The sequence below is a fragment of the Rhizobium sp. WSM4643 genome (genome assembly GCF_025152745.1).
Taxonomy (GTDB): domain Bacteria; phylum Pseudomonadota; class Alphaproteobacteria; order Rhizobiales; family Rhizobiaceae; genus Rhizobium; species Rhizobium leguminosarum_I.
Genome location: NZ_CP104041.1, coordinates 403,046 through 460,716, shown reverse-complemented (window position 1 = coordinate 460,716; position 57,671 = coordinate 403,046). Strand labels below are relative to the sequence as shown.

The window sequence follows — 57,671 nt, the reverse complement described above, 5'->3', positions numbered from 1 at the left end:
ACCCTTTACGACCGGATCGTCACAGTGATCACCATCGGCGTCATCTCCGTACCGGAGTTCATGGTTGCGACCTCCGCCGCGCTCATCTTCGCCGTCTATCTGAAATGGCTGCCGGCGCTGTCTTTCGCCAATGAGGTCCACAGTCTGGCCGACCTGTTGCGTGTCTATGCCATGCCGGTGATCACCCTCACCTTCGTCGTCTCGGCCCAGATGATCCGCATGACGCGCGCGGCTGTCATCGAGACGCTCAACACACCCTATGTCGAGATGGCATTGCTCAAGGGCGCCTCGCGGCCGCGCATCGTCTTTCGCCATGCGCTGCCCAATGCGCTAGGCCCGATCGTCAATGCCGTCGCGCTTTCGCTGTCCTATCTGCTCGGAGGCGTCATTATCGTCGAGACCATTTTCAACTATCCCGGTATCGCCAAGCTGATGCTGGATGCCGTCGCCACCCGCGACCTGCCGCTGATCCAGAGCTGTGCGATGATCTTCTGTCTGGGCTACCTGCTGCTGATCACCATCGCGGATATCATCGCCATCCTTTCCAATCCGAGGCTTCGATGACCACGACAAATTCCGAAACCACCTCCGGCCGGCTGTCCGGAACCCGGTTTGGCTATCGCTTCAACATCGTCGGCGCGATCGGCTTCACCGTCATCTGCTTATGGGCGCTCGTTGCGATCTTCGCGCCATGGATCATTCCCTACCCCGTCGGCGAGATTATCGATCTCGATTATTTCGGCCCGATGAGCCGGGAACTTTGGTTCGGCTCCGATTATCTCGGCCGCGACATGCTCTCGCGGATTCTGATGGGTGCACGCTACACGGTCGGTATCTCGCTGGCGGCGGTCACGATCGCCTGCTTCAGCGGCGTTGTGCTCGGCATGATCGCAGCGGTGGCCGGCGGCTGGCTGGACACGATCCTCAGCCGCTTCCTCGACGCTCTCAACTCCATCCCGAGCAAGCTGTTCGGCCTGGTGGTCGTCGCTGCCGTTGGCTCCTCGGTCCCGGTGCTGATCCTGACGCTGTCGGTGATCTACATCCCGGGCGCCTACCGCTTCGCCCGGGCGCTCGCCGTCAACATCAATGCGATGGATTTCATCACCGTCGCGCGTATCCGCGGAGAAAGCACCCTCTATCTCATTCGCTCGGAAATCCTGCCGAACATCGTCGGGCCGGTGCTTGCCGATCTCGGCATCCGCTTCGTCTTCATCGTTCTCCTCCTTTCCGGGCTTTCCTTCCTCGGCCTTGGCGTCCAGCCGCCCTATGCCGATTGGGGTGCGCTGGTGCGCGAGAATATCGGCGGCCTGCCATTCGGTGCGCCGGCGGTGATGTTTCCCTCGCTTGCCATCGCCAGCCTGACGATCAGCGTCAACCTGCTGATCGACAACCTGCCGCAGAAAATCCGCGACCGGAGCACGTCATGAGCAACTTCATCGAAATCCGTGACCTGAAGGTCGAAGCCACCACCGATTCCGGCCGTCGTGTCGAGATCATCAAGGGTGTCAGCCTTGATGTTGCCAAGGGCGAGATCGTCGCTCTGATCGGTGAGAGCGGCTCGGGTAAGACGACCATCGCCCTGACACTGATGGGCCACACCCGTGCGGGCTGTCGTATCTCCGGCGGCAGCGTTTCGGTCGGCGGCAACGACATGGTCACGCTCAGCGAGAAGCAGCGCGCCAAGGTGCGCGGCACCGAAGTCGCTTATGTCCCGCAATCGGCGGCTGCCGCCTTCAACCCGGCCACATCGATCATGGACCAGGTGATCGAAGTCACGCGTATCCATCGGCTGATGTCGCCGGATGATGCGCGTGCCCGGGCAGTCGAGCTCTTCCGGGCGCTGTCCCTGCCGGAACCCGAGACGATCGGCAGCCGTTATCCGCACCAGGTTTCCGGCGGCCAATTGCAGCGTCTGGCTGCCGCCATGGCGCTGATCGGCGACCCGACCCTCGTTATCTTCGACGAGCCGACTACGGCGCTCGACGTCACAACCCAGATCGAGGTGCTGCGCGCTTTCAAGTCGGTCATGAAGAAGGGTGGTATCGCTGGCGTTTATGTCTCGCACGACCTTGCCGTCGTCGCCCAGATCGCCGACCGCATCGTGGTGTTGAAAGGCGGAGAGACCCAGGAAACCGGCACCACCGAGGAGATCCTCAACAATGCCAAGCACCCCTATACCAGGGAGCTGCTCGCTGCCTTTGAGCCAAAGCCGCGCGGCGCAGTAGGCCCCGCCGAACCCGCGACCGCTCCACTGCTGAGGATCGAAGATCTCGTCTCGGGTTATGGACAGCGCCAGGCTGACGGACTGCCGCTCATTCGCGCGGTCGAGCACGTGAGCCTGAAGGTGGAAAAAGGCCGCAATCTCGGCATCATCGGCGAATCCGGTTGCGGCAAGTCGACGCTCGCCCGGACCATCGCCGGCATCCTGCCGGCGGCGGTCGGCAAGATCGTCTTCGACGGCACGGAACTGCATCGCAACGCGCGCGAGCGTTCGCGTGATGAGTTACGCGAGATGCAGATCGTCTTCCAATATGCCGATACCGCACTCAACCCGGCCAAATCGGTGGAGGACATCCTCGACAGGCCGTTGGTCTTTTACCACCGTATGGATCGAAAGGCGCGGAACGCCAGGATCGATCAACTGCTCGACATGGTGCGCCTGCCCCGCAACCTGCGCCATCGCCGGCCGGGCGAACTCTCGGGCGGCCAGAAGCAGCGTGTCAACTTCGCCAGGGCGCTCGCCGCCGACCCGAAGCTGATCCTCTGCGACGAGATTACCTCGGCGCTCGACACGGTGGTCGCCGCCGCCGTCATCGACCTGCTCAAGGAATTGCAGCGCGAACTCGGCCTCTCCTACATCTTCATCAGCCACGACCTCTCGGTGGTGGAGGCGATCTGCGATGAGATCGTCGTGATGTATGGAGGCCGGAAGGTGGAGGAAATCACCTCCTCGACGGTGAAGGCGCCGCAACACCCCTATTCGCAACTGCTGTTCTCATCGGTGCCGACGCTCGATCCGGCTTGGCTCGACGGCCTCCAGCAGGATCCGGAACTGGTGCGGGCTTATTGCCGCCACTGAGCGCCGATTCAAGCTTGCCAGACCCAGCGCGCACCCGCTCCGGTCGTGTTGAAACGCCTGGGATCCACGGCAGGAGATCTGCAAGTGGCAGCGAACATGGCTTTGGAAAGCAAGCCCCGAAATTCTGTCGCAAGTCCTTCCAACTAGTATGAACCTAACCATTATAGGGAGAACAACCTGCGACAGAGAGAAACCGGCATCTGCGCAGTATCGATGGGTCGGGGAGATGCGGTTCAGAAGCGGGCCCCGGCCGCGGCCCTCTCGCCGGCTAATGCGGAAACAAGGTGGTCAGCGGCATGTGGGCCTTGATGATCGGCGACTTCAGGACGACGAAACTGAAATATTTGTCGATGCCGACGTCTAGGTCGGTCAGCCGCTCCATGATCGTCTGGTATTCGTCGATGCCGGCGGTGACGAATTTCAACATATAATCGTAGCCGCCGGAAACCAGATGGCATTCGATCACCTGGTCGACCTTCTCGATCGCGGCCAGGAAGCGGGCGAAGTCGATCTGCCGGTGGTTTTTCAGGGTGATCTCGGTGAACACCGTCAGCGTCTGCCCCAGTTTGCTGACGTTGATCTGGGCCGAATAGCCTTCGATATAGCCCTCCGACTGCAGCTTCTTCACCCGCATCAGGCAGGGGCTCGGCGACAGATTGACCAGTTCGGCGAGTTCCACATTCGTGACGCGGCCATTCTTCTGCAGTTCGTAAAGGATTTTTACGTCGATCCGGTCGAGTTTCACCTCACACGCCCTCACTTGCTGGAGATCGCCAATGACGCAGCAGATTATGCTGCTTGTTCGCGACACCAACCTTAGCACATGACGTTGGCCTGTCGATCGCGTTGCGAGACAGGCCGAAGCACAAACGGTTGCTGGCATCCTGCCAACGCGGAATCTTCTGCTGCCGCCAGCCGATCTCCAGCAAAGCCGTGGCGTCGGATCCCGCTAGACTACGCCTGAAACGGAGACTGCCCATGCCCGCACCACTCAATCGCGTCGACACCACGCCGGAACTGCCTTCCACCGCCGACGCGGTGGTCATCGGCGGCGGCATCGTCGGCGTTTTTGCGGCCTATTATCTCACCCGACGCGGATTGAAGGTCGCCCTCGTCGAGAAGGGCCTGATCGGCGCCGAGCAATCGAGCCGCAACTGGGGCTGGTGCCGTCAGCAGAACCGCGACGCCCGTGAATTGCCGATGTCGACGAAGAGCCTCGATCTGTGGGAGCGCTTCGCCGCTGAGACCGGTGAGGACACCGGCTTCCGTCGTTGCGGCCTCTTCTATCTCAGCAATAGCGACCAGGAACTGTCCGGTTGGGCCAGTTGGCGCGATTTCGCCCGCTCGGTCGGCGTCACGACACTTATGCTGAGCAGCGCCGAGGCAACCGAACGCGGGCGTGCCACCGGCGCTTCATGGAAAGGCGGGGTGTTTTCGCCGACCGACGGCACCGCCGACCCGGCGAGCGCTGCGCCGGCCGTCGCGCGTGCGATCCTGAAACTCGGTGGCACGGTGCATCAGTCCTGTGCGGCCCGTGGCCTCGACGTCGAAGGCGGAAGGCTCTCGGGCGTCGTCACCGAGCTTGGCACAATCCGGACAAAGATCGCTATCCTCGCCGGCGGCGCCTGGGCCTCCTCCTTCTGCCGCCAGCTCGGCATTCGATTTCCGCAAGCCTCGATACGCTCCTCGATCCTCTCCGTATCTCCGGGCGCAGGCAGCCTTCCGGATGCATTGCATACATCCGCCGTTTCGGTGACGCGACGTCGCGATGGCGGCTACACGCTGGCGATCAGCGGCCGCGCCCGCGTCGATCCGACGCCACAGCAGTTCCGCTTCGCGCGGCAGTTCCTGCCGATGTTCGCCCGGCGCTGGCGCAGTCTCGCACCCGGTGGGTTGGAAGGGTTTCGTTCGGGTCACGAATCTCTGGCCCGTTGGCGGCTCGACAGGCCGACGCCGATGGAGCACATGCGTATCCTCGATCCGACCGTCGACAAGGCCACCATTGCCCTCACCCATGCGCGGGCGCTCGAGCTTCTGCCCGCCTTGAAGAAGACCGCCATCAGCGCGGCCTGGGCGGGCTATATCGACAGCACGCCCGACGGCGTGCCGGGGATCGGCGAGATCGCCACCCTGCCGGGTTTCATCCTTGCCGCCGGCTTCAGCGGCCACGGCTTCGGCATCGGGCCTGGCGCCGGTCATCTGATTGCCGATATCGTCACAGGCGACGAGCCGATCGTTGATCCCAGGCCCTATCATCCCGACCGGTTCGGGGCATCCGCCTGGGGAAAAGTGGCGGATTTTTAAGTGCGGCTAGGCCAGCACCACTCGAACCTCGGGCTGCCGCAGATATGATCACTGTCCGGATCGCAGCATAGCACCGTCATCCCGTGTTGTCGTGAACCAGCGGCCGAGCGCCTCCTCCATCCGTCCGCGCCGCTCTCCTCACCAAGCCACACAGGCATCGGGGCGGATCATCATCGAAGGACCTCTATCGATGGCGACTCAACTTATGGAGCCCCCAGGTTCCCTGGCACATCGGGGAGATTTCGAAGCATCGCTTCAGGAGACCAGGGACATCGGTGGGCGGGCGGCGGGCGATGTCTTGCGGATATCGGCGGTCTGAAAGTGGAAGATTCTTTCGTTCAACACTTCCACCTGATGCCGGAGCCGATGAATCTCCGCGGTGTTTTTCCTGCACCATGGCGGCATTGTGCGACCGAAGTCGCTAAGACGCGGCACTTCGGGACGGTATCGCCGCCCCCTTGCTCCGCTACGCAATCCATGCGTCTATTTAACCTTTGAGGGGTGAGCTTCAACGTCATGGCATCACGCACGAAGATCGCCGCTTCGCGGCAGCTCGGAGCTGGGGTCGACCTCCATCCCCAAGGGACAACGGAAGACTTGAGGATGAGTGTTTTGCGCAAGAATTCAACTCGGGTTGGCCCCGGCTATCCACAGGTCGTTGTGCTTGTCGGCGCGACAGGCGATCTCTCACGACGCAAGCTACTGACCGGGCTGTTCCACCTGACGAATGCGGGCTTCATTCCAGGCTGCCGCATTATCGGCGTCTCGCTCGACGACATCGACGCGGATGCCTTCCGCACTATCGCCCGTGACTCGCTGGACAAGTTCTTGACTCGCAAGTTCTCGCAGTCCGAATGGGAAGCGTTTGCCGCATCGCTCGACTACGTCCCGCTCGCTGCCGGCGCCAATGCTCTCAAGGAAGCGGTCGACAGGGCCGAGGCAGCACTGGGCGCCGAGACGCGGCGCGTGCACTATTTATCCGTGCCACCAAGTGCCGCCCTTCTGGCCGTGCAACTTCTCGCCCAGGCTGAGCTGACTGAACGCTCCCGAATCATTATGGAAAAGCCCTTCGGCACAGACCTTGCCAGTGCCGTTGCACTAAACAAGAAGCTGCACGAAGTGTTCGACGAGAAGCAGATCTTCCGCATCGACCATTTCCTCGGGAAGGAGCCGGCACAAAACATCCTGGCCTTCCGATTTGCCAATGGCCTGTTCGAACCGATCTGGAACCGGAACTTCATCGACCATGTGCAGATCGACGTCCCGGAGACGCTCGGCCTTTCCACCCGCGCCGCCTTTTACGAGACCACCGGCGCCTATCGTGACATGGTGGTGACCCACCTCTTCCAGATCCTCGGCTTCATGGCGATGGAGCCGCCCACTGCTCTTGAGCCTGCGCCAATCTCGGAAGAGAAGAACAAGGTGTTCCGCTCCATGTTGCCGATTGAGCCGCGCGACGTGGTGCGCGGTCAATACATTGGCTACCGTAATGAGCCTGGCGTCGATCCCGAAAGCGACACTGACACCTTCATCGCCCTAAAGTGCGCCATCGACAACTGGCGCTGGGCCGGAGTGCCCTTCTACCTGCGTACAGGCAAGCGCATGGCCGAGGGGCAGCGCATTATTTCGATCGCGTTCCGCGAGCCCCCGAAATCGATGTTCCCTCCGGGATCTGGCGTGGGGGCACAGGGCCCTGACCACCTCACTTTCGACCTCGCTGATGCCTCCAAGGTCTCGCTTTCCTTCTATGGCAAGCGCCCTGGCCCGGGCTTCCGGCTCGACAAGCTCTCGCTGCAATTCGCCATGAGCGAAACAGGCCTGATTGGCGAAGTTCTGGAGGCCTACGAGCGTCTGATCCTCGACGCCATGCGCGGTGACCACACGCTCTTCACTACGGCCGAGGGTATTGAGCGTCTCTGGGAGGTTTCCCAACCTCTCCTCGATAACCCGCCGCCCGTACGCCTCTACGACCAGGGCGGCTGGGGGCCGAAGTCGATCCATCAACTCATTGCCCCGCACGCCTGGCGCCTGCCGTTCGAGCGCGCCTGGAGGGATGCGGCAAAAGGGTGATTGGCGGTCGATAGTTGGATCGATGCCGGGCGACCGGAATGGCGCCCACCAATTGCGAAAAATCCCAATACAATGACATTGTCAGAGATGTGCAGGAAGCCGAGATTCGACCGCGAATGCTCAGTTCCGGAGTGGCGTTGGCGGGTGGATCTGCATTTGTGCGGAATTCGGTTTGATCATCCTCTATTTCGTCGCCGCCCTCGGTCCCTTGCCGCGAGCGGATTTCGGGCGTCCGCAGGCGGATATTCGGTTCAGTATTGCGACGCGGACCACAGCCTCTGTTTGCTGAGCGGCGAACGAGCTATGTAACCCGCTGCAACGTTCGTCCTAGCAAGTGCTCGCTCCAGAGCTTCGATGCAGGCCGGATCGTGCGAGTGCCCCCCTCCTGAAGGATCGCTATTGCTCTGTTGATTGACATGGCAACTTGGTACCGCCGGTCGGCCGCCTTGGTGAATTGGCTGGCTGTGGTGACCGCGTCAGGACTCAGTGATTGGGATAGCGGTCAAGAAGAAGACCTTGCAAGGGGCCGCTCCCGCTTTTAAGGGGTATGTCTTTGAACAACCGCGATATGAGGCGCGGCCGCAATCCTTGCCTCTCATCGATGAGGAGGAATGACATCCTCTTTATCTCGATCGTGATCACGCCTGCATTATCATGGCGACGATAATTCCCCGAATCCATCGCATGGAAACCATTTTCCACCGCCCAGGCGGCTATCATATCCGCGTTCATCTAGGTCCTGCTTTAGGAGATGCGGACGTGCTGTCTCTAGCTGTCCCGCTCGCGCAAATCGCTTCGCAGTCCTACGGATACCGTAACTGAAACGCTCTAATCCAGCCAAATCCGTCCGAGATTCCAGTTCCCACATAGGTGTTGCGAGAAAGACTCGCAGCACTCGGCACGACTCGGCCGTAAGCCCGCCCGTCTGGTGCTCTTGAAGAGATTCGAACCGTGGCAACAGATCGCCGCGCAATTGGCCAATTCGATCAGCTGAAGGGCCGAACACCCAAAACCAAGACGTCGCAAGGCTGGATGGCTTCGAAACCGAGCGACGCCCGTCATTTGACGGACGCGGCTCGGCGGCAGGCGTCGGGGGATCAGCCTAGCCGATTGCCTTCGGCGGAGAAGAGGTGGATTTTCTCGGATTTGGGCGCGAGGTGGATTTGCTGGTCGGGCCTTAAATCCACCCGCCGGTGCAGCACGATGGTTGCCGTCTGCGTGCCGACACGGACCGAAAGATGGGTCTCCGCACCGGTCGGCTCGACAGTCAGCACGGTGGCCGGAATGCCCGTTTCCGCAATGTCGAGGTCCTCAGGGCGGATGCCATAGATGCGCGCCGCGCTTTGGCTCAATTGCGGCGGAAGCGGCAGGGAAACACCGCCTCCGATACGGAAGCCGCCGTCGCTGACGCCGCCCTCGAAGAGGTTCATCGACGGCGAGCCGATGAAGGCAGCGACGAAGGTGTTATCTGGGCGGTCGTAGAGATCGAGCGGCTTGCCGATCTGCTCGATGCGGCCGGCGCGCATGACGACGATCTTGTCGGCCATGGTCATCGCCTCGATCTGATCGTGAGTGACGTAAACGATGGTCGTGCCAAGGCGCTGATGCAACTCCTTGATCTCGCTGCGCATGGTCACCCGCAGCTTGGCGTCGAGGTTGGACAGCGGCTCGTCGAAGAGGAACACCTTCGGATGGCGTACGATGGCACGGCCCATGGCGACGCGCTGGCGCTGGCCGCCGGAAAGCTGTTTCGGCAGGCGCTCCAGCAGCGGTTCAAGTGCAAGAATGCCGGCGGCTTCTCCCACCAGCTTGTCGATTGTCGCCTTATCGCGCCCCTGCAGCTTCAGGGCAAAGCCCATATTTTCGCGCACCGTCATGTGCGGATAGAGCGCGTAGGACTGGAACACCATGGCGATATCGCGCTCCTTCGGCGCGACGTCGTTGACGACGCGGCCGTCGATGCGGATTTCACCGCCGCTGATATCCTCTAGTCCCGCCAGCATGCGCAGAAGCGTGGACTTGCCGCAGCCGGACGGCCCGACGAGCGTGACGAACTCACCGTCCGCGATATCCGCGGAAACCCCGTGGATAACCGAGGCCGCGCCGTATTGCTTCAGAACCCGGTCGATTGCTACAGATGCCATTGTCTGTCCTCCCTCACAGATTCAATTGCCAGACGCCGGCCGCGGCGACGGCGCCGATGAGCGTTGCCGAACGTGCGGCGGCAAAGCCCGGAATGCGTTTGGACCCCGTCCAGCGGCCGTTGTCAGCGAAGACCTCGATGGAGCCGGCATCGAGGAAGATGCGCAGACTCGACGGTTTTGCGCGCGCGGCGACGTAACGCGGCGGCGTCTTACCGGCGCGGGCGTCGAAGACAATCGCCAGACCATCGGCATCGAGTTTCACCGCTAGATCGACATCCGGATGATCGAAGGTGAGATCGAAGGCTGCGCCCGGCTCGGTGAGATCAAGTACGATCTCGACGGCGCCGGTGCCGAGCGGCACGGTCTTGCCGGCGGCAAGCGCGGTGTCATCAAGCAACTGATGGCGCAGGCTTTCGACGGCTGCGACCGGCGGGGTCAGCACGGTGTCGCCGTCGAGAAGTACGCGGCGCGGCAGGGTCATGGTCGTCGGGAAATCATCCTTTTTGGAAAAATCCGACCAGTTGGCGAGCCAGGCGATGCCGACCGGCTCGTCGCCGTCAACGAAGGCCTGGAAGGCATAGGCATCCGAACCGAAATCCAACTCCTGCTCGAACTCCGCCGTGAAGGTGCGGCCATCGAATCCGCCGACAGTGACGGAGGTGAGGTTGCGGCGGCCGGTGGCCGGGTCGCGGCTGGTGAGCAAACCGAAGATCAGCGCCCAGCGGGTTTCTGCGTTTTTGCCGGAAAGCGGCACCATGCAGGGGCATTCCGCCGCCGTCATGCCGAAACCGTCCTCGCGATGGATGATGCCGAGGAAGATCCAGCCATCGGCGCCTTGCGCGTCTGCGGTTTCATAGAGCAGTACGACGCCGCCCTGCCTGTCGCGGCTGCCGAGCAGCATCTTCCAGCGGCCGTCCGGGCCTTTGAAAACATAGGGGTCGCGGAAATCGGTGGTGAGGTTCAAGCCTTCCGGGCGCAGCGGCATCACGGTTTCCGGCGGGCCTGCGACGATGCCGTCGCGGCTGACGGCGGAAAGCTGGATTTGCTCTTCCGGTTGCCGGTCACGAACATGCTCGGTGTAAAAGACGCGGATTTCCTCGCCTTCCGCGCCGTTGCCGGGGATCGCCGAGCCGGAGAAGGCGCCGCCGCGGCCATCGTCCTTTTCCGATAGATGCGCCGCCGGGAAGAGGAACACGGGCAGATGTGTCCAGCGGACGAAATCCTTCGAGACGGCATGGCCCCAGTGCATCGTGTTCCAGCGCGGCTCATGCGGATAGTGCTGGTAGAAGAGGTGAACGTTTCCGCCGAACCGGCCAAAACCGTTCGGATCGTTCATCCAGCCGAAGGGCGGGCGGAAATGGTAGCCGTCGGGCACGTCGGGGGCGGCGGCGCGGGCATCGCTGTGCAGGAGGCGGATACCCTCTTTCATCACGGTTTCCGGCCGGAAGGCATAAGCGACGGAGAGCGCTGTGGTTGTCGCATCATAGGACAGCGTGGCACAACCGCCCATCGCGAGCGTCACAGCGAAGAACTCAAATTCCCCCGTGCGGCGGGTCGAGGGCTCGCCGATGTCGTTGCCATTAACGGCGACGAAGAGCTTCGCCTCGCCGCCGGCATGGCGCGCCTTCAGCCAGAGATGCAGCACCGTGCCTTTGGGCAGCTCCGCTTCAATGGTTTCAAGTGCTGACGTTTCGGATTTTGCCTGCAGAGACATGATCAACCTTTCACGGCGGAGCCGACGAATGAACTGACGAACCAGCGCTGGAAAGCCAGATAGAGAATGAGGACGGGGATCATCATCAGCACCGAGGCGGCCATGGCGCGGTCCCAGTAGATGCTGTCCTGTCCGAAGAAGGTGGCGATGGCGACGGCAATCGGCCGAGCGTAGTCGGTCTGGGTGACCAGCGTCGGCCAGAGATACTGGTTCCAGCTTTCGATGCCCATGAGGATCGAGACCGTGGCGAGCGCCGGCAGGCTGAGCGGCATGTAGATCGATCGGTAGATGCGGAAGGCCGATGCGCCATCCATTTCCGCCGCTTCATAGAGTTCCTTCGGCAGCTGCGCGAAGAACTGGTAGAAGAGGAAAACATAGAGCGGGCTTGCCACCCAGGGCAGGATCTGCACCGCGAAGGTATCCGTCAGCCCCGCCCGCGACATCATGACGACGAGCGGCATGATGATGCTTTCCTGCGGGATGACATAGAGTGCGACGACCAGCGCCAAGAGCGTCGCCTTGCCGCGCAGCGAACCCCAGGCCAGCACGAAGCCCGCCATGGAATTGACGATCAGTCCCGAGACGACTGTGGCGACCAAGATCACTAGCGAATTGAAGAGATATCGGCCATAGGCCAGCTCGCCGGAGAAATGGGCAATCTCCTTGTAGTTCGACAGCGTCGGGTCGCTGACCCAGAAGGCGCGGAAGCTGCCCATATCGGCGAGGATGCGGAAGCGGTCGTCCTTCAGGCTGGCGATCAGCAGCATGAACAGCGGCGAGATCATCACCAGCGCGATGATCAGGATGCAGAGGCTCTGCACGATGCGCAGGCTTCTCTTGCCGTTGCCCCTTGCGATTGCCAGGGAGGCGGGCTGGGTCAAAACGAGATCAGACATCGAAGCGCCTCAGGAGTTTGCGTTGCAGGAGCGCGATCAGAAGAACGATGACGAAGAGGATGACGGAAACGGCCGATGCGTAGCCGAGTTTTTGCTCCTCGAAGCCGGCGCGCACCATGTAGTGGACGACGGTTTCGGTGCTTTCGTTCGGGCCGCCCTGGGTGAGGATCGCCACCTGCGTATAGAGCTTGAAGGCCTGGATCGTGGTGATGACCAGCACGAAGACATGGGTCGGGCGAAGGCCGGGCATGGTGACGTGCCAGAAGCGGCGCAGCGCGCTTGCCCCGTCGATGCGGGCGGCATCGTATAGTTCTTCGGGAATGCCCTGCAGGCCGGCGAGATAGATGATCATCTGAAAGCCATAGGCCTGCCAGGCTGAAAGCAACACGATGGAGAACATCGCCCAGTTGGGGTCGCCGAGCCAGTCGATCGGCTGAATCGTACCGCCGGAAAGGAAACCGACGATCTGATTGAGCGGGCCGCTCGGATACTGGAACAGCGTGCCCCAGATGACGCAGACCACTACCATGGAGGTGATCGCCGGCAGGAAGAATAGGCCGCGCAGCAGGTTTTGGATCGGCAGCTTCTGATGCAAGAGTAGTGCGGTCAGGAAGGCGAGGCCGCACTGCAGCGGCAGCACCCAGACGGTGAAGCGCGTGACGTTCCACAGCGAGGTCCAGAACAGCGGATCGGTGAAGACGCGCTCGAAATTCAGGAGGCCGACGAAGCGCACCGGCGTCGGGCGCGGCACGAGCGGCTGGTTGGTCATCGCCGTCCAGAAGGACAAGAGGAACGGCGTGATCAGGAATATCGCCATAAGCAGAAAGGCAGGCGCGATCATCGCCATTTCCTGCCAGAGCCGCTTGTTGTCGCGGCGTTTCGCCGGACGTCCCAAAGCGGGCGTGGAGGTCTGTTGCAAAGTCATTGTTTCCTCCTCATCGGTCATCCTCCCGAGACGGTCCAGGGCCGGCAGGACGAGCCGGCCCCGTCAAAACCCCTTACTGCTGCTCGTCGAAGGGCGGGTAGCCGGCGTTGTCCTCGATATCCTCGTCGATCTTCTTGGCAGCGGCCGTCAGCGCTTCCTGCGCATCACCACCGTTGAAGATCTTGTCGACGGCCTGCATGAAGGCCGAGGTGATCGTCGGATAGGCCGGGTGCGGCGGACGGGCGATCGCGGTCTTGGAAGCCTGCTCAAAGGCGATGGCGAGCGGACCGCCTTCCGCATAGAGCGGGGATGCGGCAGCGAAGCTCTTCAGGCCCGGATAGGCGGACTGGGTCTTGGCGTACTCCCGATAGTCCTTGTCCTTCAGCAGGAAGCTCAGGAACTTGCCGGCGATCTCAGGGTTTTCCGAGGTCGCGGAAATGCCCCAGATCCAGGTTCCGTTCGGGCTCACGCCCTTGTCGCCGATCTTGGGCAGCGGCATGACGACGACATTGTCCTTCATCGCTGCCGATGCCTCCGCGTAGAACCAGTGCCCGCCCATGGCGAGCGCGGCCGGCTGTCCCTCGGCGTAGAACTGGTTGGTGCCCGACGAAGTCGGTACGACCCAGCCCTTCTTCACCCAGTCCTGCATCATCGTCAGCGCCTTGACGCAGGCCTCGCCATCGAGCGTGCCGCTGGCCTTCCAAGTCTTGCGGTCGATCAGGTCGCAGCCGGCGCTTTCGAGCAGAGGGCCGTAGGCATAGGTGATCCACTCGGTCTTGATGCCGTAACCCCGGAAGGTATCGATCGGCCACTTCACGCCTTCAAGCTTGGAAAGCTTTTCGAGATAGCCTTCGAATTCCTCGCGGGTCCAGGCATCGTCGACCGATTTCGGAATGCGGGCGCCAATGGCTTCAAGATATTTCTTATTGCCGTAGAGCACGACCGAGGAGTCGGTGAGGCCGATCGCATAGAGGTCCTTGTCGATCGGATAGGTGCCCTGGGCGATATTCGAATCCGTCATGTCATCGAGCAGGTCCTTGTCAATCAGCGGCTTGACGGCCTGCAGATAGCCGGACCAGACATAATTGGCGAGGAACGGAGCATCGAGTTCCATGATATCGGGCAGCTGCTTGGCCATGACGGCGGCGCTGAACTTTTCGTTATAGGCATCGTGCGGCGCGTAGATCATCTCGATGTCGACATCGGGATTGGCTGCCTCGAAGCGGGCGGCAACATCGCCATAGGCCTTCACCCAGCCCGGATCGCCCTGGTGCATGACGTGGATGACGGTCTTCGCCTCGGCGAAACCGGCGGTCGCGACCAGCGCGGCGGACGCGAAGATTGTTGAAAGTAAACGATTACCCATTGAAGTGCTCATTGATATTCTCCTCCTGTTAGACACTCGATATTCAGACGGATGCCCGTTCGACCAGATGGAACGGCAGTTTCCGCAGATGCGGCGGTTCGGGCTGCTCGGCCAGGAGGATCTCCATGGCAAGGCGGCCCATGGCGCGGTGCGGCAGGGCCATCGTCGTCAACGGCGGGTCCAGCCGCGAGGCAAGCTCGACCTGGTTGTCGAAGCTTGCCACCGCGATATCATCCGGAATGCGAAGGCCGGCGCGGGCGAGCGCCGCATAGACTTCCATCGCCACGCGGTCATTGCCGCACAGGATGGCATCTGGCCGTTGACCGGATGTCAGAAGCGCCTCCACATGAGAGGCGACAAGGCTTGGCGCGCGGTCGCTGTAGACGCTGCGGCGCACCGCCGGCAACACGCCGACGGGGTCGATGCCCGCCTCCTCAAGCGCCGCACGAAACCCCATCTCACGTAGCGTGCCAGCGAGAATGCCCGGCAGATTGATGAAGGCGATGCGCCGGCGGCCGGCGACGAGGAGATATCGCACGATCTCCCGCGCGCCTCCCTCTTCGTCCGGGACCAGTGCGGTGACGCGGCCGGCAGCCTCGCGGCAGTTGATCATCACGCCGACGGCGCCCAACAACCTGTCCGGCAGGGCGACATGCTTGTGGTACATGGCGGCATAAGCCACGGCGCGCGGCCGGAACTGCTGCACCTCGTCGAGCACCGAGCCGATAGACTGGCCGCTTCTGTGGTTGACCGCAAAGACCGCCATGCCGGCGCTGCGGGCCGCCCCGTCGAGGCCACGCACGATCTCGGTGGCGAAGGGCGAAGTGATGAGGCCGTCGGAGACGACGCCGACCAGCGGCAGCCAGCCCTGACGCACGCCACGCGCCGCAAAGTTGGTGACGTAGCCGAATTCTTCCGCAATGGCCTTGATCTTCTGGCGCGTATCGTCCGACATGCGGGCGGAGCCGCCGTGCAAGGCGCCGGAAACCGTCTTTACCGAGACGCCCGCACGTTCCGCGATGTCAGAAAGTGATACCGCCACGATCTTCACCATCCTCCTTGGGTTATCGATTACCCAATAGTGGCAGCGGACACGTTTTGTCAAGCGGATTTTAGGCGCACTGCACATGCCAATCAGGTTGCGGCCGGCATTTGACGGAGAAACGCAAGCCACGCCTTTCTCGGCGCGGTGCGCAAGTCGATGCGGCAGGTCGCCGCTGCCTCGGTAATCGAAAGGCTAGCTTCGGGTCCCCAAGTGGTTTGTTTTGCGCCACTCGTCGTACTCTCCGCGGGCATCGTCATGCAGCGGATAGTAGCGCTGCAACGACCCGCCCTCCATAAGCTTCATTCGCGAGAACTCCTCCCAATCGTGATGCTTTTGCGACTCTTCGATGACCTTCGAGGCCATTGCGACTGGAAGCACCACCACCCCGTCGTCGTCGGCGACGATGATATCGCCTGGGATGACCGTGACACCGCCGCAGGCAATCGGAACGTTGACGGCGTTCGGATAGATGCTGGTCTGCACATGGTAGTTGGGAGTCCAGCCACGCAGCCATAGGGGGAGATCCAGCTTCTCGACATTGGGCCGATCGCGCATGCACCCGTCGATTACAATGCCAGCGCCACCTCTGCCTTTGAAATATGTCGACATCATATCGCCAAAGACGCCCGAGCTCATGTCGCCGCGCGCGTCGACCACGACCACATCGCCCTCCTGCGCGTGATAGAGCACGTGCCGGTGCAACTGCGTCTCTGGATCGGCATATTCTCCCTCGGTGAAGAGGTCCGGCCGCTGCGGCATGAACTGGAGCGTCAGCGCCGGCCCGACGATCGACTTCCCGCGGTTCTGCGGCACGGGACCGACCATGTGCGGATTGCGGAAGCCCATGTGGCCAAGCGTGCCGGCAACCGTCGCGGCGCCGATTTCCTTCAGCGCGTCGATCATATCTTTGGGCGGCCGCGTAATGTCGGGAGTATGCGTCATTTTAGACTCCGTTGGATGAACTACCAGTTCGTAACAGAACCGTCGCGGCGCTTCAGGTGAGGCGCTTCCCAGAACCGAAAGCTCTCCGCCTTGACCGCCTCTTCGTTGACCTCGACGCCGAGCCCCGGCAGATCGCTGACCGGATAGTCGGGGCCGTCGAGCCGTGGCTGCACGGGGAAGAAGTCGGAATTGTCGAAGCCGAGCTTTGCTTCGGGCGCCCTGGTCTCGAGCCAAGCGAAATTCGGCACCGCGGCAGCGAGATGGATGGTCGCGGCCGTGCAGACTGGGCCGAGGGGATTGTGCGGCATCAGGTCCACATAGTGCGCCTCGCTCCAACCAGCGACCTTCATCGCTTCGGTGAGCCCGCCAACATTGCAAACATCGAGCCGGTTGAACTGATGGATGCCACGTTCGATGTAGGGCAGGAACTGCCACTTGCTGGCAAATTCCTCGCCGAGGGCAAACGGGATGTCGGTCATCGTGCGCAAGGATTCGTAGGCCTCGGGTGTCTCGTCTCGTATCGGCTCCTCGATGAAATCAAGCACGCCACGGCCGAGCTTGTTGCAGAAGCTCGCCGCCTCTGCCACCGACAGCCGATGATGATAGTCGATGCCGATGACGATGTCGTCGCCCAGCGCCTCGCGCGCCTTGTTTAGCATGGCTGCGGTCGCGCCGATCGACTGGCGCGGCTCAAAGATATCCTTGCTGTTTTGCCCGATGGGAAAGAAGCGGATCGCCTGCCATCCCTGTGCACGTAGTTCGCGGGCTCGTTCGATCGCAACATCGCCCTCCGCCTCGTCACCGGTCGAGGCGAAGGTAGGAATGCGGTCGCGCTGCTTGCCGCCCAGCAGGTCGTAGACCGGCACCCCCAGCGCTTTTCCCTTGATGTCGTGAAGGGCGATGTCGATGGCGGAAATCGCCGCCTGCAGAACGCGCCCGCCTTCGAAGTACTGGCTTCGATAAACTTCTTGCCAGATCCGACCAATCTGCATCGGGTCGCGGCCGATGAGAAATTCGCGATAGTGCTCGATCGCGCCGACCACGGCCTTCTCGCGACCGCTCAAGCCGCTCTCTCCCCATCCGAAGATGCCGTTGTCGGTCTCGACCTTGACCAGCATCTGGTTGCGGGTTCCCACCCATACCGGATAGGGCTTGATCGCGGTGATTTTAAGCTTCGTAGTCATCCACACCCTCGTTCCAGACGCATCGGCTCTGTCTCAGTTGGCCTTGAGAGCCATTTCTGTTTCGCCGTCGAACAGATGCATCCGCTCCTGGTCGAACTCGAGCCAAATAGGCTCGTCGGGCGCGACGGCAATGGTCGGCGGCACGCTGACGTTGACGATGGCGCCGGACAGGAACGCCTGTACGAAGGTGACGTCTCCGGTCGGCTCGACCGTGTAGGCCTTGGCAGGAAGGGCTCCTGGCACCGCACTCTTGTGCAGCTTGATCGTCGAGTGACGTGCGCCGAGCACGACTCTCCTGGTGGTTGCCCTCGCGACCTTCTGGGCGTTATGTGGCGAGAGTTCGAGGCGCCAGCCCTCCGCGCTGGTCAACACCGTATTGCCGCTTGCCGTTGCTGCCTCCAGCGGAACGAGGCTCATCGCCGGGCTGCCGACGAAGCTGGCGACGAACATGTTCACCGGATGGGCAAAGACCTGCGCCGGTGAATCGTATTGCTGCAGGTAGCCGCCGTTCATCACCGCCATCCTGTCGGCCATGGTCACGGCTTCGAGCTGGTCGTGCGTCACATAGATGATCGTTGCCTTGAGGTCCTGGTGGAAACGCTTGATTTCCGAGCGCATCTGCACGCGCAGCTTCGCGTCGAGATTGGAGAGTGGTTCATCCATCAGGAAAACCGCCGGATCGCGAACGAGGGCGCGGCCGAGCGCCACGCGCTGCTGTTGCCCGCCCGAAAGTTCGCGCGGCTTGCGCTCGAGCAGCTGCGTCATGTCGAGCACGCGCGCTGCTTCCTTGACCTTCCTGTCGATCTCGTCCTTTGGCAGTTTGCGCATCTGCAGCGGGAACGCCAAGTTTTTGTAGACCGATTTCTGCGGATAGAGCGCGTAGTTCTGGAACACCATTGCGATGTCCCGGTCCTTGGGGTCGAGGTCGTTGACCACCCGGTCGCCGATGACGATGTCGCCCGATGTGATGGGGATCAGCCCCGCCACAAGATTGAGCGTGGTCGTCTTGCCGCAGCCTGAAGGGCCGACGAGCGCAACGAATTCGCCGTCATTGACCGTCAGCGAAACATTGTTGACAGCTTTGAAGCTGCCATAGGTCTTGACCAGATCTTTGAGGACCACGTGGGCCACCGGCAACTCCTCTAGTGCTTGACTGCGCCTTCCGTAAGGGCGCGGACGAAGTATCGTTGCAGGACGAGGAACAGGACCACGACAGGCACGCTCATCATAAAGCTGGCCGCCATCAGGCCCGGAAAGTCCGTCGTATTTTCCGAGAAGAAACGCTGGATGCCGACCGGCAGCGTCAACTGCTCGTTCTTGGAGAGGAAGGTGTAGGCGTAGATGTACTCGTTCCACGCGCCGATGAAGGCATAGATCGCCGTAGCGATGATTCCTGGCGCTGAGAGCGGCATCACGATCAGGACAAAGGCCTGGAACCGCGTTGCCCCGTCGATTCGCGCCGCCTGCTCGAGCTGCACCGGGATGTTGTCATAGAAGCCCTTGAGGAGCCAGATTGCCAGCGGCAGGCCGAATGTGAGGTAGGTGAGGATGAGCGACGCATGCGTGTTCACCAGCCCGATCGCGCGCATCAGGATGAAGAGTGGCACGAGAAAGATTACGGCCGGGAACATGTTGCGAAGCAAGACGGCGAAGAACAGAAAGTTTCGGCCCGGGAAGGTGAAGCGCGAAAACGCGTAGGCCGCAGGAACTGCCACGATGACCGAAAGGATGGTCGTGGCGGTGGAGACGAAAAGGCTGTTCCAGAAGAAGCGGAGGAAGTCCTGGCCGACGCTGTTTTGCGGATCGAGCAGCTTCTGGTAGCTGGCGAGGGTGGGTTGGTCAGGCCACCATTGCGGCGGGAATTGCATGGCCGCGAAGCCGGACTTGATCGAGGTGATCAGCATCCAGATCATCGGCAACGCGGTGTAAAGCAGCATGAACACCAGGAAGATGCGTCCGCCCCACCGCCATCCGTCGATGCGCATACGGCGACCGGCCTTGCCTCGAGGAACAGTCTCGGCAATCGTGCTCATGCGCTCCCATCCTTCCGCTCGTTGCCGCTTAGCGCGCGGACGTAGAAGTAGCCGAGCGACATCAGGATCAGGAACAGCAGCACCGAATAGGCCGATGCCACCCCCCAGCGCTGGCGGCCGAAGGCGAGCTCATAGATATGGGTGATCCAGATATGCGATGCGTTCGACGGCCCGCCGCCGGTCATGATCCAAGGGATGATGAAAGAATTGAAGTTGGCCACTGCCAGCAGAAGGATCGTCACCGTCGAGACATTTCTCAAGTGCGGGAAGGTGACGTGCCAGAACCGCTGCCATGCATTGGCTCCGTCGACTTTTGCCGCGCGCAGCAACTGATCCGGGACTGTCTGCAGGCCAGCCATCATCATGATCATGGCAAACGGAAACTCCCGCCAGATATTGACGACGATCAGGGAAGGCAGCACTGTGCTGACGCTGTCGATGAAATTCGGCGGCCTGTCGGCCAATCCGAGGCCGACCAGCACCGCGCCGATAATCCCAAAGTCCGAATGGTAGATCCACTTCCAGATATAGGAGGCGGCGACCGCGCTGATGACCCAGGGAATGATCAGGACGGCGCGCAGGATGCCACGGCCGACAAAGTCGCGATGGAGCGCCAGCGCGCTGGCAAACCCCAGGACAAATGAGATGAAAGTGGATCCCAGTGTCCAGATAAGAGTGTTCGAGGTGACTGTCCAGAACACCGGACTTGTGAGGATGGCGGTGTAGTTGCCGAGGCCGATGAAAGTCTTGTCCCGGAGCTGCAGGCCCGGCGGCGTATTGAAGAACGACAGCTCGATCGTATAATAGATCGGATAGGCTATGACGATGAGCATCACGGCGATCGCAGGAAGCACGTACGCGTAGTCAGCGCGATGCTCCCAAATCTTTCGCAGCACACTGGACCCGTCGGGTTGCAGTCTTCGGCGAGCCTCGGCCTTGCCAGTCAAGATCGTCACTGTGCCCTGCCCTTGTTCTTGGGAACAAACCGGCTGCAATCGAGGCGCAGCCGGTCAGATCGTCAGGCTTGGACTAGAGTCCGCCGTCCATCAGATCTTTCACCTTCTTGGCTGCGTCGTCCGCTGCTTGGTCGACGGTCATGGCTCCGGTCAGGGCATTCTGCAGCATGTCCGGGATGATGATGTTCATGATCTCGGGGGACTGTGGCAGCGCAGGGAACGGGATACCGTATGGCAGCATCGAAGTCGTGACATCAAGGAACTTGATATTGTCCAGACGTTCCTTCATCCATTTGGTCTTGAAGCCGTTAAGGTTTCCCGGGTTCGAGCCGGCATAGGCCATCTTCAGCGACCATTCAGGGCTCGTCCACATGCAGATGATCGCCTTTGCGGCCGCCTCGTCTACCTTGCCGCCCTCAACATATTCGGGCTTCAGGATGTGAATGTTGGAGCCGCCAAACACGACGGCACGCTTGCCGTCGGGGCCCGTCGGGATCAGACCGTAGCGCATGTTGTCGATGACGGTCTGCGCCTTATCCTTGTCGGTACCCGTCGCCTTCTTCTGCAGGTCGAGCATGACGTTGTAGTCGGACGGGTGCGAGATCATCATGCCGAGCTGACCAGCGAGGAAGAGGGGCTGGTTGTCGGCCTGCTGATTGGTGAGCGCCGAAACCGGAACCGACTTGTCGCGAACATACATATCGTAGGAGGCTTGCAATGCCGCCTTGCTTTGCGGGCTATTGAGCTCGACCTGCTTATAGGTCGGGTTGGCGGTCGCTTCGTCGAAGACGCCGCCGCCATAGGCCCACAGCTGCGGCATGAAGCGGTACGGCGTATTGCCGGCATTCTTGCGAGCCACGAGGCCGTAGCCGGCAATGCCGAGCTTATCGTGGATCTGCTGGGAATCCTTGACGACGTCGTCCCAGGTTGCCGGAGCCTTGTCCGGATCGAGGCCTGCACGTTTGAAGACGTCGGCGTTCCAGATGAACGCCATCGTCTCGTTGTTGGTGGGAATGCCGTAGGTCACGCCGTCCCAGGTTACAGCCTTCATTGCGCCGGGCCAGAAATCCTCGGTCGAATACCCTACATCCTCGGGTTTGAGCGGCTGCAAATAGCCCTTCGAGGCGAACTCCGTGCCGCCCAGGATTTGCAGGCGGACCGCCATGGGCGCCGCATTGCCGAGGAGCGCCGTCCGGAACTTGTCCAGCAGATCGTTATAGGTGAGGGCTTGTTCCTCAAGCTGGATGTTTGGATAGGTCTTGCGGAAGGTCTCGAAGAACTCCTTGTAATACTGACGCAGGAGGTCGGGGTCGCCCTCGAACACGCCCTGATACCAGAACGTCAGTCGCCCCTTGTAGTCGAGGGGCGTGACCTTGGCGCAATCGGCCGCCGTGTCAAAATCCTCTGTGCCGGCAATGGAGCGCACATATTGCGGCGACCACTTGCTCAAGTCGACCGGCGCACCCAGCGCCGATGCGGACATCAACGATACCATCAAAGCAGTGGAGACAGCGCCGCGCAGGACGGCACCGCCGAGTGAAATCCTCGTCATAAGGTATCCTCCAGGTTCTCCCATGCCGCTCTGCGTCGAGGCGAGCGGTCTTTGCTCCCCGGTCGCGGGACTTTCCACACAATGTATCCCTTAGACCTAATCATACGTTTTCAGATTGAAGATTGTCTGTCAATCAAAGAAATCGTACATTGTTTACAGAAGCCTTGCGTGATATCCGAGCAGTATGTGTATTGATTGGGGACCGTCTTGGCCGGAACAAGCGATTTTAAAGCAAAGCCACCCGAAGGGATCGACGCAATCGAGGCCTCCAGCGAGGGCGCCTCGCTTTATCAACTGATCAGGGATGACATTATCGAAGGGCGGCTCGCTGCCAACGAGCGGCTTGTGGTCACCGATCTCGCCCGCCGCCACGGCACCTCAACCAATCCCGTGCGCGAGGCTCTGCAACTTTTGCGCGGAGAAGGCTTTGTCACCCTCGTTCCCAACCGCGGAGCGCGCGTCCGGCCTATAGATCAGGATTTTGTTCGGGACATCTATGAGATCGGAGTCTTGATCGAGCCGGCACTGACGCGATGGTTCGTGAATATGGCCACCGTCGAGGACATTGCCGAACTCGAACGCATCCAAGGCCTGATCGAAGACAATAACTTCGACGACACGTTCAGGCACAGCGAGCTGGACACCGCCTTTCACACCGTAATGTACCAAAAGCACTACAACCGCCATGCCGCCGAGCTTTGGTGGAAGCATCGCGAAGTGCTTCGAGCCGTGAGCCGGCGTTTCAACTTCACGCTCGCCCGGCGTGCCGCGATCCTTAACGAGCATCGCGAGCTCATCGCGCATGTAAAAGCGGGAAATGCCAACGAGGCAGCCGAACTCATTGCACGCCATGTCGAGGGCTCCGGCCGGCACATTCTCGAACACATGCGTGCGCGTAATGCCGCTCGGGCAGGATAGAATAGATAGCCTGGAATATCGTTATCCCGACCATTTCAGTAAAGGCAGTTGAGATGAAAATCACCAGCGTTCGGCCGTGGCTGATCAAGTCCGATGCTTCTTATTGGGGAGAGTTTCTGTTCGTCGAAGTGACGACCGATGAGGGGGTGAGCGGGTGGGGAGAGATCACCACCACGACAAGGCTCGCCAATCGCGCGCTCTGCACGATCCTGCGACAGATCGGCGCTGCGGTGACAGGCGAGGACCCGGCGCGTATCGAATATCTGTGGCACAAGATATTCCGCAGCTTCACCTACATGGGCAGTCGCGGCGCCGCAGTCGAATGTGTAAGCGCCATTGACATAGCCCTTTGGGACATCCGAGGCAAAGTCTTGGGCAAGCCAATTTACGAGCTGTTGGGCGGACCGGTCCGCGATGAAATTGCGCTCTACACCCATCCCAACCAGGCCAAATTTACCAGCAAGGAGGCTGTGGTCCGGGAAATTCGAGACATCGTCGAGTCCGGCCACACGGCGCTCAAGTTCGATCCGTTCCCCTACCAAGGCCGCACCGCCGATGGACTGCCTCGCGAACAGCGGGACGGCTACCTCGATGGCAGCATGACCCGCAAGGACGAGCGCGAAGCCGCCGAACTTACGGCTCTGATCCGCGAAACGGCGGGCTCTGATGTCGACATCCTCATCGATGCGCACGGCCGCTTCGACGTTCCCACCGCCATTCGCCTTTGTCGGAGCCTCGAGGAAGCCGGTCAGATCGACTGGTTCGAGGAACCTTGTCCACCGGAGAGCCTCAACGCTCTCAGGCAGGTGCGCGAAAAGGTCAGCGTCGCTATCTCGTGGGGCGAGCGCGGCCACACGAAGTGGGATTTCGTGCCGGTGCTCGAAAACAGACTCGCTGACTACATTATGCCTGATGTCACCTGGACCGGTGGCATTACCGAACTCAAGAAGATTTCTGCCCTATGCGAAGCCTACTACATTCCCGTCTCGCCACATGACGCCGCTGGACCGATCAACGTGGTTGCGGGAGCGCAGGTGATGATGACCGTTCCCAACTTCTACAAACTGGAAACGTCGGAGTGGAACCTGGGCAAATACGATCACCTCATCGACAGACCACTCGATGTTTCGAACGGCAGCCTCAAGCTTTCGCCCAAGCCCGGTCTCGGCGTCGAAATGAACCGCGACTACCTTCAAAATCACGAGATTGAACTGGCCTAGCCAACAATCTACGCCGCCCCCAGCGTGCGCGGCGGCGAACCCAGCCGATCAGATGAGGATCAAATCATGCTAGAGGCAGATGGAGCCGACGAGGCGCTCAATCGAGTGAACACGCATTCCAGGCCGTCCGACCTTCGCATCACGGACATGCGGGTCGCCGAAATCATCGGCGCGCCGTTCACCTCGGTGCTGCTCAAGATTTACACCAACCAGGGCATCGTCGGGCTTGGTGAGGTGCGCGACGGCGCCAGCGCCACCTACGCGCTGATGCTGAAGAGCCGGTTGCTTGGCGAGAATCCTTGCGACATCGACCGCCTGTTTCGCCGGATCAAGCAGTTCGGCGGGCACGGTCGGCAAGGCGGCGGCGTATCGGCGGTTGAAATCGCGTTGTGGGATCTTGCCGGCAAGGCCTATGGCGTCCCGATCTACCAGATGCTCGGCGGCCGGTTTCGGGAGAAAGTGCGCGTCTACTGCGATACTGATGCCACCGTGCCGAGCGGTACCGAGACCGGCAGGCGCCTCAAGCAGCGCATGGAGCTCGGATTCACCTTCCTCAAGATGGATCTGGGGCTGATGCAGATCGCTGATGTGCCCGGTGCGGTCGTGTTTCCTGCCGGCTCACTAGAAGGATACCGAAACGGTCCCAGTCGCGGGCCGCTGAAGACTATTGAAGAGCGGCGTGCCCGCAACGCTGCGTACGATCTGCATAACGTCCCGCACCCGTTTACCGGCCTCCACTTTTCCGACAAGGGTCTCGACTTCCTTGAACAATACATCGCCGAGGTTCGTGAAGTCATCGGCATGGATATTCCGCTCGCCATCGATCACATCGGCCACATCTCAGTGCAGAACGGCATTCGCCTTGCCAGGCGAATTGAAAAATACGTGCCGGCCTGGCTCGAGGATGTGATCCCATGGCAGTACACTGAGCAATACCGACAACTGCAGGACGCCACGACGGTGCCGATCTGCACCGGCGAGGACATATATCTCAAGGAGGGCTTCGGGCCTCTGCTCAAGAGCGGCGGCCTCTCCATTATCCACCCGGACCTGCTCACCAGCGGCGGCATTCTCGAGACCAAAAAGATCGGCGATATGGCGCAGGACCATGGCGTCGCCATGGCCATCCACATGGCAGAGAGTCCAATCGCCGCCATGGCCGCGGCCCATGTCGCGACCGCGACTGAAAACTTCATGGCGCTCGAATACCACTCTGTCGATGTCGACTGGTGGGACGATATCGTCACCGGCCTTCCCAAGCCACTCGTGAAGGACGGCTTTATCACCGTTCCGAACAAGCCCGGCCTGGGGATTGACGATGTCATCGACGAGGTGATCTCGCAGCACCTGCAGCCGGGCGTCACCGGCATTTGGCAGCCTACGGATCGCTGGGACGATGAGTATTCCTGGGATCGCACCTGGAGCTGAGGCAAAAGAACCGAAGATGAAGATCACCGACCTCCGCTGTGCCGTTATCGGCAAACACCCGATTGTCCGCATCGTGACGGACGAGGGCCTCTATGGCTTAGGCGAAGTCGAATTCACCAAGACCTACCTCAAGCCCTTTGTGCTGCATTTCCGCGAGGCGCTGATCGGCGAGGACCCGACCGACGTCGAGAGAGTGATGCTGAAGATCCGCCAACGCGGCTCTTTCAAGCCGTACGGCGCGGCGGTGAGCGCTATTGAGCATGCGCTGTGGGATATTGCCGGCAAGGCCGCGGGCGTGCCCGCCTATAAACTGCTCGGCGGCAAGGTGCGTGACAAGGTGCGCGTCTACAACGGCTCGATCCGCCAGAAACGCACGGGCGACCGGCCGGAGGATTACGCCGCCGACGTCAAATGGATGATGGAGCAGCCGCAGAACTTCTTCATGGTCAAGCAAGGAATCTCGTTCCACTCCAACATGAAAGACACCATCGAGGACTTCCACTACGGCGTGACGCAGAAGAAGGCAGGCTATCACGGTGCCATGGATCAGGGCGTGATCAGCGAGCGGGGTTTCAATCACATGCTCGACTGCGTGATCGCGATGAAGGAAGTGCTGGGTGACAAAGTCAGCCTGGCGCTCGACTGCGGGCCGGGCTGGATGCTGCCCGATGCGATCAGGTTCGCTCGCGCGGTCGAGAAGTACAATTTGATGTGGCTCGAGGACATGCTGACTGGCGACTACGTGCCGTGGGTCAATCCGCAAGCCTATCGGGAACTGACAACCTCCACCTCGACGCCGATCCACACTGGTGAGCAGATCTACCTGCGGCACAATTTCAAGGAACTGATCGAGACGCAGGCGGTACGCGTCATCGGCCCCGATCCAGCCGATATTGGCGGTATTGCCGAGCTCAAATGGGTCGCCGAGCACGCCTACATGCACTCGATCCTGATGGCACCGCACGGCACCGCCAACGGCCTGCTGGGGCTCGGCGCGTTGATCAATGTCTGCGCCACCTTGCCGGCAAATTACGTCGCCTTCGAATATCCGAGCGCCACCGACCCCTGGTGGGAGGATCTGGTCGTCGGCTTGCCGCCGCAGATCGTGAAGGACAGCATGGTGGACCTGCTGGAAGCGCCGGGGCTGGGCCTCGATATCGACGCAGAAGCGGCAAGGAGATATCTCAGGGAAGAGGATGCGGGCTTCTTCGACTGAACCTCCCTCCACCTGCATGACGTGAATCGTCTACGCAAATAACTGGAATAACACGCTTCGCGTCATGCAGCGCTCAGAAGCCCTCTTCTCGTCTGAGTTTGATCGGCGATATATGCCGACGATGACCATATTTTCTGCGCCCTCGCCTTGTCACTCAGCCGATGGCCATCAGGCTTGCATTGCCCCCGGCAGCCGCGGTGTTGATCGACGTCGACACTTCCTCCAGCAACCAATTGAGGCAATAGGCTTCGGGATCGCTCGCCAATTCCTCGGTCGTCGCGGCCTGGACCAACAGAAGCGGACCAGGCAGGTGGGCGATCTTCTGATTGACGGCCAGGACCCTGTCGCGATCCCCTTCGACGAGGGCACCGGAAAACGGCCCGTCCTTTTCCCAATCGGATGTCCAGGAAATCCGGCTGGCGACTGCCGCCGGAAGATCCGCCAGGACTGACTTCGATAGGGAGCCGGCGTCCACGACGATGTGGTTGCCGGTCGATAGGGCTGCGGCGATCTGACGATGAAGCCCGCCTTCCGTCTGCGGCACGATGAGAATACGGCCGCGGGGATGGAGCGCGTAGAGATTGAGCTCGCCGACCGGACCGGTGAGTTCACGTTCGAGCCCGAGCGCCGAGCGGCTCGCATATCCACGCGCCGCTTCCCCCTCGCCCGACAGGCCCTTCTTGTCGAGCCAGACGATGTAGTCACGAAGGGCGAGGTCCGTATGAACGGAATCCTGCTGCGGCGGCACGGGCGCACGCTGCACCAGCCGGCCGATATAGAGCGGACCGCCGGCCTTCGGTCCCGTTCCCGACAGGCCTCGGCCGCCGAACGGCTGCACGCCGACGACGGCGCCGATGATGTTCCGGTTGACGTAAAGGTTTCCAGCCTTGATGCGGCTGGTCACATGCGCGATCGTTTCATCCAGCCGGGTGTGAAGCCCGAATGTCAGACCATAACCCGATGCGTTGATGTCGTCGATCAGACGGTCGAGCCCGTTTCGCTTGAAGCGGACGACATGCAGGACCGGTCCGAAGATCTCCCTCGTCAGGTCCGACAGCGACTGGATCTCGATGATCGTCGGCGGAACGAAGGTCCCCGCCGCCGCACTTTCGGGCAGCGGCAGCTGATCCACTTTGCGGCCCAAGCCGCGCATATGCTCGATGTGCTGGTCGATCTCCGTCTTTGCGCTGTCGTTGATGACAGGGCCGACATCGATGCTCAGCCGATCGGTACGGCCGATCGTCAGCTCGCGGAAGGCGCCCTTCAGCATGTTGAGCGTCCTGTCGGCGACATCGTCCTGAAGGCAGAGAACCCTGAGCGCCGAGCAGCGCTGGCCGGCGCTATCGAAAGCAGAGGCAATGACGTCGGCCACCACCTGCTCGGCCAATGCCGAGGAGTCGACGATCATGCCGTTCTGGCCGCCGGTTTCGGCGATCAGCGGAATCGGCTTGCCGCTCGCCGACAACCGTTCCGTCAGTTGCGCCTGGATCATGCGGGCAACTTCGGTCGACCCGGTAAACATGACGCCTGCCGTCTCCTCCGCTCCGACCATGCCGGCGCCGAGGCGGCCGCTGCCGGGCACGAACTGCAAGGCACCGACAGGCACGCCCGCCTCGTGAAGGATCTTCACGCTCTCCGAAGCGATGATCGGCGTGACACCGGCCGGTTTGGCAAGCACGGGATTGCCGGCCACCAAAGCTGCGGCGACCTGCCCGGTGAAAATCGCCAGCGGGAAATTCCACGGGCTGATGCAGACGATCGGGCCGAGAGGCGCATGCGAGGGGCCCAGCGTCTTGCGCGCCTGCTCGGCGTAATAGCGCAGGAAGTCGATGGCCTCACGCACTTCGCCGACGGCATTGGCCGCAGACTTTCCGGCCTCGCGCATGACGATGCCCATCAGCACCTTGATGCGGGCCTGCATGATGTCGGCGGCCCGTTCCAGGCAGGCCGCGCGCTCGGCCGGCGGTACGGCGGCCCATTGCGGCGCGTACTCCGCAGCCATGCGAACGATGCGCGTGGCGTCCTCGACCTTCACTTCGGTCACCGTGCCGACAACATCCCGGTGATCGGCAGGATTGAGAACATCGCGTGTTACCCCATCCGTAGAGCCATCCGCAAGAATGGGAAGCGCATGCCACGGCGCAGCAGCCGTAGAAGTGAGCGCCTCAGCCAAATCCAGAAGCGTGGCCTCGTTCGCGAGATCGAGACCATCGGAATTTACCCGAGCGTTGCCGTAAAGAGCCTTCGGCGAGGCGATCTGCGCGTGGGGCGCGCCAACGGCAGGCATGGCTGCGACGATTTCGGCGGGATCGGCGATCAGCGCCTCGACTGAGACATTCGGATCGGAGATGCGGTGCACGAAGGAGGAATTGGCACCATTTTCCAGAAGGCGCCGCACCAGATAGGCGAGCAGCGTCTCATGTGTTCCCACAGGCGCATAGATGCGGCAGGGCCGGTCCAGTTTTTCCTTGCCGACGACCTCGTCGTAGAGCGGTTCGCCCATGCCGTGCAGGCACTGGAACTCGTATTTGCCGACGGTGAAATCAGGACCGGCCAGACGATAGATCGTGGCGAGCGTCTGCGCGTTATGGGTGGCAAATTGCGGGAAGACCGCATCCGGAGCATCGAGCAGCTTGCGCGCGCAGGCGACGTAGGCGACATCGGTGTAGATCTTGCGGGTATAGACCGGATAATCCTCGAGACCATCCAACTGGGCGCGCTTGATCTCGGCATCCCAGTAGGCGCCCTTGACGAGACGAACCATGATCCGCCGCCCGGAACGGCGCGCGAGATCGACGATGTAGTCGAGGACGAAGGGGCAGCGCTTGCCATAGGCCTGCACGACAAAGCCGAGCCCATTCCATCCGGCAAGCTCAGGGGCGAAGCAAAGGTCCTCGAGGAGATCGAGCGAAAGCTCCAGCCGATCGGCTTCCTCTGCGTCGATATTGAGGCCGATATCATAGGTCTTGGCGAGAGCGGCGAGCTTCTTCACCTTCGGCAGCAACTCGCTCATCACCCGTCCGGCTTGCGACCTTACGTAACGCGGATGCAGGGCCGAAAGCTTGATCGATATGCCCGGGCCGTCATAGATGCCGCGCCCGTCCGACGCCTTGCCGATGGCGTGGATCGCCTTTTCGTAATCCCGGTAATAACGCTCGGCATCGGCGCCCGTCGTGGCGGCCTCGCCCAGCATGTCGTACGAATAGCGGAAGCCGCGCGCTTCCAGCGGCCGGGCGCGTTTCAGCGCCTCCGCAATCGTTTCGCCGGTGACGAACTGCTCGCCCATCATGCGCATCGCCATATCGACGCCGCGACGGATGACCGGCTCGCCGGCGCGCGCGATCAGCCGCGTCAGCGCTGCCGACAGGCTTCGGTCGTTGACGGTCGACGTCAGCTTGCCGGTAACGACGAGGCCCCAGGTTGCGGCATTGACGAACATGGATTTTCCGCCGCCGATGTGGGAGGTCCAGTTGCCCTCGGCGATCTTGTCGCGGATCAGCGCGTCCCGCGTTTCGGTATCGGGAATGCGCAGCAGCGCTTCGGCGAGGCACATCAGTGCCACGCCTTCCTGGCTGGAGAGCGAATATTCCTGCACCAGCCCTTCGACACCGGTCCCCTTGTGCTTGGCGCGCAACGCTTCGATCAGGCTGCGGGCCGTACTGCGAATGTCATAGCGTTTTGCCTCGGAGACACGCGCGGCGGCAACGAGCGGCGGCAGGCACTCGGTTTCCGGCCGGCGATAGGCTGCCGTGATGGCCTGGCGAAGTTCGGATTGCGGTCGGATCGGTGGCGCAAAGCCGGAAAACGGCGCGCCGTCGGCGGCGTCTTTGGATGGAGTAGTCTCGATCGCTGCGTTCAACATGAAGGTCTCTATCAGTCGATATCTAGTTTAACGGATGAATGAGACGCCGGGTTCATCGTCCCAATCAGCGTCGTCCGAGGCGGCCGGGCCGGAATATTCCGTCTCGCGAAGCGGACGCGCATCCGGATTGTTGCGCTTGAGGGTGAGCGCCGCAGCAACCGCTCTTATCGCCACCGGTCGGTAGTGGGCGAGCAGGTTCGGCTTCTGATCGTCATCCGGTTCTTCCTTGCGCATGCATGACCCCATTTTGCGTGCGGCGCCGATGCGATCCTGGCGATCCGTCAGCGCCTGCGCCTTCCATCCCATTGTCGACGCACAAAGTATCACAGATCGCAGATCTCGATCTCACTTGATTTTTGCAGATATCAGCCTGTATGAACTTATTAAAGCACTCTTGAGAGTTCGAATGGCTGGCGAACCCGATATCTTTAGTGAATTGGACCAATTCGACAGGAAAATCCTCGCGGCTCTTGCCGAGGACGGCAGACTGTCGATCACCGATCTCGCGGCGCGTGTCGGCCTCTCGAAGACGCCGTGCCAGCTCCGCTTCAAAAGGCTGATCAGCGAAGGCTATATCGAAGGCTTCAAGGCCGTCCTCAATCCGTCGAAAATGCAGCTCGACCACATTGCTTTCGTCGAGGTGAAGCTCTCCGATACCCGCGAGAACGCGCTGAAAAGCTTCAACGATGCCATCAAGAAGATCAGCGAAGTCGAAGAGTGCCATATGATCGCCGGCAGGTTCGACTATCTCCTGAAGATCCGCACGCGCGATATCGGCCGCTACCGCCGCGTCCTCGGCGAGCGCATCTCGACACTGCCCCACGTCGCCAGCACATCGACGAACGTCGCGATGGAAACGGTCAAGGAAGGCTGGGACAAGTCCGGTTCGAGTTTTTCGTGAATGTTATCCTTGGGATGACCACCTGCCGGTGAGTTGCCGCAGCATCCAAAATCCGTCCAATTTGCTGCCGGACGAACTGCGATATCTTCATTGTCGTCGGTATTGCGCCAAAGCGGTTGCGGCAGGGGTAGCAATCGACCCCCAGGCAGTTCAGCCATCTCTCGCTTTCCGACCGCGTGCGTTTAGTTTCACCGGCACACTCTTGCCGTACTCATTCCACCATCCCGTCAAAGCTTCCATCATTGGTTACCGATGCCGGTAGCGGAAGGCTTCGACGAAGGCGGAGAAAGCAGGGGACGGATGGCGCCGGCTGGGGTAATAGAGATGATATCCTTGGAACGTTGGTGCCCAATCCGCCAGCACTTCCTTCAGTTGACCGCTGTCACAATATTGCCGGACGAGGTCCCTCGGCACATAAGACAGCCCCGCGCCATCGAGAGCGGCATTGATCGCCGGCCCTATGTTGCTCATCACGAGCTGGCCTTCCACACGAACGCTGAACTCGCGGCCATCCTTTTCGAACTCCCAGGCATAGAGAGCGCCTGACGTCGGAAGTCGCAAGTTGACGCAATTGTGGTCCGTCAAGTCATGAGGGATCGAAGGCACAGTGCGGGTCGCAAAATACTCAAGTGATCCGACCACGGCGTAGGAAATATCAGGTCCAATGCGAACGGCCACCATGTCGCGCGCAATCGCTTCGCCGAGCCGCACACCGGCATCGAATTGGCGCTCGACGATGTTTGTGAAACCGTTGTCGATGATGAGTTCCACGGTGACATCGGGGTAATCCCGTAGAAATGCCGGAAGCCTCGAACGGAAGACCAGCTCCACGGCATCATCGGGACATACGAGGTGGACTGTGCCCGAGGGCTTGTCGCGCAACGCGCCGAGGGCACTGATCCCGGCGGCGATGCTCTCGAAATGCGGCTGGATGCTTTCCACGAGACGCGCACCAGCCGCCGTGGGAGCCACGTCCCGCGTCGTGCGGGAGAGAAGCCGGACTCCGAGCCGGGCTTCGAGCGCGCTGATCGTATGGCTCAACGCCGAGCGCGTGACTCCCAATTTTGATGCAGCGCGCGTGAAACTCCGCTCCTGAGCCACCTCCAGAAACGCACGCATTTCCGTGAACTCGTCGCGCCGCATTGTTGAATCTCCTTCATCACGACATTCAGATTATAGCTTCTAGTCGAGCAAAACCAGTCCGGCTATCTATCTGGCAACGGACAGGAGAACATGCATGACCGTCGAGTTGACATTGGATGAGACCTCACTGACGGACGACACGGCGACCTCATGGTCTGCTGTGACCTGTCTCTCGCTTCTCACTTTCCTGCTGGTGGGGCTGGAATTTCTCCCTGTGAGCCTTCTGACTCCAATCGCCACGGATCTCTCGGTGTCAGAGGGGCAAGCCGGATTGGCGATCACCGTGTCGGGAGTCTTTGCGGTTATCACCAGTCTTTTCGGCAATGCATTCCTGGCGAGGATCGACCGCAAGTCTGTCGTCCTGCTCTATACGGCGGTTCTTGTTGTATCGAGTTTGGCGGTTGCCCTTGCACCCAACTTCCTAGTCTTTCTCGTCGGGCGGTCCCTGGTCGGCGTTTCGATCGGCGGCTTCTGGTCGCTGTCGACGGCTATTCTGGCACGCCTGACTTCGGACCGTGACCTGCCCAAGGCGATTGCGCTTCTGCAAGGTGGCACCGCATTCGCGCTCGTCCTTGCCGCACCGCTCGGCAGTTTTCTTGGCGGGTTGATCGGATGGCGCGGAACCTTCTTCATCACGGTGCCAATCGGAATTGCCGCGCTCGTCTGGCAACTGGTCGTCCTGCCGAGGATGCCGGCGACATCAACCGTCTCGGTGGCCAGAATATTCGGGTTGCTGCGCAATCGCACATTCGCGATAGGAATGGCGGCGACTGCTCTCGCCTTCATCGGCCAGAACGCGCTGTCCATATATCTTCGTCCATTCCTCGAAGGCGTCACGGGCCTCGAATTGAATGTTCTGTCCATGGTGCTTCTCGGCCTTGGCGTCGGTGGACTGGCTGGAACCTCCGTCATTGGCTTCGTCGCCCGGCGGCACCTCCGCCTCGTTCTCGTAGGCCTGCCGGGTGCTCTTGCGCTCATTGCCCTGCTGCTGATCGTTCTCGGGCCGTTCGCCGCGGTTACGGCATCCCTGCTCGTCATGTGGGGATTTTTCTCAACCCCGATTCCGGTTGCCTGGAACACCTGGATGGCCGCCATCGTCCCCGGTGAGTTGGAAGCCGCAGGTGGGCTGCAGGTGGCGCTGATCCAACTTGCCATTGCCGGCGGCGCTTTCGCTGGCGGCGTACTGTTCGACACCGCGGGATGGTGGAGCACCTTCCTTCTGGCCGCCTGCCTTCTCGCCGGTTCGGCTGTCCTCGCCGCACTCGCCGGCCGCCGCGCCTGAAACCTTCCGAAACCTCAAAAATGGAGATCACCATGTCACAAGGAATCGAAAACAAAGTGGTCGTCATCACCGGCGCAAGCAGCGGGCTTGGCGAAGCCACCGCGCGTCACCTTGCTGAGCGCGGCGCGTCCGTCGTCCTCGGCGCGCGGCGTAGTGACCGTATCGCTACGCTGGCTGAGGAGCTGGCCGCCAAAGGCTATAGAGCCAAGGCAGCCCAAACCGACGTCACGGATCAACATCAAGTCAAGAAGCTCGTCGACACCGCCGTCAAGGCGTTCGGCCGCATCGACGTGATGCTGAACAATGCCGGCCTGATGCCGTTGGCGCCGCTCGAACGGCTCAAGGTCGACGAGTGGGATCGCATGATCGACGTGAATATCAAAGGGGTGCTCTACGGCATCGCAGCAGCGCTTCCGCACATGAAGGCGCAGAAGTCCGGGCACATCATCAACGTGTCCTCCGTCTACGGTCATGTGGTCGATCCGGGTGCCACCGTCTACTGCGCGACGAAATTCGCCGTGCGCGCCCTCTCCGAGGGGCTGCGGAAGGAGGTGAAGCCATACAATATCCGCACCACGATCATTTCACCCGGCGCAGTGAGTACCGAACTGCTCGAACACATCAGCGAAAAGGACATCCAGGCGGGCACCAAGGAGTTCGTCAGCAGGATCGCCATCAGCGCGGACACCTTCGCCCGAACGGTCGCCTTCGCGGTGAACGAACCAGACGATGTCGACATCAACGAAATCTTGTTCCGGCCCACGGCTCAACCTGTCTGACGCGAGGCGCGCTATGTCGATGACATCCACGTTCATGAGCCGTCGCGCGATTTTGGGCGGAGCCTTGGCGGCCGCCGCCCTCCCTCTCGTGGCGCAAGGGCAGGACGGGCACAGCTCGACCACTCACAAGGTGTCAGATGTCAGGATCAGGATTGACTTCAACAAGCTTCCCCTGACGGCGACACTCTTCGATAATCCGTCGGCGCGCGATCTTGCTTCCATGCTGCCCCTAAACCTCAAGATCGAGGACTACGGCAGGAACGAAAAGATCGTCTATCTGCCGCGTAAGTTGACCGAAGAAGGCAGTGGTGCTTTCGGAAACGAGCAGGCGGGCGACCTTTGCTACTTCAAACCGTGGGGTAACCTGGCCCTGTTCTACGCGGATTACCGCTGGGACGGGTTGATCCGGCTCGGCCGCTTCGACGATGGCTTCGGGCCGTTGCTGGTGCGCGGCGCGTATCCGGTCCGCATTGAACGCATCTGACAAGGGCGTTTTGGGTGGAAATCTGAAATCGCTTTCCTCCCAAGCATGAAGAACCCAATGATTATAAATTTCCGCAAATAGGAGCAACGCCCCCTTTCCAGGCGGACTCTTTTTTTCAGGCCGAGCCAACGTGCGACCTAACGCGGTCTTTGAATTTCACAGTAGACAATGCTCCGGTTTGAGCCGGACCAAACAGAAACCTTCATATCAGCCCCAGTCGTGCTTTCGCCGGCGATCAAGCCCATCTCTCGTTCCGACCGCAACAGCAGGGCCCAGTTCATGAATGTCTCCATATAGCCATCGACGTCCGTCTCCGGAGAGAAGTTGGCGAATAGGAATGTGCCGCCAGGCTTAAGCATGCTGATGCACTTCCTGGTCAGCCTTACGGCTACCGCGTCAGGCAAATAGTCATAGAGACCCGCGGCATAGACGAAATCGAACATTCCCAACGAATGCCTTCCACCGAGCAGGGATTTGACCGAACCGTTCACCGCTTCGACGGAGGTGCCGGCGAAATCGCGGGCGACGGTTCCAACGCTGATCGGGTCTTGATCCAAAGCTACCCAGCGTCTGATCGCGCCGGCGCTCAGAGCGTGCGACAACGGCCCCTCGCGAAGATGCCCGGCGGCAATCGCGAGGACTTCGGTGGAACCCGGCCGGACCGAAGCGATTTCGTCAACGCGGCGAGCCAGAATGTCTCGACGCTCCCGTACTGCGATGGATGACGAAGCATTTCGAGTGTAGCCGTAGATCGAACGTCCCAAGTCGCTCGCTGATGCGACGGCGTCCTCAATCTCAGGTCTGCCGTAGATGAAATCGAGAAGACGTGCGTCGCCGGAATAGCCGCGCGGCTTTTCAAACGACCAGCGGGTCAATGGATCTTGATGAAGATAGTAAGCAACGGGATGAGATTGCGCGATCGGAACGATGACGTCCCACACCTCTGGATGAAAGCGCCGCCGCATCTGATGCAAGGCTTCGGTAAGACGCTCGATGATCACATGAGGCTCGACGCCGGATTTGAACTGACGGATCGACACGTCAAGGCTGAGGGCAAGCTCGGCCTGGGCAACGATAAGATCGCCGGGATCCGGGGCAGCAACCCTCCTTGCCACCCGCCGAATTTCGCCAGGCGCAACAAGACTTTCACCGTCGAATACCAGGCTTTGTTCCATTTCGAGATCCTCTTGACATAGCGTTAAGCATAATCAACCTCGAAATAGGATGCGACTAGAATCTACACGGGATAAGGGTAATTCTACTCTTGCGGGTCCGATGCTACCCCTCTAACAAAGCCAAGCAATAAGACAAACCGGTTGCAAGTTGCCGAATGCGATTTTGGAGGGCGCCGAAGTATGGCTTACTTTTCAACATACTTTAGATGGCTTTCGGGTCGGCGTCGTTGCATGATCGCGGCTTGCGATAATGTCCAGCGGGACGAACCAACCGCCGGCATTTCATTCGCCGAGGCCATCAAGTCTCTGAAAATTGAAAATGATGCTGTCCGAAGGCAGAGCTCGCGGCACGGTCTTTGGATGGCGGTTGCCGTCTATGTGGCCTTCGCACTTCCCGACCGTTGGCTGATCCCCGATGTTGCCCCTGCGACGATCGCCGCCCGATTCGCCGTTGCGACGATCGCCCTGCTGGCGTTCGAAATCTTGCGGCTGGCAAATGCGAAAACCGTCTGGCTTGACATTACGTGCGCCACTGCACTGCTTGTGGGCTATGTAGCCTGGCTTTACCCGGCGATTGCCACCCACGACGTCACTGCCATGTCCTACTACATGATATTCGGCGCCATCTTCATGATGGGCGCCAACCTGTTTTTCAGTTTCCCGTTTCGGCTTTCGGTGATCACCTCCGGGCTCGTTCTCTGCGCGTTTTTCATTACGATCGAGGAACTTTTTCCTTCAAGCCAAACCTACACGCTCGCTTTCGGGCTGTTCTACATTTCGTGCTTTGCCTTCACGTCTTTCGTCAATTGGCGATTGAATGTGGAGCGCCGAAACGTGTTGCTGAATGCGGCGGAGGCTCGCCACCAGCACTGGGAAGCGTCCGAGCGCGGAAGGTCACTGCTCGAGCTTTCACATACCGACTACCTGACAGGCATAAGCAACAGACGCGCGCTGGATCGGCGGCTCGACGAATGCTGGGCCGCTTGGAAAGACGAACGCCGCGACTTCTCCGTGTTCCTCATCGACGTCGACTTTTTCAAACGCTTCAATGATCGTTACGGACATCAGGAAGGAGACCGATGTCTGACTGTCATTGCCAATGCGCTGAAGGCGATTGTAGAGTCTTCCGATGGCATGATCGGCAGGTATGGCGGCGAGGAGTTCATCGTGGTCATGCCTGCGGCCCTTCCAAAGGTCGCGATGGCTGTCGCCGAAAAGATCAGAATGGAAGTCGAGTCTCTCGCGATTGCTCACGATGAGCGACCGGATGATATGTCGATCGTAACTGTCAGCATCGGCGTCGCCTTCACCCGCGAGAAAGTTGGCGAGAAAGTCGAACGAATAGTGCGTGAAGCCGACCTTGCTCTCTACAATGCCAAAGCAAGCGGCCGAAACTGCATTCGCAGTTTTGATCCGCTGCTGCCTCGCCCCGACGACTATGCCGGTAAACTCGTGCCCCTGCTGGCGGCCGCCATCGATCGCAAACTGGTCTCGCTCGTGTACCAACCGATTTTCGACGTGACGAACGGGAAAGCAAGGGCTGTCGAGGCTTTGATGCGCCTCAGGATGCCTGATGGCACGGCGGTTTCGCCGAAGACATTCATCCCGGTTGCAGAGCGAAGCGGCGCTATCCTCGAACTGGGCAGGTGGGCGATCGAGACGGCATGCCGGGATATACTGATGACCGATCGCATGGCGACCGTCAGCGTCAACGTGTCGCCGATACAGCTGCGCTCCCCCGGCTTTGCCGCCAGTGTCGCTGATATCCTTGCTCGGTGCGGGGTCTGCGGGTCGCGACTAGCCTTGGAAGTCACCGAGGGCCTGGACATGGATATGCAGTCGGAGGTGCTCAAATGCATTGCCGATCTGCGTGCACTCGGCATCGAAATCTGGCTTGACGACTTCGGCTCCGGCTTCGCGGGCCTCTCTTGGCTGAGGGCAATCGAGTTTCAGACAGTTAAGGTCGATCGAACCTTCCTGCACGACAGCTCGAACCCACGCGGTCTGACGATGCTTCAGGACATGATTGTTCTCATCCGCAATCGTGGAAATACAATCCTGGTGGAAGGCGTCGAAACTGCAGCCCAATATTCCCTTCTCAAGGATCTTCGCATCGACCGCGCCCAGGGCTTTCACATGGGAATGCCGGTGAGCGCTGAACTTCTGAACGCGGCATAACTCGACATCGAGGTTTCCAGATGGCTCAGCACGCGGCCGATAATCGGTGCGCGTGCATCACGTCTCTGCAAATCGCGAATTCGGACATGAGCCGCATCGACCGCCCGCATGGCAAGCCGCTATGAGGGGCCATCGTACGGACACTTGCGATCACATCGGTCGCCGGGAGGCCGGACCCGATCAAAGCAATTGGAGCCATTTCAACGAGGGCTGCGCCGCCATTGTCGGAAGTCTTGCTTTTGGACGAACCAGGCCGTCTTATGCAGCGAGGCAACGGATCGCCGAAGGCAGACGAATATTCGGCGGTTGACCTAGAATGAGGATCGAGATGGATCACGCCGGCAGCCCGCAATCGTCAGTGAGCGAAGAGAGGGAAGCGCGCAGGCTTCAATACCTGACCTGGGAACACGTTGCGTCTGACCTTCGTCATCCCGCTCACCTCGCCCGCAGGGCGGAACTCTGGCGATCATGCGGTGCACAGCTGGCCGAGACGTCCTACATCGCCGAGCACGCCGCAATCTTCACCGAAAGCCTGACAATGGGCGAGCGGTCGTGGATCGCCGGGCACGCGCTCGTTCGCGGCGATATAACCCTCGGTGACGATTGCACCATCAATCCCTATGCCTGCGTTTCCGGCACGGTGACGTGCGGCAATGGCGTGCGGATTGCTTCGCATGCCTCGCTCGTCGGCTTCAATCATGGCTTCGACGATCCGAGCATTCCTATACACCGCCAGGGCGTCGTCAGCATCGGCATTTCGATCGGCGACGATGTCTGGATCGGCGCCAACTCTGTGATCCTCGATGGCGCCACGATTGGAAATGGTGCGGTGATCGCCGCCGGAGCGGTGGTCACGGGGGACATTCCCGCCATGGCGATTGCCGGTGGCGTGCCCGCCCGGGTGCTGCGGAGCCGAGGCTCGGCACCCCGGAAAACAGGCAATGGCGACATCGAAGATCAGTTGGTCAGGCTCGGTCAGAAAGCGAAAGACCAGTGGCCGGACATTCTGGCACGCTGGAAAACGCAAGGGACCTATCAATCGCTGGAAGCAGACGGCATCAGCAGACCAGCGATCCGGCATCTCTGCGATGCAATCGAGATCGCTGCCGGCTTCGGCCATCTGCCGCCCGATCTCGATGCGGCGGAGACCGTCGAGCGTCTCCAAGATCTTCAGGACCGAGAGACCGGCCTTTTCCCGGAAGAACATGCCCGCATGCATGGCAAGGCGCTGAGGGATGATCCAAAGGCGCTCTATAACGTCCTTGCGGTTGGCTATGCGCTTGAACTGCTTGGTTCCGGTCCGCGCCAACCGGTCCATGCAGTCGAGCTCGAGGCCGGGGAGTTGGATGAATGGCTGAGCGCCCTGCCCTGGTCGACCCGGGCATGGCACGCCGGAAGCGTGGCCGATGCGATCGGAACTGCCATGTACTTCAACGCGAAGTATTTCGGCGTCAGGCATTCACGGCAGGCGCTCTTCGAGTGGCTAAGCCACAATGCCAACAGCGTTTCGGGGCTCTGGGGTGAACCGACCGCGGCGGAAGGATGGCTTCAACCGGTGAACGGCTTTTATCGCCTGACGCGCGGCACCTACGCCCAGTTCGGCGTGGCACTTCCCCACCCGCACGCCTCACTCGAAACGGTTCACCTCAACTACCGCAACCACAAGGGCTTCGTTGCGGCAAAATACAATGCGTGCAACCTGCTCGATACGATTCATCCTCTGCTGCTGATTGCCCGGCAGACCGACTACAGACGGGCCGACGGCGAGGCGATCGCCCGCAAGCTCATCTCAAGGGCGCTGGATAGATGGCGGGATGGCGAAGGATTCCCCTTTGCCGATGGTAGTGAACCGAGCTTGCAGGGGACGGAAATGTGGCTTTCCGTCATTCACCTGGCGGCCGACTTCCTGGGCCTGGCAGATCGCTTCGCCTTCGTCCCGAAAGGCGTTCACCGGACGGCAACCGTGGGGCTGGGTATGTGACCACGCTTCGATCAACCGTGCAGTGATGCCGTCAGCCAGGCGGCGGCAAGGTCGCGTGCATTGCTTCGCTTGGCTTTGACGGGCACGATCACATTGTAACGATCCTCCGCCGCAAGCTCGCCGCCGCCGATCTGCATCAAGGTTCCATCCTCCAGAAAGGTGCCGACCAGCATACGCCATCCCAAGGCAATGCCTTGCCCTGCGCGCGCGGCAGCGATGGTTTCGGTATAGTGGTTGAACCGAAGCGACGGCTTTACATTGAGGTTGGCGCCGGTCAGCGAAAACCACTGGGCCCAGCTATACCAGGAACGATCGAGAACGTCCGTTTCGATGAATTCGTCGGCAGAGCCGAGCGGACCATCTCCGCGTCGCCTGAGATAGTCGGGAGAGCAGACGGGGCAAATGACGTCGCCGCGCGAGGCGATGACGGTGCTATCGCTGAACGGAGGCACACCATATCGAATTGCCACATCGACTTCGCCGTCGTCGAGAGCGATCGGGCTGTCCTGGGATATCACCCGCACCAGAATACCCGGGTTCGCCCGGCGGAATTCGGCCAGCCGCGGCAGCAGCCAGAAAGAGGAGAACGCAACGGTCGCCCCTATAGTCAGTACGTCCTGGCTGCGCGACTGGAGCGCTTCCACGCCCTCGGCAATATCGGCAAAGCTTTTGGCCAGCGTGGCTCCGAGGTTGATGCATGCCGCCGTCGGCTCGATCGCTCGATGCTTGCGCACGAATAAGGGCTGGCCGAATTCCTCCTCCAGCAATGCAATCTGCCTGCTGACCGCCGCCTGGGTGACACCCAATTCGGTCGCAGCCGTGGTGAAGCTCTTCTTTCTGAGCACCGCCTCCAGGGTCACCAGGGCCGTCAGCGACGGGATCCGTCTTCTAAAGTGCATCACAGAACCCTCATCGCATGATAAAAACTTATGCGAACCTAATTTTTTATGCCGTTGAAACATCGGAACTGCAAGGGCAATCTGGGGAAACTCTCGCATAAGAGGTTCTGATGCTAAACAAGCTCCCATCGTCCATTTCGGCTCTTCTCGACGCTCGTGCCAACGGTCACTCTCTGCCGGCAGGTCTTTACGTCAGAGAAGACGTGTTCGAAGCAGACATCGACGTCTTCTTCCACAATCACTGGATCTGTGTCGGTCTCGACTGCGATGTCCCCGAACCCGGCGACGCCACGGTGATCGATATCGGCAAGACGAGCCTGATCCTTCTGCGCGACGACGATGGAGAAATTCGCGTCCTGCATAATGTCTGCCGCCATCGCGGCTCCCGCCTTCTCGATCCGGGCAAGACGATCGTCTCGAAACTCGTCTGTCCCTATCACACCTGGACATACGAACTGACCGGTGAGCTCAGCTACGCGCCTCACATGGGCAAGGACTTCGACAAGGAGTGTCGGAGCCTCAAGCCCGTCACTTTCAAGTCGATCGGCGGATTGATTTATGTCTGTCTTTCCGACAATCCGCCCGAGGACATCGCTCGCCTCGAACAGGCCATGACCGAGCGCCTCGCCCCTTACGACATCCGGAACGCAAAGGTTGCCTTCCAAACGGATGTCATCGAGAATGGCAACTGGAAGCTGACGATGGAAAACAATCGTGAATGCTACCATTGCTCCGCGAACCATCCGGAGCTCTGCGTCTCCTTCGTCGATCTCGACTTCGGCTTCGACCCCGAGACGCTGAGCCCGGAGGATCGCGAACAGGCCGAGGAGCATTTCAGGCTGTATGAAGAGCGGACGAAGGCGTGGGAGTCGGACGGCTTCCCCTCGGCTGCGGTCGAGCAGCTCGCCGACTGCGCCACCAACTTCCGCACCCAGCGGCTGATCATCGCAGGCGCCGGCGAATCCCAGACCCACAACGCCACCGCCGCATCCTCCAAGCTTCTCGGCCACATGACCCGCAAGGATCTCGGCGACATGCATCTTTGGGGCCACAACAGCTGGAACCACTTCATGGGCGACCATGCCGTGGTGGCAACCGTCATTCCGCTCTCCGCCGGCAAGACGCTTGTGAGGACCAAGTGGCTGGTCCACAAGGACGCCGTCGAAGGCGTGGATTACGATCTCGACAAGCTGACGGATGTCTGGGTCGCGACGACGGACCAGGACGCCGATCTCGTCGCGCGCTCCCATGCAGGCACTCTCGACCCAGCATATCAGCCAGGCCCCTACTCCCGGTTTTCCGAGACGAACCTCGACAAGTTCGCCAGCTGGTACATCGATCGGATGCGCGCCCATGGATACTAGGAGCCCGCAGATGCCCGTAGCCAGGGCCGCCCTTCACGACGTCTGGAACCCGGAAGAAGACGACGCGCTCGTCTGCCTTGACGTCCAGCAGGAGACCCATGACGTCAAGACCTTCACCTTCGCTTCGCGCGACGGCAAGCGGTTCGCGTTCAAGGCCGGCCAGTATTTTCTGTTCGACCTGGAACACAATGGAGAGGCTGAAAACAGGTGCTACAGCATCTCCTCCTCGCCGCATCGGACGAACGCTTTCTCCGTGACGGTGAAGCGCGTGCCCGGCGGAAAGATCTCCAACTGGCTTCATGACATGCTGGTTCCCGGGGCGACCGTCAAGGCGAACGGCCCACTTGGCCATTTCGTCAGGCCCGAGCGGTCGGGACGTAAGCTTCTGCTGCTGTCGGGCGGCTCCGGCATCACCCCCGTCATGTCCATTCTGCGTGAACTCGCCGACAGCTGCGAACCCGCCGACATCGTCTTCATGCATGCAGGCCGGACGCCGCAGGACCTGATCTTTCGCGACGAACTGGCCTGCATCGCCCGCAGGCTGAAAGGCGTCCGCCTGCATTTCCTTCCCGAGACCGTGGCCGGCGAACCGTCCTGGCCCGGTCTGACCGGTCGCATTTCGAAAGACTATATCAGGCTTGCGGTTCCCGATATCGCCGAACGGACCGTGATGTGCTGCGGCCCCGCCCCGTTCATGGCCGCCGCGCGCGGCATTGCCGCCGAACTCGGCGTGCCGGGCTCGAACTATTTGGAGGAAAGCTTCGACGCAGCGGTCATCGACGAACCGGAAATCCCTGCGGTTCAGGAGGCAGTCGCCAAGGTCTTTCAGGTCACTTTCTCGAAGCAGGCCCGCAGCATCGAGGTAACAGCCGACCAGAGCGTGCTCTCATGCGCGAAGAAGTCAGGTGTCAGGATCCCGTCGTCCTGCGCGAATGGCGTCTGCGGCACCTGCAAGTCGAAGCTTACGTCAGGCACGGTCGACATGAACCACAATGGCGGAATCCGCCAAAGGGAAATCGACGCCGGCTTCTTCCTGCCCTGCTGCTCGAAGCCGCTCAGCGATCTGGTCATCGAACGCTGAGCCGGCCACCCGCCTCACGCATAGCCAGGAAGGACCCACTCGGATGCTGCGAGACGAAAGCGATTCCGCCGAGCCGACCGGCTCGACCGTCTTCAAGGACGAGCGAAAGCAGGCCTATCTCAATCCCGAGGGAGCGGATCGGCCTCTGATCAGTCCTTTGCCGGCGACGACGCTCGATCGCGCCCGCCGCTATCGCCTGGAGCGTCTGCGCATGAAGATGCGCGAATGGGATTGCGGCGCCCTGCTTCTCTACGATCCCGTCAATATCCGATATGCCTTCGATTCATCGAATATGAGCATTTGGACGATGCACAACGCCTCGCGCTACGCTCTGATCCTGGCCGATGGTCCGGCGATACTTTTCGAATTCGAAGGCGCCGAACATGTCAATGACAGGCTTCCCGGTATCGACGAGGTCCGGCCGGCGAAATCCTGGATATTCTTCACATCCGGGAACCTTATGGAACCCCGCCTGAAAGCCTGGGCCGACGAGGTCGCGGATCTCTTGAGCAGCAATGGCGGCAACAAGCGCGTGGCGGTGGACAGGCTCGAACCCGCCGGCGCATTCGAACTGCGGGAACGCGGCTTCATGCTCTTAGACGGCCAGGAACTGGCCGAGCGGGCGCGATCCATCAAGAGCGCCGACGAGATCGAGCTGATGAGATGGACGATCCGTGTCTGCGAAGCAGGCATGGCGCGGATGTACGAGGTATCCGAGCCGGGCCGCACCGAAAGAGAGATCTGGGCCGAGCTTCACTTCGAAAACGCACGCAGCGGCGGCGAGTGGCTGGAGACCAAGCTCTTGACCGCAGGCCCCAGAACAAACCCCTGGTATCAGGAATGTTCGGACTACATGGTCAAACGCGGCGACATGATATCCTTCGACACCGACATGATCGGACCCTACGGCTATTGCGCCGACCTCTCGCGGTCGTGGACAGCAGGGCACGTCGCGATGAACGCCAAGCAGAAGCAACTCTATGCCGCTGCCAGGGATCAGATCGAGCACAATCTCGCAATCCTGAAACCCAGCATGACCTTCGCGGAATTCAACGAACTGTCGTGGCGGATTCCGGGAAAATACCAGCCTTATCGATACACGCTTGCTCTGCACGGAACCGGAATGGCGGACGAATGGCCGGGCATCCTTCTGCATCCGGATTTCGACCCTGATTTCAGCGGCATCATCGAGGAGGGCATGGTGCTGAACGTCGAAAGCCTGATTGCCGAGGCGGGATCCGAGAGCATCAAACTGGAAACTCAGGCTCTGATTACTGCAAGGGGAGCGGAGCGGCTGGACAGTTTTCCGTGGGAGGAGATCTGAATCGGGCCCGCGCTGTCGACGTTTCAGTGCGCTCTCAAAGCGGCCGCGCGATGCTGCGAAGGCGTTTGCCCGAATGTGCGCTTGAACGTTCTCGTGAACTGCGAGGCGTTTTCAAAGCCGACATCAAGCGCGATCTCGATCAGAGGCGCCTTCGATTGGGCAAGGATCGACTTCGCCCGCTCCATACGAACACGACTATAGGCCTTGGCAGGAGACATGCCCGTCTTGTCGATGAAGATTCTCTCCAACTGCCGTCGCGAGAGTCCAACCGTGCCGGCAAGCTTCTCGATCGACATGCTGCCGTCGACGAACTGCTCCATCGTGATCATCGCCGCCTTGACGCGGGCATCGTCATAATCGTCGTAAAGCGGACGCCGGGGCTGGACGTCCGCAGGTGCGCGGGCTCTCTCGATCTGCAGCACCTCCAGCGCGTTTCGTTCGGCGTCGCGGCTGATGTATTTCCTGACCAACAGCGCCGCCATGTCGGCTGAACTGCTGCCGCCGGCGCAAGACCCACGCTGGCGGTCGAGATTGAAGAGCCGGTCGGAACGAACGCTGAGGTCGGGAAACCGCTCCCGGAACTCCTTGTAGTGCAGCCAGCTCACACAGGAGTCATGCCGCTTCATCAGGCCGGCCGCAGCGAGAATGAACGAGCCCGTGCACACGCCGATCAGCGGCACCTTCTTGGCGTCCGCCTGCTTGAGAAAAGCGATGGTCGCCTGGTCGACAGGGTTCTCCACCGTCAGAAGACCGCCGACGACCACAATGTAATCGAAGCGTGACGGATCGACGAAATCGGACGTCGGAGCGACCTGGACGCCGCAGCTCGCGGTGATCAGATGCCGCGTGCTGCCGATCACCTGCCAGTCGGCAAGGACCCTTCCGGAACGATCCTGCTCGTCGCTGGCAAGCCGCAGTGTGTCCACGAAGAGTGCGAAGGCGGACAGCGTGAACGATCGCGCCAGAACGAACCCCACCTTGAGCCGGGCAGCCGACCTCGTAGCGTCGTCTGCCTGCCGATGCTGTCCGGGTCGCATAGTCATCTCCTTGCCGCTCTTACCGCGCCACCCGTCTTTTCAGACGAAAACGCGCTCATCGAATCTGAAAGCCATGCGCCAGCGGATCACGATCGTCAACGAAAATGGTGTTGTGCCCAATGACGCGCGCCCAGCCTCCGATGCTTGGAAGAATGCCGCTGTAGGGTCCAATGCTCGCCTCGGCTTCGACCCGCCCCTCGAAGACGGTTCCGATCAGGCTTTCATGGCGGTATCTCGACCCGACGGTAAGCCGTCCCTTCCCGTAGAGCTGGGCCATCCGGGCGGAGGTGCCGGTTCCGCCCGGCGAGCGATCGATGGCCTTCTCGCCATAGAAGACGGCGCAGCGTCCATCCGAGACTTCATTCAGCGGGCGGTCGCACCAAATGGCGTGATGCACGCCTCTAATCCCGGCGTCGTCAGGATGGACGGGATCGTAGATACCGGCAAGTGCCGACCTGAGCCTCTGGCTGCAGCTGACAATGTCGGATGCGGCCATGCCATCGAGGCCGCTCCAGACATCCTGTGGTTCGATGACCGCGTAATAGTTGCCGCCATAGGATATATCGACACGCAGACGGCCCATTCCCGGCACATCGACCTCGACATCAACCTCATGAAGATAGCTCGCCACATTGTAGAGACGAACGGAATCGACATATCCGCCCTTCTCCTCATAAGTGACGTCGACCCTTCCTGCAGGCGTTTCGATGGCAACCCTTCCCGGCTCACGCGGCTTGACCAGCCCTTCTTCGATCGCGGCGGTCACGGTGCCGATGGTGCCGGCGCCGCACATCGGCAGGCAGCCGCTCACCTCGATGAAAAGCACGGCAAAATCGCAATCCTCCCGATAGGCCGGATAGATGATTGCGCCTGACATGATGTCGTGCCCCCTTGGCTCGAACATCAGCGCCTTGCGCACCCAGTCATGGTCCCGCACGAAGATTTCCCGTCGCTCACTGATCGGCGCATGCGGAAGCAGCGGGCCGCCTCCGGCGACGAGGCGGACGGGATTGCCGCAGGCATGCGCATCGATGCAGAAGAAGCTGTTTCTCATCTTTTCATGTCCTTGCTCATCCTGCCTTGCGTGGCCTGTCGCGGTCGAGCAGGCCACGGGACAGCCGGTCGAGCAGAAGGGCGACGGCAACGATCGCCAGGCCGGCCCGCAGGCCAAGTCCCATCTCCATGCGCGTCAGGCCGCGCGTCACCTCCGCACCGAGACCGCCGGCGCCGACAAGGCCGGCCAATACGACCATCGCCAGCGACAGAAGGATGCATTGGTTGAGCCCGACCAGGAGCGTCTGCCTGGCCAGGGGAATCTCGATCTTCCAAAGTACCGAACGGGGCGGCGCGCCGATGGCGCTGCCGAGTTCCACAAATTCTCTCGGCACCTGGTTGAACGCCAGCGTGGTCAGGCGGAGCATCGGCGGAATGCCATAAACGATGGTGGCGATGATTGCCGGCACCCGTCCAAGGCTGAAGATCATCACCGCAGGAATGAGGTAGACCCATGGCGGCACGGTCTGCATCACGTCGAGAACGGGGCGAACCATCGCCTCCAATGCCTTGTGACGCGAGCACAGGACGCCGATCGGGAAGGCGATAAGCACGGAGATCAGAACCGCGACAGTGACCAGAGACAGCGTCTGCATCGATGCCGTCCACAGTCCCATGAGGAGACAGAACCCCAGGCAAAGACCCGCAAGGATCGCGGCGCGCAGACCGACGGCAATGAATGCCAGAATGACGACGATCGCGATAAGCCCATAGGGCGGCACGAAGACAAGTGCCGCCTCGAATCCGGAAAGGACCGCTTCGACCAGATAGCTGATTGCCGCAAACAGCGGATGAAGATTGGTGTTGAGCCAATCGACCGACGGCGCCAGGAAAGCGCCCGGCGAAAATTGCAGGATGGACGGATTCATGACTTCCTCCCCGTTCCAAGCCGAGCGGCGCTCTGGGTTATGCGGTCAAGCACCATGGTCAGAACCACGATGGCTATCGCTCCATTTATGGAGGTCGCGATGTCGAGCGTCCTGATCGCGCCGTAGATCGTCTCGCCGAGCCCGCCGGAGCCGACGATGCCGGCGATGACGACCATGCCGAAGGCCATCATCAGGCTCTGGTTTATGCCTGCCATGATGCTCGGCAGAGCAAAGGGAAGGCGGATCTTGAAGAACATCTTCGCCGGCGTCATCCCGAGCGCCTCTCCGAGTTCGATGAACTCCTTGGGCGTCATCCGGATACCGAGAGACGTCAGGCGGATTGCCGGCGGCACGGCGACGATCACGGTCGCGATCAGTGCTGTGGCCGGTCCATAGCCGAGCAGGGCGATCGCCGGCAGCAGGTAGATATATGGCGGAAGCGTCTGGATGAGATCGAGGCCGGGCTCCATAAAGCGGTCGAGGCCGGTGAAGAAGCCGGCGGCGATCCCGATCGGGATGCCGATCACCAGGGCGAGCACCGTTGCGGTCAAGACCAGTGCCAGGGTGCTCATCGTCTCCGGCCAGAGCCCCATGGAAAAACAAAGCGCCAGCGCGATGCCCGCGAGGACGCCGAACCATATATTCACCAGCCGCCAGCCGATGAGCGCCACGATGAGCGCGACCAGGTAGAATGGCGGAAGCTCCAGCAGCCAGAGGATCCCGTCATAGAGCCCTTCAAGAACCTGCCTGATGGAGTCGAAGAGAAACTCGCCGTTGTCGCTCACCCACTCGAGCGCAGAGTCCGTCCATTCGTCAAAAAGATCGGTGAAGCCAGAACTATCCATGTCAATCAGCTCCAGTTGTGGGACACCGCCGTGAGATCGTGGGCGGAGGTTCCCTTGACGCCCATCAGCAGGCTGCGCGGGGTGACCACGCCGACGATCTGATCGTTTTCGATGACGGCGATGGCATCGCGCTCCGACTGCATCGTCAATGTGATGAGTTCGTCGATATCGGCGTCCGGCGTCGTGCGCGCCAGCGATGCGATGTCGGAATTCGGCGCGCTCTGCTGGAACTCGGCGACGCTGCGCATGACGGAATGCGCCTTGATCAAATGGAGGCGGGATATGCCGGCGACGAATTCGGCGACATAGGCATCCGCCGGGTTGAGGATGATCTCCTCGGCCGTGCCCGTCTGGATGATGACGCCGTCCTTCATGATCGCAATGCGGTCGCCGATCCGGATCGCCTCATCGAGATCATGGGTGATGAAGACCGCGGACTTGCCCAAGGCCTTTGTCAGCTGCCGGAATTCGTCCTGAAGCTGACGCCGGATGAGTGGATCGAGAGCGCTGAACGGCTCGTCCATCAGAATGATTTCGGGGTCGGAAGCGAGCGCGCGGGCGAGGCCGACGCGTTGCTGCATGCCACCGGAAAGCTCGTTCGGATATCGGCTCACCCAGTCGGCGAGGCCGACCTTGTCGAGCGCTGCAACGGCGGGCTTGTTTCGCTCCGGCTTGGCAATTCCCTGAACCTCGAGGCCGAAGGCTGCATTTTCCAGGACAGTCCGATGCGGCAACAGAGCGACGCTTTGAAACACCATCCCAATGTTTTTGGCGCGCATCTGCCGGAGATCGACCGGCGATAGGGCGGCGAGGTCGCGTCCCTTGACGAGGACCTTGCCGGAGCTCGGAGTGATCAGCTTGTTGACAAGGCGGATAAGCGTCGATTTTCCGCTTCCCGACAAGCCCATGATACAGAAGATTTCGCCGCGCCGGACCTCAATGCTGGCGTCGGACACGCCGACGACGCAGTTGAACTCCTTCAGGACCTCTTTTTTGCCGAGGCCGCGCTCCTTGATCGACTTCATTGCCGCAGCAGACTTGTCACCGAAGACTTTCCAAAGGGATTGGCAGTCGATCAGGACATCATTGATTTCGGCATTTATGGTTTTCATAGCGATCCCCTTTGAGCCATTCAGAGCTGGCTTCTTCATTAGGTTTCAGGGTGGCCGCCCGACCGATCGGACGGCCACGACGCGTTTAGTTCTTCTTGATGTTTTCCCAGCGCTTGATCAGGTCAGCATGGGCGCCGATCCAATCCTGCACGGCCTGGTCCATCGTCTTGCCTTCATTGACCGCGCCGTTGATGGCGGTGATGTCGGCAATTGGCACGTAGACACTGGCCATCACTTCACGCGCATGCGGGTTCTCTGCGGAGAAGCCCTTGTGGCCGATCCAGTAATAGCTCTGCGGCGGCGGGAATACGCCCTTCGGATCCTTGAGGTACTTGACCTCGTACTTCTGGACCATCCATGACGGCTCCCAGATCGTCACCGCAATCCACTCCTTGCGATCATAGGCGGACTTCAGCGCCGCCGTCATCGCGGCGGTGCTGCCCTCGACGAGCTGGAGCTTGAGGCCATAATCCTTGACCGCATTCGAAGTATCGCGCATCAGGCCGGCGCCCGGTTCGATACCGATGATCTTGCCGCTGAACTTGTCGGCGTTTTCATTGAGCTGTTCCAGCGAGTCGATCGGGACATATTTTGGAACCGCGACGCCCTGATAGAGGCCGTGCGAAACGGGTGAGATTTTCTCGAGCCGGTTCTTGTTCTTGTCCCAGTAGTCCTGCGCAACATAGTCCGTCTGTGAGGTGAGGACCTGGATGTCACCCTTGGCGAGAGCGGCATAGGCGATGCCCCATTCGGAAAACTCGGTCACCTTGACGGTATAGCCGGCGTCTTCGAGAACCTTCTTGGTGATGCCGGTGATGGGCGTCAGGTCCTCCCACGACATCGTGCCCATGGTGATCGTCTTTTCTTCCGCGCGAGCAGGAAGGATGCTAACCCCGATCATCGCAGCGGCGCAGAGCGCCTTCCACAAAGTCTTCATTGTTCTTACTCCTGTTTTTCGTTCCCATTGTCATTGAAGTCTGCGAGCGGGCAGTCTTCATATTGCGCGGCGAGAGATCATCCCTCGCTGCCTGCACGCAATTCCTGAAAGCGGATAACCGAATTGACCCCCAGCCACGCAAAGGGCTCGGGAGGTATTTTGCTCGGTTCCGGCTGGTTCCTGTATCGGTCGAGTTCGGGGGTACTCGCGCCGGCAGCCAGATCGGCCGCCATCATCCCTGCGAGGGTGCTCTTGACCGTGCCGAGACCATTCTCGCAGCAGGCGGAAAAAAGCCCCTCTTCGACCTCGCCGAATGCCGGCACATGGTTTCGGCTGAGGCAGAGCGCTCCCGCCCAGCTGTATTCCATCGGCAGGCTTTCCAGTCCGGGAAAGCGGGCGTCGAACGACCGGCGCTGCCCAGCCGCCACGCCGGCGACCCGCTTCTCCGACACCTGGAGGCTCGGGTCGTAGGTGAACCTCGTCCTGATGACGATTCTCGAACGACCATCGGTGGTGATCTTTCGGACCGTCGCTCCCATCGGGTCGGCCGGCAGCAGGGCCCAACGATCTGCGCCGCTCACATCGCCGCCGAACTCATTCTGGGAAAAGGCCGATGTCATCGACGCGTAGGTGAAGATGTGCATCAGCCGTCCGCGAAAATGGCCGAAGCTTTGAATATGGCCGTTCACACCCAGAACGACCTTCGGCGCGGAAACAGATCCGCGCCCGGATTTCGCCTTCCAGGACCTGCCCTCGCGCGAAAGCTCCAGCACCGGCGAGTGCTCGTGGATGGCGACCTTTGACCTAAGTCCCCGCGCCAGGCCGCGAATATAGTCGGCGGGCTGGATCATCACGGCGCCTGGCGTATAGAGCCCGCCGCGATAATAGCGCGAGCCGGTCATCTCCCGCATCTGATCGGCGTCGAGAATGAGATGCTCCTCACCAATCTTCTCGAGCGATTTCCTGTAGTTGTCGTTGAGCCCGAGCCCCCGGTCGGACGCCGCCGCATTCACCTTGCCCGCCGGATCAAACGTTTCCCTCGTCAGGCCGTATTCGGCCGCGACATCGGCTGCGAAGGAAATCGCCAGGCGATTCTGCCTGATCTCGTCCTTGGTCGCCTCTTCGTCAGCCACCGAATACTCACCGGAAGAGAGATTGTGCGGCACGTCGATCATGAAGCCGGAATTCCTCCCGGCCGGTCCCTTGGCGACTTCGCGAGCCTCGAGGACGACGATTTTGTCCTCAGGGCGCAATTGCGAAAGGCGGCGCGCCGCCGACAGGCCGGCAAATCCCCCGCCGACGATTAGCCAATCCGCGGTAATGTCGTGTTCAAGCGCTGTTGCGGGAAAGGCGCGTTCGCTGATCGCCTCCCATCCCGAAACGCCGGTATCGATCGGCAGGCGCTTGATCACATGGCGGGTCATCGGATCGTCTCGTCGACCGAGCGTTCAGAGACATCGATCCAGATGGTCTTGAGTTCGCAGTAATTGTCGTGGGCGAAGACCGACTTGTCACGGCCGCCGAACCCGGACTCTTTGTAGCCGCCGAACGGCGTGGTGGCGTCTCCTTCGCCGAAGCAGTTGACGGTGACGACGCCGGCGCGGATCTCACGCGAGAGCTTGATGGCGTTTCTCAGGCTGCCGGTATAGACCGATGCCGTCAGGCCGTAGTTTGTATCGTTGGCAAGAACGATTGCTTCGGCCAGCGAATTGAAGGTGGTCACCGAAAGCACCGGCCCAAAAATCTCTTCCTGGAAGAGGCGGCTGGCAGGCGTCACGCCATCGACCACCGTCGGCTCGATGAAGACGCCGTTATAGGTTTCGCCGCCGTGGGCGACCGACAGCTTCTCCGTCTTGGCGTCGTCGAGGAAAGATTTCACCTTCTCGAAATGGGATTTGCTGACGAGCGCGCCGATACGGTTTTCAGGATCGAGCGGATCGCCGGTCTTCCATTCGCGCAGATAGGCGCCGATGCGCTGCATCAGTTCGTCCTTGATCTTGGAATGAACGATGAGACGCGACGTGGCCGAACAATTCTCGCCCATGTTCCAGAAGGCGCCGTTGACGACCTGCTCGGCAACGAGGTCCAGGTCTTCGGCATCGTCGAGAACGACCGCGGGGTTCTTGCCGCCGCATTCGAGCACGACTTTCTTGAGGTTCGAGTCGGCGGCGTAACGCAAGAAACGGCGGCCGGTCGGCGTCGATCCGGTGAAGGCCACCATATCGACATCCATGTGCAACCCGATCGGTTCGCCGATCTCCTTGCCGCCGCCCGTCACGACATTAAACACGCCGGCTGGAATGCCCGCTTCATGGGCAAGCTCGGCGACACGCAACGTCGTAAGCGTCGTTTCCTGTGCCGGCTTGACGATGACCGAGCAGCCGGCAGCGAGCGCCGGGCCGATCTTCCAGGCCAGCATGAGAAGCGGGAAATTCCACGGAAGCACGCATCCGACGACACCGATGGGCTCGCGCACGATCATCGTCAGCGCGTTGGCGCCGACCGGAGCGGTGTTGTCATAGAGCTTGTCGATCAGTTCGGCGTGCCAGCGGATCGTATGAATGGTATCGGGAACATCGACCGTCTGGCATTCGCGGACCGGCTTGCCGCTGTCGAGGCTTTCCATGACGGCGAGCTCGTGACGATTGTCCTCCAGCAGCTTGGCGAACTTGAGAAGCACTTCCTTGCGCTCGCCCGGCGAACGCAGCCGCCAGCGTCCATCGTCGAACGCGTCCTTCGCCTTCTTTACGGCGGCGTCGACATCGGTGGCGTCGCACGCGGCGATCTCGGCGAGAACCTCGCCCGTCGCGGGATTGGTCGAGGTGAAAGTCTTGCCGGAATTTGCAGGACGAAATGCGCCATCAACGAAAGCATTCGTCGGAAGTTGAAGACCGGCGGCAATCGACTTGTATTCGGCTGCGGTCAAGGGTTCATGCATGGTTGGCTCCCGACGTAATCTGCCCGACCGTCCGCTTCAACGTGGCGACAACGGTCTCAAGCGTTCTTTTCTCTTCGGAGTTCAATCCGCGCAGCGGCGCCCGCACCGGGCCGGCTTTGAGGCCGATCAACTCGCATCCGTGCTTGATCGATTGGACGAACTTGCCGGATTCGAGGAAATCCATCAGCGGCAGCATCGCCATCATGATCGCGCGGCCCTTGTCGAAATTCCTTTCGAGGACGCAGGCTTCATAGAGGGCGACATGTTCGCGCGGGAGGAAATTGGAGCCGGCGCAGACCCAGCTCTTCGCACCCCAGGCGAAGAATTCGAGCGCCTGATCGTCCCAGCCGCAGGACAGCGCGATGTGCGGAAATTTACGAGCGAGCAGGTGAAGATTGCCCATGTCGCCGGAGCTTTCCTTGATGGCGATCACGTTCTTCGACTTGCCGAGGCGGGAGAAATACTCCTCGCCCATCACGACACCCATGCGGGCCGGATAGTTGTAGAGCATGATCGGCAGGTTCGCCGCGCGATCGACCGTCAGGGCATGGACCGCATTCTCGCGCTCGGTCGGCAGCGCATATGGCGGCGACGACACCAGGATCGCATCCGCGCCGATTTCCTTCGCCGCCTTGGCGTATTCGACCGAATCTTCGGTCCGCGTGGCGCCGGTCCCGATAATCAGCGGCAGCCGCGAACCGATCACCTCTTTCGCATAGGCCGCGAGATCGAAACGCTCCTGGCTGCTCTGGGCGTAATACTCGCCCGTCGAGCCGCCGACGATGATGCCGTGGACGCCCGCCTCAATCAGCGACTCGAGCACGGCGGCAAATCCAGCCCGGTCGATCTGGCCATTTTGATCAAACGGCGTCACTGCGGGCGTATAGATCCCCTCAAACTTCACGACGATTTCTCCAATAGTTGCGAGGCGGGGCCGCCGAGGAAGGCGTCCGCCTTGAGGCCTTGCGGGGCGATGAACATTTCCATGTTCTCGCGGGACAATTCCCAGTGTTCGAAGACGAGGTCGACGACGGCATTCTCGTCGTGAGCGCCGAGCGCATCGATGAAGCCGTCATGATGGTCGGCGGCCAATTGAAGCCGCCGCTTCATGTCCTCGTTCCTCGGCCGGAAGAAGGTGTGGCCGATACGCGCGTGGTCGATGAGCAGCCGGCCGAGGCTCGGCTGCAGATAGACGTTGCCCGACATCTCGCCGAAAATTTCGTGAAAGCGATTGTTCTCAAGAACCATCGCCAGAGGGTCCATGTTCTCGCTGGCGGCGCGGAACCGCTCCTGGGTCTGCTTCAGGTCTGAAAGCTGGGAGGGCTTGAAGTTCTGCACAGCGAGACGGCCGATTGCTGCATAGATCATCGGCGCGACGAGAAAGAAATTCCGCAAGGTGGAGTGGTTCATCGGGATGACCCGCGCGCCCCTGTTCTCGCGGATATCGATATAGCCCTCACCGGCAAGGCGACGGAATATGTCGCGGACCGGAGTTCGGGAGAGGCCATATTTTTCGCTCAAACTGGCCTCGTCCAGATCGGCATCCGGATCCAGCTCCATCGTCAGAATCTGGCGCTTCAGGTCTTCGTAGAGATTGCTCTTGGGTGTCTTTGCCATCGTCGCTCTCCGGCCGCTGGTTGCTCTACGGCGTGAAGATGGCACGCCTCCCTCGGCGAGTCAACAATTGTGTACTCTGCGTACACAATTAGTATTTCTTAAATACACAATGATACCGATCAAAGCGTCCCGGGTGCGCGTCAGGCGTCATTTCAAAGCGCTGCACAGGATCGCGCTCCGCGGCGGCGGCCATCGCGGAGTTTTTTCCAAGCGGATTATCGTGGCGGGTCGGTGAGGATTTCTCTGCAGTCGAGGTTCATGTAGTGCGCATCGACATTGATCATCAGGCGTCGGAAGCCTGGCCGCCGGTAAGCCGGCGCGCGGCATCACGGAGTATCTCGATATCCGGATAGCGGCGGGTTTGTCGGGGAGCGCCGGCTCGGCGCTCCCCAGGATCGATCACGCGGCCAGGACGCCGCTCTTCTTGGCGGTCCAGGTTGCCATATAATCCATAAGTCCCGGGTTCAGGCAGTCGTAGGGCTCGAGGCCCGATGCCTTCAGCTGCGCTCTGACGGCGTCCATCTTGGCGGGGTCGAAGCCGCTTTCGATGATCGACGACACAAAGGCTGCAAAGCCCGGCTTCGCCCAGCCGCTTTCCTGAAAGCGCTCCGGATGGACGAACGACAATCCCTGGAACGGATGTTCGCGCACGACCGGCCCATACATATGAACGCCGCATTCCTTGCAGGCGTGGCGCTGGATCAAGGCTGCGGAATCGACGACGGCGAGCTTATCGCCGTTCTCCAGGACTTCGACGCTTTCGGTCGGCGCGACCGCCACGACCGAAAAGACGGCACCGTCGGGCTTCCAGCACTTCGTGCAGCCGCAGGCGTGGTTGTGGGCGATATCACCTTTGATCCTGACCTTCACGGGATTGCTTGTGCACTTGCAGACGAGCGTCCCGCCTGCAAAAGCAGCGTCAGTCGCCCGAAAGCCTGAATCCACTGCCGGATGTATGGCTATGCTGGTCATGGGTTTCTCCTCCCCTTCTGGGCCGTTTGCGATATGCCCGGCCAAGCTCTGCAATCAGTCTCCCAATCTTCGCGCGTGCCAGCGCAGATGGTCTTCCATGAATGTCGAAATGAAGAAGTAGGAGTGGCCGTAGCCTTCCTGCATCCGAAGCCGCAGGCTGATGCCGGCCGTCTCGCAGGCTTGCCTGAGCTCGTCGGGGCGCAATCCATCCTCCAGGAAGCTATCCGCCGTCCCCTGGTCGACGAGGAACTCGGGGAACCGGTGCCCGTCTTCGATCAGTGAGCAGGCATCATATGCCCGCCAGCGCGTTTCATCCGCTCCGAGATATTTCCGGAATGCCGGCTTTGACCAGCCGGAGACCGAGGGATGGCTGATCGGCGCGAAGGCCGAGCAGCTGCCGAAGCGTTCGGGGTTCTTGAGCGCGATCGTGATCGCGCCATGTCCCCCCATCGAGTGACCGAAGATTCCCTGTCGCGTCATGTCGACGGGAAACTCGGCCGCGATAAGTTTTGGCAATTCGTCGACGATGTAGCTGTACATCCGATAATTCTGCGCAAACGGCGGCTCGGTGGCATCGACATAAAAGCCGGCACCCTTGCCAAACTGCCAATTATCCGGTTCGTCCGGGATGGCATCGCCCCGCGGACTGGTGTCGGGGCAGACGATGATCATGCCGAGTTCTGCGGCAAGACGCCGATACTCTCCCTTTTCCATGACATTGGCATGGGTGCAGGTCAGGCCGGAAAGGTACCATAGAACCGGCAGCTTCCGTGCTTTGGCCTGCGGCGGCAGGAATACCCCAAAGGTCATGTCGCAGTCACAGACATCCGAGCGATTGACGTAAAC

Annotated in this window: 49 protein-coding genes and 2 pseudogenes (2 of these 51 running past the window's edge); 18 read left to right on the top strand and 33 right to left on the bottom strand. The window is 60.8% G+C overall.

Annotation, left to right across the window (positions count from 1 at the left end):
• The 3 genes in view from N1937_RS26030 to N1937_RS26020 are tightly spaced (each overlapping or abutting the next) and all read left to right on the top strand, a layout consistent with a single transcriptional unit that may run on beyond the window.
• Positions 1 to 564, top strand: partial view of an ABC transporter permease gene (locus N1937_RS26030; protein WP_260059287.1) — the 3' portion only. Its footprint begins 387 nt before the window's first position; the window shows 564 of its 951 coding nt (coding positions 388-951); its start codon lies beyond the left edge, outside the window; its stop codon occupies positions 562 to 564.
• Entirely contained in the window at positions 561 to 1,427 is an 867-nt protein-coding gene (locus N1937_RS26025) for an ABC transporter permease (RefSeq protein WP_260059286.1), read from the top strand. The genes N1937_RS26030 and N1937_RS26025 overlap by 4 nt, the downstream gene beginning before the upstream one ends.
• A complete protein-coding gene (locus N1937_RS26020) occupies positions 1,424 to 3,079 on the top strand; it encodes an ABC transporter ATP-binding protein (RefSeq protein ID WP_260059285.1) in 1,656 nt (551 codons plus the stop codon). Before N1937_RS26025 ends, N1937_RS26020 begins: the two co-directional genes overlap by 4 nt.
• 268 nt (positions 3,080 to 3,347) lie before the next feature.
• On the opposite strand, the gene N1937_RS26015 is transcribed toward N1937_RS26020, so the two are convergent.
• A complete protein-coding gene (locus N1937_RS26015) occupies positions 3,348 to 3,824 on the bottom strand; it encodes an Lrp/AsnC family transcriptional regulator (protein WP_003562931.1) in 477 nt (158 codons plus the stop codon).
• A 233-nt stretch (positions 3,825 to 4,057) separates the two neighbouring features.
• Between N1937_RS26015 and N1937_RS26010 the strand changes: the two genes are divergently transcribed.
• Both N1937_RS26010 and zwf read left to right on the top strand, forming a co-directional pair.
• A complete protein-coding gene (locus N1937_RS26010; protein ID WP_260059284.1) occupies positions 4,058 to 5,383 on the top strand; it encodes an NAD(P)/FAD-dependent oxidoreductase in 1,326 nt (441 codons plus the stop codon).
• A 603-nt stretch (positions 5,384 to 5,986) separates the two neighbouring features.
• The gene (zwf, locus tag N1937_RS26005; protein WP_162116268.1) at positions 5,987 to 7,453 is read left to right on the top strand and encodes a glucose-6-phosphate dehydrogenase; all 1,467 of its coding nucleotides are present in this window, start codon (positions 5,987 to 5,989) and stop codon (positions 7,451 to 7,453) included.
• A 183-nt stretch (positions 7,454 to 7,636) separates the two neighbouring features.
• Here zwf and N1937_RS26000 read toward each other — a convergent pair.
• The 14 genes and pseudogenes from N1937_RS26000 to N1937_RS25935 all read right to left on the bottom strand — a co-directional run.
• A pseudogene (locus N1937_RS26000) lies at positions 7,637 to 7,753 on the bottom strand (IS5/IS1182 family transposase); the annotation flags it as partial.
• A gap of 183 nt (positions 7,754 to 7,936) precedes the next feature.
• A complete protein-coding gene (locus N1937_RS25995) occupies positions 7,937 to 8,185 on the bottom strand; it encodes a hypothetical protein (protein ID WP_170276017.1) in 249 nt (82 codons plus the stop codon).
• Positions 8,186 to 8,550: 365 nt separating this feature from the next.
• Positions 8,551 to 9,597, bottom strand: coding sequence for an ABC transporter ATP-binding protein (locus N1937_RS25990; protein WP_260059283.1), 1,047 nt, complete (start codon positions 9,595 to 9,597; stop codon positions 8,551 to 8,553).
• 13 nt (positions 9,598 to 9,610) lie between these two features.
• Positions 9,611 to 11,311, bottom strand: coding sequence for a glycoside hydrolase family 32 protein (locus tag N1937_RS25985; RefSeq protein ID WP_260059282.1), 1,701 nt, complete (start codon positions 11,309 to 11,311; stop codon positions 9,611 to 9,613).
• Positions 11,312 to 11,313: 2 nt separating this feature from the next.
• Positions 11,314 to 12,207 carry a carbohydrate ABC transporter permease gene (locus tag N1937_RS25980; RefSeq protein ID WP_260059281.1) on the bottom strand — a complete coding sequence of 298 codons (894 nt, stop codon included), beginning with the start codon at positions 12,205 to 12,207 and terminating at the stop codon, positions 11,314 to 11,316.
• A complete protein-coding gene (locus N1937_RS25975) occupies positions 12,200 to 13,132 on the bottom strand; it encodes a carbohydrate ABC transporter permease (protein ID WP_260059280.1) in 933 nt (310 codons plus the stop codon). Before N1937_RS25975 ends, N1937_RS25980 begins: the two co-directional genes overlap by 8 nt.
• Positions 13,133 to 13,205: 73 nt before the next feature.
• Positions 13,206 to 14,498: an ABC transporter substrate-binding protein gene (locus N1937_RS25970; RefSeq protein WP_260059710.1), complete on the bottom strand. Its 1,293-nt coding sequence runs from the start codon at positions 14,496 to 14,498 to the stop codon at positions 13,206 to 13,208.
• A gap of 43 nt (positions 14,499 to 14,541) precedes the next feature.
• A complete protein-coding gene (locus tag N1937_RS25965) occupies positions 14,542 to 15,552 on the bottom strand; it encodes a LacI family DNA-binding transcriptional regulator (RefSeq protein ID WP_260059278.1) in 1,011 nt (336 codons plus the stop codon).
• A gap of 183 nt (positions 15,553 to 15,735) precedes the next feature.
• The gene (locus N1937_RS25960; protein ID WP_260059276.1) at positions 15,736 to 16,485 is read right to left on the bottom strand and encodes a ribonuclease activity regulator RraA; all 750 of its coding nucleotides are present in this window, start codon (positions 16,483 to 16,485) and stop codon (positions 15,736 to 15,738) included.
• Positions 16,486 to 16,505: 20 nt separating this feature from the next.
• Positions 16,506 to 17,669 (bottom strand): mandelate racemase/muconate lactonizing enzyme family protein, encoded by a 1,164-nt coding sequence (locus N1937_RS25955; protein ID WP_170256623.1) that lies wholly within the window; start codon positions 17,667 to 17,669, stop codon positions 16,506 to 16,508.
• A 33-nt stretch (positions 17,670 to 17,702) separates the two neighbouring features.
• Complete coding sequence (locus N1937_RS25950; protein ID WP_260059274.1) at positions 17,703 to 18,800, bottom strand: ABC transporter ATP-binding protein; 1,098 nt, start codon at positions 18,798 to 18,800, stop codon at positions 17,703 to 17,705.
• Positions 18,801 to 18,811: 11 nt separating this feature from the next.
• Entirely contained in the window at positions 18,812 to 19,702 is an 891-nt protein-coding gene (locus N1937_RS25945; protein ID WP_260059272.1) for a carbohydrate ABC transporter permease, read from the bottom strand.
• The gene (locus N1937_RS25940; RefSeq protein WP_017967551.1) at positions 19,699 to 20,658 is read right to left on the bottom strand and encodes a carbohydrate ABC transporter permease; all 960 of its coding nucleotides are present in this window, start codon (positions 20,656 to 20,658) and stop codon (positions 19,699 to 19,701) included. Before N1937_RS25940 ends, N1937_RS25945 begins: the two co-directional genes overlap by 4 nt.
• A gap of 73 nt (positions 20,659 to 20,731) precedes the next feature.
• Complete coding sequence (locus tag N1937_RS25935) at positions 20,732 to 22,210, bottom strand: ABC transporter substrate-binding protein (RefSeq protein WP_170276026.1); 1,479 nt, start codon at positions 22,208 to 22,210, stop codon at positions 20,732 to 20,734.
• 207 nt (positions 22,211 to 22,417) lie between these two features.
• Here N1937_RS25935 and N1937_RS25930 point away from each other — a divergent pair, with 207 nt between their 5' ends.
• The 4 genes from N1937_RS25930 to N1937_RS25915 all read left to right on the top strand — a co-directional run bounded on the left by N1937_RS25930 (position 22,418) and on the right by N1937_RS25915 (position 26,992).
• Positions 22,418 to 23,128 (top strand): GntR family transcriptional regulator, encoded by a 711-nt coding sequence (locus N1937_RS25930; protein ID WP_260059257.1) that lies wholly within the window; start codon positions 22,418 to 22,420, stop codon positions 23,126 to 23,128.
• 53 nt (positions 23,129 to 23,181) lie between these two features.
• Positions 23,182 to 24,348, top strand: coding sequence for a mandelate racemase/muconate lactonizing enzyme family protein (locus tag N1937_RS25925; RefSeq protein ID WP_260059255.1), 1,167 nt, complete (start codon positions 23,182 to 23,184; stop codon positions 24,346 to 24,348).
• Between the two features lie 66 nt (positions 24,349 to 24,414).
• Positions 24,415 to 25,776, top strand: coding sequence for a mandelate racemase/muconate lactonizing enzyme family protein (locus tag N1937_RS25920; RefSeq protein ID WP_260059709.1), 1,362 nt, complete (start codon positions 24,415 to 24,417; stop codon positions 25,774 to 25,776).
• Positions 25,777 to 25,792: 16 nt separating this feature from the next.
• Positions 25,793 to 26,992 carry a mandelate racemase/muconate lactonizing enzyme family protein gene (locus tag N1937_RS25915; RefSeq protein ID WP_260059254.1) on the top strand — a complete coding sequence of 400 codons (1,200 nt, stop codon included), beginning with the start codon at positions 25,793 to 25,795 and terminating at the stop codon, positions 26,990 to 26,992.
• A gap of 154 nt (positions 26,993 to 27,146) precedes the next feature.
• Here the strand turns inward: N1937_RS25915 and putA are convergent, their stop codons facing one another.
• Positions 27,147 to 30,854, bottom strand: a complete 3,708-nt coding sequence (gene putA, locus N1937_RS25910) for a trifunctional transcriptional regulator/proline dehydrogenase/L-glutamate gamma-semialdehyde dehydrogenase (protein WP_260059253.1) — start codon at positions 30,852 to 30,854, stop codon at positions 27,147 to 27,149.
• Positions 30,855 to 30,881: 27 nt separating this feature from the next.
• Positions 30,882 to 31,088: a hypothetical protein gene (locus N1937_RS25905; RefSeq protein ID WP_260059251.1), complete on the bottom strand. Its 207-nt coding sequence runs from the start codon at positions 31,086 to 31,088 to the stop codon at positions 30,882 to 30,884.
• 172 nt (positions 31,089 to 31,260) lie between these two features.
• On the opposite strand from N1937_RS25905, the gene N1937_RS25900 reads away from it, so the two are divergent.
• Positions 31,261 to 31,755, top strand: coding sequence for an Lrp/AsnC family transcriptional regulator (locus N1937_RS25900; protein ID WP_260059250.1), 495 nt, complete (start codon positions 31,261 to 31,263; stop codon positions 31,753 to 31,755).
• A 150-nt stretch (positions 31,756 to 31,905) separates the two neighbouring features.
• On the opposite strand, the pseudogene N1937_RS31600 reads toward N1937_RS25900, so the two are convergent.
• Together N1937_RS31600 and N1937_RS25895 are read right to left on the bottom strand one after the other, a co-directional pair.
• Positions 31,906 to 32,001, bottom strand: a pseudogene (locus N1937_RS31600) (winged helix-turn-helix transcriptional regulator); the annotation flags it as partial.
• Positions 32,002 to 32,898 (bottom strand): LysR family transcriptional regulator, encoded by an 897-nt coding sequence (locus tag N1937_RS25895; RefSeq protein WP_260059249.1) that lies wholly within the window; start codon positions 32,896 to 32,898, stop codon positions 32,002 to 32,004.
• Between the two features lie 94 nt (positions 32,899 to 32,992).
• Between N1937_RS25895 and N1937_RS25890 the strand changes: the two genes are divergently transcribed.
• The 3 genes from N1937_RS25890 to N1937_RS25880 are packed head-to-tail and all read left to right on the top strand — an operon-like array spanning position 32,993 to position 35,443.
• The gene (locus N1937_RS25890; protein WP_260059248.1) at positions 32,993 to 34,180 is read left to right on the top strand and encodes an MFS transporter; all 1,188 of its coding nucleotides are present in this window, start codon (positions 32,993 to 32,995) and stop codon (positions 34,178 to 34,180) included.
• A gap of 32 nt (positions 34,181 to 34,212) precedes the next feature.
• Positions 34,213 to 34,959, top strand: coding sequence for an SDR family oxidoreductase (locus N1937_RS25885; protein ID WP_260059708.1), 747 nt, complete (start codon positions 34,213 to 34,215; stop codon positions 34,957 to 34,959).
• A gap of 13 nt (positions 34,960 to 34,972) precedes the next feature.
• The gene (locus tag N1937_RS25880; protein ID WP_222281734.1) at positions 34,973 to 35,443 is read left to right on the top strand and encodes a cyclophilin-like fold protein; all 471 of its coding nucleotides are present in this window, start codon (positions 34,973 to 34,975) and stop codon (positions 35,441 to 35,443) included.
• Positions 35,444 to 35,580: 137 nt separating this feature from the next.
• Here N1937_RS25880 and N1937_RS25875 read toward each other — a convergent pair whose 3' ends face one another.
• Positions 35,581 to 36,618, bottom strand: a complete 1,038-nt coding sequence (locus tag N1937_RS25875; protein WP_260059247.1) for a class I SAM-dependent methyltransferase — start codon at positions 36,616 to 36,618, stop codon at positions 35,581 to 35,583.
• Between the two features lie 180 nt (positions 36,619 to 36,798).
• Between N1937_RS25875 and N1937_RS25870 the strand changes: the two genes are divergently transcribed.
• Entirely contained in the window at positions 36,799 to 38,796 is a 1,998-nt protein-coding gene (locus N1937_RS25870; RefSeq protein WP_260059246.1) for a putative bifunctional diguanylate cyclase/phosphodiesterase, read from the top strand.
• Positions 38,797 to 39,124: 328 nt separating this feature from the next.
• On the top strand, positions 39,125 to 40,777 hold the full coding sequence (locus N1937_RS25865) for an acyltransferase (RefSeq protein WP_260059245.1): 1,653 nt from the start codon (positions 39,125 to 39,127) through the stop codon (positions 40,775 to 40,777).
• Between the two features lie 11 nt (positions 40,778 to 40,788).
• Here the strand turns inward: N1937_RS25865 and N1937_RS25860 are convergent, their stop codons facing one another.
• Complete coding sequence (locus tag N1937_RS25860; RefSeq protein WP_260059243.1) at positions 40,789 to 41,676, bottom strand: LysR substrate-binding domain-containing protein; 888 nt, start codon at positions 41,674 to 41,676, stop codon at positions 40,789 to 40,791.
• A 110-nt stretch (positions 41,677 to 41,786) separates the two neighbouring features.
• On the opposite strand from N1937_RS25860, the gene N1937_RS25855 reads away from it, so the two are divergent.
• From N1937_RS25855 to N1937_RS25845, 3 genes are read left to right on the top strand one after another with little or no spacing between them, the layout of a single operon-like run.
• Complete coding sequence (locus N1937_RS25855; protein WP_260059241.1) at positions 41,787 to 43,040, top strand: aromatic ring-hydroxylating oxygenase subunit alpha; 1,254 nt, start codon at positions 41,787 to 41,789, stop codon at positions 43,038 to 43,040.
• Between the two features lie 10 nt (positions 43,041 to 43,050).
• On the top strand, positions 43,051 to 44,121 hold the full coding sequence (locus N1937_RS25850) for a hybrid-cluster NAD(P)-dependent oxidoreductase (RefSeq protein WP_260059240.1): 1,071 nt from the start codon (positions 43,051 to 43,053) through the stop codon (positions 44,119 to 44,121).
• A gap of 43 nt (positions 44,122 to 44,164) precedes the next feature.
• Positions 44,165 to 45,445: a M24 family metallopeptidase gene (locus N1937_RS25845; RefSeq protein ID WP_260059239.1), complete on the top strand. Its 1,281-nt coding sequence runs from the start codon at positions 44,165 to 44,167 to the stop codon at positions 45,443 to 45,445.
• 23 nt (positions 45,446 to 45,468) lie between these two features.
• Here N1937_RS25845 and N1937_RS25840 read toward each other — a convergent pair whose 3' ends face one another.
• From N1937_RS25840 to fghA, 12 genes are all read right to left on the bottom strand, one after another.
• The gene (locus N1937_RS25840) at positions 45,469 to 46,482 is read right to left on the bottom strand and encodes a GlxA family transcriptional regulator (RefSeq protein ID WP_260059238.1); all 1,014 of its coding nucleotides are present in this window, start codon (positions 46,480 to 46,482) and stop codon (positions 45,469 to 45,471) included.
• 55 nt (positions 46,483 to 46,537) lie between these two features.
• On the bottom strand, positions 46,538 to 47,536 hold the full coding sequence (locus N1937_RS25835) for a 4-hydroxyproline epimerase (protein WP_260059236.1): 999 nt from the start codon (positions 47,534 to 47,536) through the stop codon (positions 46,538 to 46,540).
• Between the two features lie 16 nt (positions 47,537 to 47,552).
• Positions 47,553 to 48,404 (bottom strand): ABC transporter permease, encoded by an 852-nt coding sequence (locus N1937_RS25830; RefSeq protein ID WP_260059235.1) that lies wholly within the window; start codon positions 48,402 to 48,404, stop codon positions 47,553 to 47,555.
• A complete protein-coding gene (locus tag N1937_RS25825; protein WP_260059234.1) occupies positions 48,401 to 49,249 on the bottom strand; it encodes an ABC transporter permease in 849 nt (282 codons plus the stop codon). Before N1937_RS25825 ends, N1937_RS25830 begins: the two co-directional genes overlap by 4 nt.
• A gap of 5 nt (positions 49,250 to 49,254) precedes the next feature.
• Positions 49,255 to 50,400 (bottom strand): quaternary amine ABC transporter ATP-binding protein, encoded by a 1,146-nt coding sequence (locus N1937_RS25820; protein ID WP_260059233.1) that lies wholly within the window; start codon positions 50,398 to 50,400, stop codon positions 49,255 to 49,257.
• A 46-nt stretch (positions 50,401 to 50,446) separates the two neighbouring features.
• Positions 50,447 to 51,298 (bottom strand): glycine betaine ABC transporter substrate-binding protein, encoded by an 852-nt coding sequence (locus N1937_RS25815; protein ID WP_003562208.1) that lies wholly within the window; start codon positions 51,296 to 51,298, stop codon positions 50,447 to 50,449.
• 77 nt (positions 51,299 to 51,375) lie between these two features.
• Positions 51,376 to 52,722: an NAD(P)/FAD-dependent oxidoreductase gene (locus N1937_RS25810; RefSeq protein WP_260059221.1), complete on the bottom strand. Its 1,347-nt coding sequence runs from the start codon at positions 52,720 to 52,722 to the stop codon at positions 51,376 to 51,378.
• Positions 52,719 to 54,236, bottom strand: coding sequence for an aldehyde dehydrogenase (locus N1937_RS25805; RefSeq protein ID WP_260059219.1), 1,518 nt, complete (start codon positions 54,234 to 54,236; stop codon positions 52,719 to 52,721). The genes N1937_RS25810 and N1937_RS25805 overlap by 4 nt, the downstream gene beginning before the upstream one ends.
• Positions 54,229 to 55,140 (bottom strand): dihydrodipicolinate synthase family protein, encoded by a 912-nt coding sequence (locus N1937_RS25800; RefSeq protein ID WP_260059217.1) that lies wholly within the window; start codon positions 55,138 to 55,140, stop codon positions 54,229 to 54,231. The genes N1937_RS25805 and N1937_RS25800 overlap by 8 nt, the downstream gene beginning before the upstream one ends.
• Positions 55,137 to 55,853, bottom strand: coding sequence for a GntR family transcriptional regulator (locus N1937_RS25795; RefSeq protein ID WP_170276046.1), 717 nt, complete (start codon positions 55,851 to 55,853; stop codon positions 55,137 to 55,139). The genes N1937_RS25800 and N1937_RS25795 overlap by 4 nt, the downstream gene beginning before the upstream one ends.
• A 399-nt stretch (positions 55,854 to 56,252) precedes the next feature.
• A complete protein-coding gene (gfa, locus tag N1937_RS25790; protein WP_170279570.1) occupies positions 56,253 to 56,825 on the bottom strand; it encodes an S-(hydroxymethyl)glutathione synthase in 573 nt (190 codons plus the stop codon).
• Between the two features lie 54 nt (positions 56,826 to 56,879).
• A protein-coding gene (fghA, locus tag N1937_RS25785; RefSeq protein WP_170259551.1) for an S-formylglutathione hydrolase crosses the window boundary here: on the bottom strand, positions 56,880 to 57,671 show its 3' portion. The gene runs 45 nt beyond the window's last position; 792 of the gene's 837 nt are visible here — the last part of the coding sequence; the start codon falls outside the window, past its right edge; it ends in the stop codon at positions 56,880 to 56,882.

Bases quoted from the DNA above. Each gene is read 5' to 3' on its own strand.
- N1937_RS25990 (WP_260059283.1), bottom strand. From the start codon at position 9,597: ATGGCATCTGTAGCAATCGACCGGGTTCTGAAGCAATACGGCGCGGCC.
- N1937_RS25985 (WP_260059282.1), bottom strand. From the start codon at position 11,311: ATGTCTCTGCAGGCAAAATCCGAAACGTCAGCACTTGAAACCATTGAA.
- N1937_RS25885 (WP_260059708.1), top strand. From the start codon at position 34,213: ATGTCACAAGGAATCGAAAACAAAGTGGTCGTCATCACCGGCGCAAGC.
- N1937_RS25905 (WP_260059251.1), bottom strand. From the start codon at position 31,088: ATGCGCAAGGAAGAACCGGATGACGATCAGAAGCCGAACCTGCTCGCC.
- N1937_RS25875 (WP_260059247.1), bottom strand. From the start codon at position 36,618: ATGGAACAAAGCCTGGTATTCGACGGTGAAAGTCTTGTTGCGCCTGGC.
- N1937_RS25880 (WP_222281734.1), top strand. From the start codon at position 34,973: ATGTCGATGACATCCACGTTCATGAGCCGTCGCGCGATTTTGGGCGGA.
- N1937_RS25845 (WP_260059239.1), top strand. From the start codon at position 44,165: ATGCTGCGAGACGAAAGCGATTCCGCCGAGCCGACCGGCTCGACCGTC.
- zwf (WP_162116268.1), top strand. From the start codon at position 5,987: ATGAGTGTTTTGCGCAAGAATTCAACTCGGGTTGGCCCCGGCTATCCA.
- N1937_RS25855 (WP_260059241.1), top strand. From the start codon at position 41,787: ATGCTAAACAAGCTCCCATCGTCCATTTCGGCTCTTCTCGACGCTCGT.
- gfa (WP_170279570.1), bottom strand. From the start codon at position 56,825: ATGACCAGCATAGCCATACATCCGGCAGTGGATTCAGGCTTTCGGGCG.
- putA (WP_260059253.1), bottom strand. From the start codon at position 30,854: ATGTTGAACGCAGCGATCGAGACTACTCCATCCAAAGACGCCGCCGAC.
- N1937_RS25975 (WP_260059280.1), bottom strand. From the start codon at position 13,132: ATGACTTTGCAACAGACCTCCACGCCCGCTTTGGGACGTCCGGCGAAA.
- N1937_RS25815 (WP_003562208.1), bottom strand. From the start codon at position 51,298: ATGAAGACTTTGTGGAAGGCGCTCTGCGCCGCTGCGATGATCGGGGTT.
- N1937_RS26010 (WP_260059284.1), top strand. From the start codon at position 4,058: ATGCCCGCACCACTCAATCGCGTCGACACCACGCCGGAACTGCCTTCC.
- N1937_RS25920 (WP_260059709.1), top strand. From the start codon at position 24,415: ATGCTAGAGGCAGATGGAGCCGACGAGGCGCTCAATCGAGTGAACACG.
- N1937_RS25895 (WP_260059249.1), bottom strand. From the start codon at position 32,898: ATGCGGCGCGACGAGTTCACGGAAATGCGTGCGTTTCTGGAGGTGGCT.
- N1937_RS25945 (WP_260059272.1), bottom strand. From the start codon at position 19,702: ATGAGCACGATTGCCGAGACTGTTCCTCGAGGCAAGGCCGGTCGCCGT.
- N1937_RS25825 (WP_260059234.1), bottom strand. From the start codon at position 49,249: ATGGATAGTTCTGGCTTCACCGATCTTTTTGACGAATGGACGGACTCT.
- N1937_RS25900 (WP_260059250.1), top strand. From the start codon at position 31,261: ATGGCTGGCGAACCCGATATCTTTAGTGAATTGGACCAATTCGACAGG.
- N1937_RS25830 (WP_260059235.1), bottom strand. From the start codon at position 48,404: ATGAATCCGTCCATCCTGCAATTTTCGCCGGGCGCTTTCCTGGCGCCG.
- N1937_RS25795 (WP_170276046.1), bottom strand. From the start codon at position 55,853: ATGGCAAAGACACCCAAGAGCAATCTCTACGAAGACCTGAAGCGCCAG.
- N1937_RS25995 (WP_170276017.1), bottom strand. From the start codon at position 8,185: ATGAACGCGGATATGATAGCCGCCTGGGCGGTGGAAAATGGTTTCCAT.
- N1937_RS25840 (WP_260059238.1), bottom strand. From the start codon at position 46,482: ATGCGACCCGGACAGCATCGGCAGGCAGACGACGCTACGAGGTCGGCT.
- N1937_RS25970 (WP_260059710.1), bottom strand. From the start codon at position 14,498: ATGGGTAATCGTTTACTTTCAACAATCTTCGCGTCCGCCGCGCTGGTC.
- N1937_RS26025 (WP_260059286.1), top strand. From the start codon at position 561: ATGACCACGACAAATTCCGAAACCACCTCCGGCCGGCTGTCCGGAACC.
- N1937_RS25965 (WP_260059278.1), bottom strand. From the start codon at position 15,552: ATGGTGAAGATCGTGGCGGTATCACTTTCTGACATCGCGGAACGTGCG.
- N1937_RS25935 (WP_170276026.1), bottom strand. From the start codon at position 22,210: ATGACGAGGATTTCACTCGGCGGTGCCGTCCTGCGCGGCGCTGTCTCC.
- N1937_RS25820 (WP_260059233.1), bottom strand. From the start codon at position 50,400: ATGAAGAAGCCAGCTCTGAATGGCTCAAAGGGGATCGCTATGAAAACC.
- N1937_RS25870 (WP_260059246.1), top strand. From the start codon at position 36,799: ATGGCTTACTTTTCAACATACTTTAGATGGCTTTCGGGTCGGCGTCGT.
- N1937_RS25960 (WP_260059276.1), bottom strand. From the start codon at position 16,485: ATGACGCATACTCCCGACATTACGCGGCCGCCCAAAGATATGATCGAC.
- N1937_RS25805 (WP_260059219.1), bottom strand. From the start codon at position 54,236: ATGCATGAACCCTTGACCGCAGCCGAATACAAGTCGATTGCCGCCGGT.
- N1937_RS25925 (WP_260059255.1), top strand. From the start codon at position 23,182: ATGAAAATCACCAGCGTTCGGCCGTGGCTGATCAAGTCCGATGCTTCT.
- N1937_RS25865 (WP_260059245.1), top strand. From the start codon at position 39,125: ATGGATCACGCCGGCAGCCCGCAATCGTCAGTGAGCGAAGAGAGGGAA.
- N1937_RS25955 (WP_170256623.1), bottom strand. From the start codon at position 17,669: ATGACTACGAAGCTTAAAATCACCGCGATCAAGCCCTATCCGGTATGG.
- N1937_RS25915 (WP_260059254.1), top strand. From the start codon at position 25,793: ATGAAGATCACCGACCTCCGCTGTGCCGTTATCGGCAAACACCCGATT.
- N1937_RS25980 (WP_260059281.1), bottom strand. From the start codon at position 12,207: ATGTCTGATCTCGTTTTGACCCAGCCCGCCTCCCTGGCAATCGCAAGG.
- N1937_RS25860 (WP_260059243.1), bottom strand. From the start codon at position 41,676: ATGCACTTTAGAAGACGGATCCCGTCGCTGACGGCCCTGGTGACCCTG.
- N1937_RS25890 (WP_260059248.1), top strand. From the start codon at position 32,993: ATGACCGTCGAGTTGACATTGGATGAGACCTCACTGACGGACGACACG.
- N1937_RS25850 (WP_260059240.1), top strand. From the start codon at position 43,051: ATGCCCGTAGCCAGGGCCGCCCTTCACGACGTCTGGAACCCGGAAGAA.
- N1937_RS25835 (WP_260059236.1), bottom strand. From the start codon at position 47,536: ATGAGAAACAGCTTCTTCTGCATCGATGCGCATGCCTGCGGCAATCCC.
- N1937_RS26020 (WP_260059285.1), top strand. From the start codon at position 1,424: ATGAGCAACTTCATCGAAATCCGTGACCTGAAGGTCGAAGCCACCACC.
- N1937_RS25810 (WP_260059221.1), bottom strand. From the start codon at position 52,722: ATGACCCGCCATGTGATCAAGCGCCTGCCGATCGATACCGGCGTTTCG.